Source organism: Brachybacterium sp. AOP3-A1-3, from assembly GCF_052378285.1.
In the GTDB taxonomy this organism is placed as follows: Bacteria; Actinomycetota; Actinomycetes; order Actinomycetales; family Dermabacteraceae; genus Brachybacterium.
The window spans coordinates 1-57,671 of the sequence record NZ_JBQSXM010000015.1 but is presented as its reverse complement, the minus strand read 5'-3'; the positions used below and the strand labels follow the sequence as shown (position 1 = coordinate 57,671).

The window sequence follows — 57,671 nt, the reverse complement described above, 5'->3', positions numbered from 1 at the left end:
CGCACATAGCGGCCCTCGCCGTCGAACCGGCTCTGCTGCCGATCGGGGTTGAACACCCGGAAGTACGGGGCGGCGTCATCGCCCGTGCCGGCCACCCACTGCCAGTTGAACGGGTTGGAGGCCTCGTCGGCATCGACCAGGGTGTCCCAGAACCACTCCTCCCCGCGACGCCAGTGCACGCGCAGGTTCTTGGTGAGGAACGACGCGACGACCAGGCGCACCCGGTTGTGCATCCACCCGGTCACCCAGAGCTCCCGCATCCCGGCATCGACCAGGTCGATGCCTGTGCTGCCCTGCTGCCAGGCGCGAAGGCCCTCCTCGTCGTCACGCCAGTCGAAGGCGTCGAACCGGGGTCGCACGTTGCGAGTCGCGAGATCGGGCAGGTGGTAGAGGCGGTGCCACGCGAACTCCCGCCACAGCAGCTCCGAGCGGAACGTCTCCGGGCCCGTCGCGCGGCCCGACGTCAGGCTGCGGTGCCAGACCTCGTGCGGGGACACCTCCCCGTAGCGCAGGTGCGGGGACAGTCCCGACGTCCCGTCGACGCCGGGACGATCCCGATCCTCCGCATACTGGTCGAGCACGTTCTCGAGGGCATCCAGGCGTGCCCGGGCACCCGTCTCCCCCGGGGTCCAGGCCTCCCGCAGCCCACCGGCCCAGTCCGGCGCCGTCGGGAGCCATCCGCGGCCATCCAGTCCCCGGGCGAACTCGACCTCGTCGAGCCAGTGGTTGCTGTTCCGAGGTCCGGTGAGTTCAGGTCCACGCAGCCGCGGCGGCGGCCCCTCGGGGAGGCGGGGCTCTGCGGTCTCGCGGCAGGCCCGTGCGAAGGGTGAATAGACCTTGTAGGGGTCTCCCGACTGCGTGGAGATCGTCCACGGCTCGTGGAGCAGATAGCCGTCGACGCTCTCGGCCCTCAGTCCGCTCTCGCGCAGGCTCGCCTTCAGGCGGGCATCCACCGCGCGACGGGGCTCGTGATAGCGACGGGTCCAGACCACGGCCTGGGCCGCAGTCTCCTCCACGAGCTGGGGGATGAGCTGCTCTGGGTCGCCGCTGAGCAGGACCAGCGGCACCCCGTGCTCGCGCAGCCGAGCTCCGAGCTCGGTCAGCGAATGGTGAAGCCACCACAGCGAGGCGGCGCCGGGTGGACGCACCCCGGCGAGCTGCTCGTCCACGTGCACGGCCACCACCTCGCCGTCGGCCGCCGCGGCCCGCAGGGCCGGGTTGTCGTGGATCCGCAGATCGTCCCGCACCCACCAGATCGACGTCGTCATGCTGGCCCTTCCCTCGCACGAGTGACTGATCTATATAGCTTAGCTACATATATTCGCACGAGGGCACCACGGTCCCCCGGAGAGCCCGTCCTCAGCGAAGCCCGTCCTCGGCCACCAGGCCGTGCTCTCGGACCAGGGCGTTCAGCGCGTCCGGCGCCGCAGCCAGGCGGGCGCACACCTCGGCGGCGTTCCCGATCAGCAGCTCGGCCCCGGTGAGCGCTACCAGCTCGTCGAACATCTCCTGCTGACGGTGGCGCAGCGGGATGGCCCGCTCGTGGGCGACGACTCCCCAGCTGGAGGCGTACACGTCGTAGCGGGCGGGGGTCTCGCCGGTGGCGAGGGTGAGCGGGAACCGCGAGGCGTCCAGACGCACCCGCTCGTAGTTCGGTTCGGTCTCGTCGACCACCGCGAGCTGGGCGTCGTCGAACCACGTGGCCACGAGCTCCATCCGCTCGCCGTCGGCCCGGTACGGGGCGGCGGGGATGTACCCGCGCGCGGACGTGTGGGCGCAGTGCCCGACGGCCAGACCGTGCACCGTGCAGCGCACGAACGGGGTGGCGATCTGCAGGTCACGGCCGGAGCGGGCGTACTTGCGAGCGATCGTCTCCGGAGTCTGGTTCGAGCCGACGGCCACCACCAGGGTGCGTTCGGCGAGCGGCGCGGCACCCTCGGCGGCGAGGGCCTGATCGATCGCGGCGACGTCCACGAGAGCACAGTCCCGGGCCCCGGTCGATGCCTCGGTCGGGGCGTAGTCGGCTCCTTCCGGGTCCAGATCCACGATCCCGCTGCCCAGCAGGAGCGCCGAGCGCACGGCGGGGCCGGTCCAGGGATAGTCCTCCGGGGCGTCGGGGAGCGTGGGGGCGGAGGTCGTCGAGGAGGACATCCTCCGACCCTAGCGAGATGACGCGCTCATCCCGAGGATCCCGTGGTCTGTTGCACGCTCGCCCCTCGCCCGAGTGCGACGCCCTCGCCCGAGTGCGACCAAGGCGTTGTGCTGACGGCCTGAGAACAGCGCCTGGGTCGCACTGGATGCGCGGGCGGTCTCTAGGGTGGGGGCATGAGCGAACAGCGAGCGGTCGATGCCCTGACGGCCTCCGGGCTGGAGTACGAGATCACCCGTCACGGGAGGGTCGGCTCCCTCGCGGAGGCGGCCGCCGCCCGGGGCGTCGAGCCGCGGGACATCATCAAGACCCTCGTGGTGCGACGCGCCGAGGGCCAGTACCTCTTCGTGCTGGTCCCGGGCGATCGGGAGATCTCCTGGCCCAAGCTGCGCTCCTTCCTCGGCGTGAACCGCCTGTCCATGCCGGACAAGGACGTCGCGCAGCAGGCCACCGGGTACGAGCGCGGCACCATCACCCCCTTCGGCTCCACCACCGCCTGGCCCGTCGTCGCCGACCTCGACCTCAGCGGTGACCCCGAGCGACGGATCTCCCTGGGCTCCGGTGCCCACGGCGTCGCCGCGACCGTCAACGCCGAAGCAGCCCTCTCCCGCCTGCACGCCCAGATCGCCGACGTCACCGACCTGCAGACCACCTGACCTCGACTCCTCGCCAGGAGGCCACCATCCGCCCCGGACCGGCCCGGCCCGGAGAGGAAAATACGCGCCCAGGACGCAGAACGGGCGGGCACCTGGTGAGGGTGCCCGCCCGGTGCCCGGCGAGGTGGTGCGCCTGGTCGGCGCACGGGATCACTCGTCGGTGAAGGTCAGCTTCAATCCGCCCAGCAGCGCCGCCACCAGGTTGTAGAGGAAGGCCAGCAGGGTGCCGAGCGCGGTGATGATCACGACGTTCACCACAGCGACGATCGTGCCGTAGCTGACCATCTTGGAGAACTGGAAGAACTCCATGAAGGGCAGCGGGCTGCCGCCGTTGAGGTCGCGTCCCAGCTGGTCGACCTTGTCCCACAGGCCGATCGCGTCGACGAGGTTCCAGGTCAGGATCACGGCCACGACGGTCGCGATACCGAGCGCGATCGCCACCAGGAAGGACAGCTTCATCACCGAGAACGGGTCCAGCCGCGCCAGCGTGAGGCGCACGCGGCGGGGGCCGCGCTTGTCGTTCTCCGGCGCGGCCGCCGAGGTCGTCGTCTTCTTCGGGCTGCGGCTGGCGCCCTTGGACGCGGTCCCCTTGCCGGAACCGATCGACTGCTCCGAGGTGGTCTTCGCGCCGCCCTCAGCGCCGTCCTGGAAGGCCGGGAGCTTGGTGGTCGCCTCCGGAGACGTCGTGGTGCCGCTCGCGGACCTCGAGTCACTCGTGCTCACGGATCACTCCTCGATCTGGTCGTCGTCGCCGGCCGGCGACTTCTCGGACTCGTCAGAGCCTAGATCATCGGACGGGGCCTGGTCCTGCTCCGACTCTCCATCGGACGAGATCTCCACAGCATCCCCATCCGCGGCATCCACGGCCTCACCCACGCCATCACCCTCGGCGTCGGCGAGAACGGGCGCCTCGGCGCCCTCGATCTCCTCCTCGTCGATCTCGGATTCGGGGCTGGTCGTGACCAGCAGGATCCGATCGCCCTTGTCGGGCTTGGCGAAGACGACGCCCATCGTGGTGCGACCCTTGGGCGGCACCTCGGCGACGCGCGAGCGGACCACACGGCCCTTCTCCATCACCACGAGCAGCTCGTCGGACTCGTCGACGGCGGCGGCGCCCACCAGGTGACCGCGGTCGTCAGGGAGCTTCGCGACCCGGATACCCAGGCCGCCACGACCCTGCACGCGGTACTCGTCCAGACTCGTGCGCTTGGCGTAGCCGCCATCGGTCACGGTCATCACGAACTGATCGGGGCGCAGCACATCCATCGCCAGCAGCTCGTCATCGTGACGGAACTTCATGCCCGTGACACCGCTGGTCGCACGGCCCGTCGGCCGCAGCACGTCGTCGGCCGCCGGGAACCGCACGGACTGGCCGTTGCGGGAGACCAGGATCAGGTGGTCGTCGGCGTTGACCGCACGGGCCGCGATCACGCGGTCCGGCTGCGTGCCGTCGATCCCGTCGATGTCGCGCAGGTTGATCGCGATGATGCCGCCGCTGCGGTTGGAGTCGAAGGCCGTCAGGGCCGTCTTCTTCACCAGGCCGGAGGCCGTCGCGAGCACCAGGTACTGGGTGTCCTCGTAGGTGTCGATCGCGAGCACGGAGGCGATGCTCTCCTCCGGCTGGAACGCCATCAGGTTCGCGACGTGCTGGCCCTTGGCGTCGCGCGCCGCCTCAGGCAGCTCGTAGCCTTTGGCGCGATAGACGCGGCCCTGGTTGGTGAAGAACAGCAGCCAGCGGTGCGTCGTGGTGGTGAAGAAGTGCTCGACGACGTCGTCCGCGCGCAGCGAGGCGCCGCGCACTCCCTTGCCGCCGCGCTTCTGGGCGCGGTACTGGTCCTCGCGGGTGCGCTTTACGTAGCCGCCGCGGGTGATGGTGACGACCACGTCCTCCTCGGGGATCAGGTCCTCCATGGACATGTCGCCGTCGAAGGGCAGGATCTCGGTGCGGCGGTCGTCGCCGTACTTGTCGACGATCTCCTGCAGCTCCTCGGAGACGATCTCGCGCTGGCGCTCCGGCGAGGCCAGGATCGCGGTGTACTCCTCGATGAGGGCCTGCAGGCGGTTGTGCTCATCGGTGATCTTCTGACGCTCCAGGGCGGCCAGACGGCGCAGCTGCATGGCGAGGATCGCATTGGCCTGGATCTCGTCGATCTCGAGCATGTTCATCAGCCCCACGCGCGCCTCATCGGCGTCCGGGGAACGACGGATCAGGGCGATGACCTCGTCGAGCGCGTCGAGCGCCTTGAGGTAGCCGCGGTAGATGTGGATCTGCTCCTCGGCCTTGCGCAGGCGGTACCGGGTACGACGCACGATGACGTCGATCTGGTGCTTGGTCCACTCGCGCACGAAGGAGTCGATCGACAGGGTGCGCGGCACCCCGTTCGCGAGCGCCAGCATGTTCGCGGAGAAGTTCTCCTGCAGCTGGGTGTGCTTGAAGAGGTTGTTCAGCACGACCTTCGCGACGGCGTCGCGCTTGAGCGTGATGACCAGGCGCTGGCCGGTGCGGCCGGAGGTCTCGTCGGTGATGTCGGCGATGCCCTGGATCTTCCCGAGCTTGACCATCTCGGCGATCTTGCGCGCGAGGTTGTCCGGGTTGACCTGGTACGGCAGCTCGGTGACCACGAGGGACATGCGCCCGTTGATCTCCTCGGTGGAGACCACGGCACGCTGGGAGATGGAGCCGCGACCGGTACGGTACGCCTCTTCGATGCCCTTGGTGCCGGCGATGGTCGCGCCGCTGGGGAAGTCGGGACCCTTGATGTAGCGCAGGCATGCGTCCAGCAGCTCGGGCTTCGTGGCCTCGTGGTTCTTCAGCAGCCACTGGACGGCGTCGGCGACCTCGCGCAGGTTGTGCGGCGGGATGTTCGTCGCCATGCCCACGGCGATGCCGGAGGAGCCGTTGACCAGCAGGTTCGGGAAACGGGCGGGCAGCACGACGGGCTCGTCGACGGTGTTGTCGTAGTTGCCCTGCATATCGACCGTCTCCTGGTCGATGTCGCGCACGAGCTCGAGGGCCAGGGGGGCCATCTTGCACTCGGTGTATCGCGGAGCGGCCGCGCCGTCGTCGCCCGGGGAGCCGAAGTTCCCCTGGCCCAGGATCAGCGGGTAGCGCATCGCCCAGGGCTGCACGAGGCGCACCATGGCGTCGTAGATCGCGCTGTCGCCGTGGGGGTGGTAGTTGCCCATGACCTCGCCGACGACCTTCGCGCACTTCGAGAAGGAGCGGTCGGGGCGGTAGCCGCCGTCGTACATCGCGTAGACGATCCGACGGTGCACGGGCTTGAGGCCGTCGCGCACGTCGGGCAGCGCGCGCGAGACGATCACGCTCATCGCGTAGTCGAGGTAGGAGCGCTGCATCTCCTGGTTGAGGTCGACCTGGGTGATGCGGTCGATCTCGTGCTCGTCGAGCGGGTCGACGAGGGTGACGGTGCGGTCGGTCGCCTCGGAGGTGGAGACCTCATGGGCGCCCTCGGGGGTGGCCTGACCGGCCATCCCCGCAGGCAGCTCGGGGTTCTCGTCGGGGTTCGTGGGGTCCTGCGGGGTGTCGCTCATGAGGCGGAAGGCCTTTCAGGTGGGGCCGATGGTCGTGGCGCTCCCAGGGGCGCGGGCTCTCGCCCCGCGCCGCTCCGGGTGCCGAGATCAGATGTCGAGGAAGCGGACGTCCTTGGCGTTCTCCTGGATGAACCGGCGCCGGGACTCGACGTCATCGCCCATCAGGACGGAGAAGATGGTGTCGGCGTCGGCGGCCTCATCGACCGTGACCTGCTTCAGCGTGCGCGTGTTGGTGTCCATCGTGGTGGCCTGGAGCTCCTTCCAGTCCATCTCGCCCAGACCCTTGTAGCGCTGGATCCCGTTGTCCCGCGGGATACGGCGACCGGCGGCGCGGCCGGCCTCGAGGCGCTCGTCGCGCTCCACATCGCTGAACACGTACTCGTGCGGGGCGTTGGTCCACTTCAGGCGGAACAGCGGCGGCATCGCGATGAACACGTGGCCGAGCTCGATGAGCGGACGCATGTAGCGGAACAGCAGCGTCAGCAGCAGGGTGCAGATGTGCTGGCCGTCGACGTCGGCATCGGCCATCAGCACGATCTTGTGATAGCGCAGCTTGGTCGCGTCGAAGTCGTCCCCGATGCCGGTGCCGAAGGCCGTGATCAGCGAGCGGACCTCCTGGTTGTCCAGGGCCCGGTCCAGGCGCGCCTTCTCCACGTTCAGGATCTTGCCGCGGATGGGCAGGATGGCCTGGGTGCGGGGATCGCGGCCCTGCACGGCGGACCCACCGGCGGAGTCGCCCTCGACGATGAAGATCTCGGACTCGGCAGGGTTGCGCGAGGAGCAGTCGCGCAGCTTGCCGGGCATGCCGCCGGTCTCCAGCGGGGACTTCCGACGCGTCGCGTCGCGGGCCTTGCGGGCCGCCTCGCGGGCCGCGGCCGCCGCCTGGCCCTTCATGACGATGGACTTGGCCTCCATCGGGTGGGAGACGAACCAGTCCTGCAGCTGATCGGTCATCACCTTGACCATGAAGGTGCGGGCGACGGTGTTGCCCAGCTTCGTCTTGGTCTGGCCCTCGAACTGCGGTTCGCCGAGCTTCACCGAGATGACCGCCGTGAGGCCCTCACGGATGTCCTCGCCGGTGAGGTTCGCGTCCTTCTCCTTGAGCAGGCCCTGAGCGCGTCCGTAACGGTTCACGATCGAGGTCAGCGAGGAACGGAAGCCCTCCTCGTGGGTGCCGCCCTCATGGGTGTTGATCGTGTTCGCGTAGGTGTGCACCGACTCCGAGTACGCCCCGGTCCATTGCATGGCGACCTCGACGGAGATCTGCACGTCGGTGTCCTCGGACTCGAAGGAGATGATGTCGGGGTGGATCACCTCGGCCCGCTTGGTCGTGTTGATGAACTCGACGAAGTCCTGCAGGCCGCGCTCGTACAGGTACGAGATGGTGCGGGGGCCCTTGTCCGTCGAGGTCCCCTCCGCCTCGAGCTCGACGTCGATCAGATCGTCGTCGTCCTCGCCCGTCGTCTCCGAGATGCGCTCGTCGGTCAGCGTGATGCGCAGGCCCTTGTTGAGGAACGCCATCTGCTGGAACCGCTTGCGCAGGGTCTCGAAGTCGTACTCGGTCTCGTCGAAGATCTCGTCGTCGGCCCAGAACGTGATGCTCGTACCGGTCTCGTCGGTCTCCTCGCCCTTCTCGAGCTCGACCTGCGGGACGCCGCGGCTGTACCACTGGCGCCACACGTGGCCGTCGCGGCGGATCTCGACCTCCATCCGGATGGACAGGGCGTTGACGACGGAGGAGCCCACGCCGTGCAGGCCGCCGGAGACGGCGTAGCCGCCACCGCCGAACTTGCCGCCGGCGTGGAGCACGGTGAGCACGAGCTCGACGGCGGGCTTGCCCTCGGTGGGGTGCATCGCGACCGGGATGCCACGGGCGTGGTCGACGACCTTCACCCCGCCGTCGGCCTGCAGCGTCACCTCGATGGTGTCGCCATGACCGGCCATCGCCTCGTCCACGCAGTTGTCGACGATCTCCTGGACCATGTGGTGCAGGCCGCGCTCACCGGTGGATCCGATGTACATGCCGGGGCGCTTGCGGACCGCTTCGAGGCCTTCGAGGACCGTGATGTCCGAGGCGTCGTAGTGCTCCGGGGCATGGGCTGCGCGCTCACCGGCGGATCCCACGACGGCGGCGTCCGTCGCCTCGACGGTCTCGGCCGCCTCGGTCGCGGCGGCGTTCTCGGCCGTGTCGGGCGACGGGTCCGGGGCGCCCTGGGGCGCGTCCGGGTCGGGCATGGGGCGGTCGCTGTCGCTCACCTGATGTGGCTCCTCGCAGTCCTGGGAACCCTCGGTCCAGGAAGAGCGCCGAGGGTGTGCAGCCGATCCCGAGGACGAGTCCCCGGCCCGGCACGCAGGCGGCCCACGGAGACGGCCTCGCGCGCGCACGCGCGGGGCACCTCTGTAGGCCACAGCGATCGGGCCGACGGGATCGAAGTCCACGAGGACGTCGGAGGACGTCGGCCGAACTCCTCATATTCTAGCGGAGATCGCGTGCTGAACCTATTAACCTCGCCGTTTCTGTGGACAACACGACCCAGATCCACCACCACACGGGCCGGGACGGCCTCTGGACGGCTCTCGCGGGCCTCGGGACGGGGTCCCATACGCCTCCCCGGGTGATATCGCGGCAAAGCGGCCCCTGCGCGGGTCCGGCTCCTGCTCGCGGATCACCCCCGGATCCCTCTCCCGCCGGTCCGGTGCGATGTGCCGGGCCACGGCCCGACGGGAGAGGGCTGCGCTGCGGATCAGTCGCCGATCAGTCGCCGATCAGTCGCCGGTCGGGAGCCCGGAGAGCACGCGCGAGGTCGCGATCGCCGCGGACGCCGCTTCGTGGCCCTTGTCCTCACGGGAGCCGTCGAGCCCGGCCCGATCGAGCGCCTGCTCATCATCATCGCAGGTCAGAAGCCCGAACCCGATCGGGGTGCCGTGGTCGAGAGTTACCCGGGACAGTCCGTCCGTGGCCGCCGCGCACACGTACTCGAAGTGGGGGGTGCCTCCGCGGATGACCACGCCGAGCGCCACCACGGCGTCGTGGGTCCGGGCGAGGCGGTCCGCGATCACCGGCAGTTCGAAGGATCCCGGGGCGCGCACCAGCAGGGGCTCGGCGATCCCGGCCTCCGCACAGGCCCGCAGGGCGCCGGCGATGAGACCGTCCATGACCTGCTCGTGCCAGGAGGAGGCCACGATGGCGATCCGCAGGGCGGGCCCGTCGGCGTGGGAGGAGAGGTCGATCGTGGGGCTTCCATGTCCGCTCATGCGGGATCTCCGTTCGGTGAGGTGTTCAGGGTGATGTTCAGGGAGCTGCTCGGGGAGGTCGCGGGCAGGCCGGCGAGGGAATGGCCCAGCCGGTCCCGCTTGGTGGTGAGGTAGGCGAGGTTCTCGGGGGTGACGTGCGTGCTCAGCGGCACGATCCCGGCGACCTCGATCCCGCCGGCGCGCAGGGCGTCGGCCTTGGTGGGGTTGTGGGTGAGCAGGGTGATCGCGCCGACGTCGAGGCGGTCCAGGATCGCCGGCACGATCGCGAAGGAGCGGTCGTCGACGGGCAGCCCCAGGTCGAGGTTGGCGTCGACGGTGTCCCGGCCCTGCTCCTGGAGGGCATAGGCGCGCAGCTTCGCCAGCAGGCCGATGCCGCGCCCCTCGTGGCCGCGCAGCAGGATCAGCAGCCCGCGGCCGGCGTCATCGATCCGTGCCAGGGACTCCTCGAGCTGCGGTCCGCAGTCGCAGCGCAGGGAGCCGAAGACGTCCCCGGTCACGCACTCCGAGTGGATCCGGGTGAGCACGGGATCGGCCGTGGTGAGGTCGCCGCGGGCGAGGACCAGGTGCTCGGCGGTTCCTTCCCGCACGCCGAACGCCCGGAAGGTGCCGTGCGGTGTGGGCAGGGTGATCTCTTCGGTGACCTCGAGGTCCGATGCCTCGGCCGCGCGGCGATGCTCGGCCAGGGCCTCGATGGAGACCATCACCAGCTCGTGCTCGTCGGCGAAGTCCCGCAGGGCGGGGCCGCGCATCATGGTGCCGTCGTCATGGATGAGCTCGACGATCATGCCCACCTCGGTCCTGCCGGCGAGCCGGGCGAGGTCGACGGCGGCTTCGGTGTGCCCGCGCCGTTCGAGCACGCCCCCGTCCCGGGCGCGCAGCGGCAGCACGTGCCCGGGACGGATGAGGTCGCCGGGGGTGGCACCCTCCGTGCCGAGCACCTGCAGGGTGCGTGCGCGATCCGCGGCGCTGATTCCGGTGGTCACGCCCTGGCTCGCATCGACGCTGATCGTGTACGCGGTGCGCAGGGGGTCGGTGCTGTGCTCCACCATGAGCGGCAGCTCGAGCGCATCGGCGCGGGCAGCGGTCATCGGGGCGCAGAGCAGCCCGCTGGAGTAGCGCACCGCGAAGGCGAGCAGCTCCGGGGTGGCGGCGGAGGCGGCGAGGATCAGATCGCCCTCGTTCTCGCGGTCCTCGTCGTCGACGACCACCACGGGTCGGCCGGCGGCGATCGCGGCGATCGCCTCCTCGATGGGGTCCAGTCGCAGCGTGGTCGTCGGCGCGGTCGTCGAGATGGTCATCAGCGGGCCTCCGTCGCAGGGGTCGCGGTCGGGACGGCGCGCGCGCCGAGCAGCTTCTCGACGTACTTGGCGAGCACGTCGACCTCGAGGTTCACCCGGTCACCGACTCCCTTCGTGCCCAGCGTCGTGCGCGCGAGCGTCTCCGGGATCAGTCCGATGGTCACCTCGTCCGCGTCGATCGCGGCCACGGTCAGGCTGATGCCGTCCACGGCCAGGGAGCCCTTCGCCACGACGTAGCGCGCGATGCCCTGCGGGTCGTCCGCATCGGCACCCGGCAGAGAGATGCGCAGCAGCGTCGTGCCCCCGTCCTGCTCGCGGCTCACGATCTCGCCGACGCCGTCGACGTGGCCCTGGACGATGTGTCCGTCCAGGCGGCCGTCGGCCCGCACGCAGCGTTCGAGGTTGATGCCGTCCCCGACCTGCAGGTCGCCGAGGTTCGTGGCGGCGAGCGTGGTGGAGATGACGTCGGCGCTCCACAGCTCGCCCTCGACGTCCGTGACGGTGAGGCAGCAGCCGTTGACGGCGATCGAGTCGCCCAGGGAGATGCCGTCCAGGACGTAGGGGGAGCGGAGTCGCAGACGGGCCGAGGAGTCGGTCCGTTCGATGGTCTCGACGGTGCCGAGCTCTTCGATGATGCCGGTGAACATGGTGGTCCTTCCGGGTCAGGCGGCGCGGGGCCGCAGGGTGAGGCGGAGGTCGGTACGGCCATCCGATGAGGTCAGAGGAGTGGAGTCGACGAGGTCGAGGTCGAGGCGGTCGGCGAGGGTGGAGATGCCGAGGTCACCGGTCGCGGAGCGGCCGGCACCGAGCAGGGTGGGTGCGAGATGGACGATCAGCTCGTCCACGAGTCCGTAGTGCAGGAACGCCGCGGCCAGCGAGGGGCCGCCCTCGAGCAGCACATGGCGCAGGCCGCGTGCGAAGAGGTCCTCCAGGGCGGCCGACGGGTCCCGGGTGCGCAGGGCGATCGCCTCGCCGGCGCCGTCCGGGGTGGGCAGCGGCGGGAAGACGCCGGTGCCCATGACCGCCCGGACCGGCTGGCGAGGGCGCAGAGAGCCATCGGAGCTGCGCGCGGTGAGGCTCGGCGAGTCGGCGCGAGCGGTGCCGGTCCCGATCAGGACGCTGTCGCAGGTGGTGCGCAGGTCATGGACCTCCTGGCGGGCGGCCTCCCCGGTGATCCACCGGCTGGTGCCGTCGGCCGTCGCGGCTCTCCCGTCGAGGGTGAGGGCGAGCTTCATGGTGACCAGGGGCCGTGCGTGGTGCAGTCCGTGCTCCCAGCCGCGGTTGAGCGCGCCGGCTGCTGCGGCGAGGTCTGCGGGGATGTCGAGATCGACCTCGAGACCGGCCTCGCGCAGCAGCTGGACCCCGCCGGCAGCCACCGGGTTGGGGTCGCGACGGGCGACCACCACGCGGCCCACGCCTGCGTCGATGAGTGCCTGGGCACAGGGGCCGGTGCGGCCGGTGTGCGTGCACGGTTCGAGGGTGACGACGGCGGTCGCTCCGTGGAGCCTGGGGGCAGTGCCGGCCAGGGCGCGGGTCCGGGCGTGGTTCAGGGCGTCGGCCTCGGCGTGGGGCGTGCCGGCGCCGCGGTGGTATCCCTCGGCGAGGACCGTGCCCTCGCGATCCAGCAGCACGCAGCCCACCCGTGGGTTCGGTCCGTAGGCGACGGCGGGGTGCGCCGCGATCTCCAGCGCGCGATGCAGCGCGCTGCGCTCGGCAGGGTTCAGCACGGTCTCTCCTCCGGTCCGCTGCTCGCGGTCCCGGTGGAGGGGAAGGGGTACGGGAACGCCGCCCCACGGGGTGCTCGGTCGCGGCGCACCAGGGGTGCGCGGCGAGAGACCGCTCGAGGACGTCGTTCGCGTGCGCTTCCCATCCGGACTCTGACCGTCGGTCCGGGAGTTCCACCTGGTCAACCGAGGGCCAGAGGCCATCGGGTCGCGGACTATCACCGCCGGCTCGGAATTTCACCGACCCCAGTGCACGCGAGCTCTTCAGCTCGTCGTCCTCCACGGTAGCAGGAGAGCGGTCAGGCGCCGAGGCTCGCGTCGGCGGATGAACTCGACCTCACCAGCCGAGGTCGTGGGGTTCAGCCGTAGGTGTCGCGCGGGCCGCGCCAGGTGACGGTGCGTCGCCCCTTCTTCCAGGTCCGTTCGGCAGCGGCCGGTCCGGTCACCCGCAGTTCGGCGACGACGTGAGAGCCGACATGCTCCTCGATGGTAGTGATCAGGCGGGGGGTGAGCATCCGCAGCTGCGAGGCCCAGGCGGAGGAGGACGCGCTGATCACGAGCACCCCGTCCTCAAGGGAGACGGGGCGGCAGTGCGCGCTGACCTTCTCCCCGACGATGTCGTCCCACTCCTCCAGCACCCGACCGGCGTTCATCCCGGCGTTCCACCCGAGGTTGCCGAGCACCTTGCGCAGCACGGACTCGATTCCCTGGGGATCCCGGGGGTCCGGCCGGGACCCCGAATAGCCTGGTGAGCTGCCCGAACGGTCCCTCACGTCACGAGCCTGGGTCTTCGCCGAGATCGGGAACAGGCCGCGATCCCGGGCGGCCGCTCGGGAGCGGTTCACGGTGCGCCGTGCCAGTTCGAAGGGGTCCGGAGGGGTCGGCAGCTCGGGCGGATCGTAGGCCTCGCCGGGGTCGTCCGCCTCCCCGCGGAGATCGGTCGAAGCCGGTCGACGGCCGGTCACCGTGGACGGCCGGGACGCAGCGCCGGCGTGACCCCTCCCGGAATCGGCGCCCCGGGGCAGCTCCTCACGCGCAGTCGGCTCCTGGCGAACCGTCGGCTCCTCGCGCGCAGCTCCGGTCCCGACCTGGGGATCGGGATCGTGCGGAGGCGTCCTCCAGGTCGAGAGGTCATAGGGGTTCGCCAGTCGCTGCCGCACGGGGCTCCCGCCGTCGGACCCGCTGGAGCCCTTCCCCGCCCGGGGCGGCGTCATCACAGACCGCCCTCGCGGGGCACGGCGGATCCCAGGCTCACGTCGACCACATGCATCTCCCCGTCGAGGGAGTCGGGGATGTCGGTGTCGTTGGCTGTCGTCACGAGCACCTGGGAGGCATCGGTGATGATCCGGCCGAGGCGTTCGCGGCGGTGCACGTCGAGCTCGCTGAACACGTCGTCGAGGATCAGGATCGGTTCGCCGTCGCCGAGATCGCCTTCCTCGAGGCGCAGCAGGTCGTAGGAGGCCAGGCGGAGGGCGAGGGCCAGGGACCAGGATTCGCCGTGGCTGGCGTAGCCCTTGGCCGGGAAGTCGTGCAGTCGGATCTCGAGGTCGTCACGGTGGGGGCCGGTGAGGCTGACGCCGCGGTCGATCTCCTCGTCGTGCCGGGTCGAGAGCATGGTGAGCATCGCGTCGTGGATCTCCCGGGTGCTCGGGAGCTCACCGGTGATCGTGCCGAGCTCGTCGAGAACGGTCGAACGATAGCTGACGTCAGCCGGCGAGGAGAGATTCCCGCGCTGGTCGGGAGGCAGATCCAGAGCCTGCTCGGCGCCCTCGTCGGAGGAGACCCGCAGGTAGGAGTAGCCCAGATGAGGCCGCAGACGGTTCACCAGGTGCAGGCGGGCGCGCAGGAGCTCGGCCCCGAATCGGGCCAGCTGCTGATCCCACACCTCGAGGGTCGAGCTCGCAGAATCCGCAGGGTCCAGCCCGCCGACGCTGCGTCCGCTGCCGCCGCGCCGCATGGACCGCATCTGCTTGAGCAGATTGCTGCGCTGCTTGAGGACGCGGTCGTAGTCGGCCTTGACCGAGGCGAAGCGGGGGGCGATCTCGAACAGGAGCTCGTCGAGGAAGCGTCGACGGCCTTCGGGATCCGCCTTGACCAGGCCCAGGTCCTCGGGAGCGAAGAGCACTGCCCTCACCTCGCCGAGCAGATCACGGAGCCGGGACACGTTCTGCCCCTGAAGCCGTGCCCGGTTGGCCTTGCCCGGGGTGACCTCGAGGTCGACCTGCACAGGGCGGCCGGCCCGCAGGAAGCTCGCCCGGATGATCGCGGTCGATTCGCCGCGACGCACGAGTGCGGCGTCGTGGGGAACACGATGGCTGGACAGGGTGGCGAGATACCAGACGGCCTCGACGATGTTGGTCTTGCCCTGCCCGTTCTGGCCCACGAGCACGGTGATCCCCGGTCGTACGGGCAGGCTGAGCTGCTCGTACGAGCGGAAGTCGGTGAGGTCGAGAGCGGTCAGCTGCATGGAGGGACCACTCCCTCGCTCAGATCCGCATCGGCATGATCAGGTACTTGTACGACGTGTCCGGGGTCCCTTCGAGGGAGTCCTGGCCACTCATCACGGACGGCTTGATCGAGTCGGTGAAGGTCAGCCGTGCGAACTCGGCACCCAGAGCGCCGAGCCCGTCGAGCAGGAAACCCGAGTTGAATCCGACCACGAGGTCCTCGCCCTCGAGATGGGCTTCGAGCACCTCGCTGGCCTGGGCGTCGTCTCCGGCGCCGGCCTCGAGCGCGACCTGGCCCTCGGTGAAGGACAGGCGCACGGGGGTGTTGCGCTCGGCCACGAGGGAGACGCGCTTGACGGCGTCGATGAGGGCTCCGGTGGAGACCACGGCGGTGATCGCGGTGGTCTCGGGGAACAGCCGACGCACGGGCGGGTACTCCCCGTCGACCAGGGTCGATGTGGTGCGGCGGCCACCGGCCTCGAAACCGATGAGGTTCGCGGAGGAGTCCTCGGCCAGGGCGATCTCGACGCTGCCTCCGGTGGACAGGGACCGGGCGACCTCGTGCAGGGTGCGACCTCGCACCAGAGCAGTCTGCTCGGTGCCGGGCGTCGCCGGGTTCCAGGTGAGCTCGCGCAGTGCCAGACGGTAGCGATCCGTCGCCATGAGCGTCATGGTCTCGCCGGAGATCTCGACCTTCACGCCGGTCAGCAGCGGAAGCGTGTCGTCCTTGGAGGCGGCAACGGTGACCTGGCTGATCGCCTCGGCGAAGACGTCGGCCGCGACGGAACCGGCGACCGGGGGCATGCTCGGCAGCTGGGGGTACTCCTCGACCGGGAGCGTCGCCAGGGCGAAGCGGGCCGATCCGCAGCGGACCTGCAGCTTCGTCCCTTCGAGGGCGATGGAGACGTCCTTGTTGGGCAGAGCCCGGACGATGTCGGAGAGCATGCGCCCCTGGACGAGAACCTCACCGGGCTGCTCGATCTCCGCGTCGAGCCGGATCTGCGCGCTGACCTCGTAGTCGAAGGTCGACAGCTGCAGTTCACCTCCGGCTTCAGCAACGATCCGCACGCCTTGCAGGATCGGCATCGCCGGTCGCACGGGGAGGGTTCGGGTGGCCCAGGAGACGGCGTCGCCGAGGACGCCGCGATCGAGGTGGAACTTCACCGTTGCCACTCCTTCGCAGTGGTCGAAAGCCAGAACAGGCACGGACGGAGCACAGCGTATCGGTTCTGGCGGCCTCTCGCCGACACACCGGGGTTGATCCTTGACTTCCCGTCCTCGCGCACCAGCTCCTTCGCGCGGGTCCGACGCCGATCCGGGATCCCCACCATCCTCGTCCCCAGCTCCCGAACGCTCCCCAGCACCCAGGAATCACACGATCTCGCCGCCCTCGTCGACGTCCCGCCCCTCCACATCCCCGTCGAGCACAGAACTACAGTCCTCTTCTTCACGGCTGTTAATACAGTGGATAACTGCGATCGGCGCAGGTCACCACGTACGAGGCTCACGTGGATGGATCGTTGATCGACGTGTGGTCCTCGTGGGTGGAGTGTGCACGTGCCCCCGGTGTCGAGCAGTTCTTGTCATTCCTCGATGCACATCGGCTCGTGCGTGGATGCTTGTCATTCCACATTGTCCACAGAGTTATCCACATTTGGGGAGAACTACGCTCTGACCTGCCGTGTTCTTCTCAGGGTGACGACAGCCCGTTCCCGAGCCGTCACGGCCGCACCGGATCCCGCTCTCCGGACCCACCACGACCCTCCGTGCCGGACGCGGCGGCCGCGAACCGCTACTTCCGGGGAGCGGAGTTGTTGCTCTTGATCCGGGCTGTGAGCTCCGTGACCTGGTTGAAGATCGCTCGTCGTTCCTTCATGAGCTCGCTGATCTTCTTGTTCGCGTGCATCACGGTGGTGTGGTCGCGACCACCGAACTCCTCGCCGATGCGGATCAGAGGCATGTCGGTGAGCTCTCGGCACAGGTACATGCCGATCTGTCGCGCTGAGACGAGCCGGCGCGAACGCCCGGTGCCCACGATCTCCTCGACGGACAGGCCGAAGTAGGTGGCGGTCTGCACGATGATCGTCGAGGCGGTGATCTGGGTGCCGTCGTCGTGCGAGAGCAGATCCTTCAGAACGCTCTCGGCGAGGGTCACGTCCATGGGCTGGCGCGAGAGGGAGTGCAGCGCCTGCACGCGGATCAGAGCCCCCTCGAGCTCACGGATGTTGGTGGCGATGTGCGAGGCGATGTACTCGAGCACGTCATGGGGCACCTCGCCGGTGTCCTCCTGGGCGACCTTCTTGCGCAGGATGGCGATCCGGGTCTCGAGGTCCGGCGGCTGCACGTCCGTCATCAGGCCCATCTCGAAGCGTGACCGCATGCGGTTCTCGAAGCCGCCCAGCTCCTTCGGGGGCAGGTCGGAGGTGATGACGATCTGCTTGTCGGTGTTGTACAGCGTGTTGAACGTGTGGAAGAAGGCTTCCATCGTCTCCGGCGCACGCTGCAGGAACTGGATGTCGTCGATGAGCAGGATGTCGATGTCGCGGTACCGGCGCTGGAACTCCTGCGCCTTGCCGAACTGACCGGACTGCACGGAGTTGATGAAGTCGTTGGTGAACTCCTCGGAGTTCACGTAGCGCACCACGACATCGGGGTAGAGGCTCTGGGCGTAGTGACCGACCGCGTGCAGGAGGTGGGTCTTGCCCAGGCCCGAGCCGCCGTAGATGAACAGCGGGTTGTAGGCCTTGGCCGGGGTTTCCGCCACGGCCGACGCCGCTGCCTGCGCGAAGCGGTTCGAGGAGCCGATCACGAAGGTGTCGAAGGTGTACTTGGCGTTGAGCCGGGAGTCCTCGCCGAGGGTGGACTGCCCGGTGCGGGCCGGTCGGCGCGGGGCCAGTGCCGGCGAGGGGGCCGACGAGCCGGACAGCGCCGAGAATCCCGCGTAGGCGCTGGGATCGTCCGCCGCGGTGCCGGTGTAGGCACCGCCGAGGGAGAAGCGGTCCTCGGTCGCGAAGTGCGCCGCGCTGGCGGTGGAGCCGCTGAGGGGCATCGCGGCCTGCCCTGGCTGGTCGCTCGAGGGCAGCACCGACCCCTCGTCACGGCGGAAGGGCGCGTTGTGGATCTCCTGGGTGGGAGTGTCCACATCTCTGTCCACAAGATGTGTACTGCTGGCGTCGGACGCCGAGGTCACGGCGCTGCTGGGGGTCGGATCCTCATCGCCGTCGTCGAACAGCGTCTCGTCGACCGTCACGGCGAAGCGCATCTCGCGCCCGGTGGCCTCGCTCAGCGCCGCGGACAGGGCGCCGGCGATGCGGTGCTCGAAGAGCTCCTTCGCCGAGGTGGAAGGGGCTGCGACCAGGGCAGTGTCTGCGACGACGGCCATCAGGCGGGACAGCGTCAGCAGGGCGATCACGCGCTGGGACACGGTGTCGTCACGGCGCAGGGTCTGCAGGGTGCGCTCCCAGATCGCGGCGACATTCGCGTCAGACATCAGGTTTCTCCGTAGGGGGACGAGAGGCGGTCCGGATAGTTTTCCACAATAGCGGCTGTATTGTGGATCAACGCTGTGGACAACTCTCTGTGAGGCGTCCGTCTCCCTCGTCCTTCGCCTCCCCACCCTTCGCGTCCCCCGCCCTTCCGGCCGGGCCTCGTCGTGGACATGCCTCCCGGTCTCCGCCCAGCGGCGGTCGGACGGCGGCTCGAGCACCGGTCCGGGCACGAATCGCCGGGGATAAGTGAGAATCCGGCCACAACGCGCCCTCTACGGGCTCCTGCCGTTGACCCGTCGCGGACTCGCTCCTAAGATCGACCAGTCAGCGCTGCGCGACGTCCCGATGCGGTTCCCGGGTCCACTGCGGACCCCTTTCCGGTGTCGGATCGGTGTCACGGCAGCCGCCCCGCGAGAGCGGGTGCGCCCGGACGGCCCGTTCGTGCAGCAGACCTACAGACCACCGCGAAGGGCACGTCCGTGCCCATGATCGAGGAGAACCGATGAGCAAGCGCACGTTCCAGCCGAACAACCGTCGTCGCGCGAAGAAGCACGGCTTCCGCGCCCGCATGCGTACCCGCGCCGGCCGCGCCATCCTGAACGCACGTCGCACCAAGGGTCGCGCCGAGCTCTCCGCCTGAGACGGATCTGCCGACGTGACCAGGGATTTCAGGCAACGGTCCTGTGAACTGGTCTAGTCACCGGCTGCATACCGGCGAACAGTTCCGCGCCATCACTCGTGGTGGAGTGCGCAGCGCCCGATCCCACGTGGTCGTGCACCTCTCCCTGCTTCCGCAGGACGGAGATGCACCCCGCGTGGGATTCGTCGTGTCCAAGCGGATCGGCAATGCCGTGGTGCGCAATCGGGTGACCCGTCGCCTGCGCGAGATCGTGCGCCCGCAGTTCGCAGGCCTGCCTCCGGGGTCGGCCATCGTGCTGCGCGCACTGCCCGGCATCGACGAGCAGCCCTTCGACGAGCTCGAGGCCGACGTGGTCTCCGGGCTCGGCTCGGCGGTGCGCAAGCTCGAGCGTCGTCGCGGCGGTGTCCGGTGACGGGCGACGGGACTGGTGAGGTCGCCGGGCGTTCCGCCGACGTCGGTGGCACCGGTGCTCCCCGTCCAGCCGGCCGTCCAGCCGGTGACCCAGGGGGCCGTCGTGCTCCTGCGCAGGTGGTGCTCCAGCTCCCGCGCCGGCTGCTCGCCCTCCTGGTGCGCGCCTATCAGGTCGGCATCTCGCCCTACACCCCGCCGGCCTGCCGGTACGACCCGGTGTGCTCGCAGTACGGCATGGATGCCCTGCGGGTGCACGGCGCCGTGAAGGGAACGATCCTGACCTCGGGACGGATTCTTCGCTGCAATCCCCTCAGTCACGGGGGCCCCGACCCGGTCCCCGCCCCGGGCATGTGGAGGAATCCACCCCGACTGCGGCACTCAGCCCACTAGGGCCTACTCTTGTCCAAGATTCCCGACCACAGCCGACACCTCGTATGAACGTCATGCGCATCCGTGCGGCAGGAAGACCAGGCCGATGAACCCCCTGTATCCGATCGAATGGGCCGTCGCATGGCTCATGGTGAAGTTCCATGCCGTGCTGTCGGTGTTCATGGAGCCGAATTCCGGGCTGACCTGGGTGCTCTCGATCGTGGGCCTCACCGTCGTGGTGCGAACCCTGATCATCCCGCTGTTCGTGCGTCAGATCCGCGCTTCGCGCGCGATGCAGATGGTCTCCCCGGAGCTGCAGGCCGTCCAGAAGAAGTACAAGGGCAAGACGGACCAGGCCTCCAAGCAGAAGATGGCCGAAGAGACCATGGCGATCTACAAGGAGGCGGGCGCCAGCCCGTTCTCCTCGTGCCTGCCGGTGCTGCTGCAGATGCCGATCTTCTTCGGTCTGTTCCGCGTGCTGTTCAACAAGCTGCCCGACGCGGCAGCGGGAACCGCCTTCGGTCCGCTGACCCCTGAGCTTGCCAAGAGTGCGAGCCATTCCACGTTCTTCGGCGACATCACCATCGCCTACAGCTTCCTGAGCCCCGGTGACGGCGGCGTCACCACCCGCATCGTCGCGGGCATCATCATCGCCTGCATGTGCGCGGTCACCTTCTTCACCCAGAAGTCGCTGACCATGAAGAACATGCCCAAGGCGGCCCTCGAAGGCCCTATGGCCAGCACCCAGAAGATGATGCTGTACATGCTCCCGTTCATCTACGTGATCACGGGCCCGGGCATGCCGATCGGTGTGCTCATCTACTGGCTGACCACCAACGTGTGGACCTTCTGCCAGCAGTACATCGTCATCCAGGCGGCCCCCACGCCGGGATCGGACGCCGCGAAGGCGCGGCACGAGCGCATCAACGCCAAGCGGGAGAAGAAGGGCCTCGAGCCCCTCGACTTCACCCCGCCGAAGAAGGTCTCGGCCGAGCCGGAGCCCGAGCAGCCGCTGCGCGTGCAGCCGGCGTCCAAGAACAAGGGCGGCAAGAAGCTCTCGGACCAGGAGAAGCTCGAGCGTGCACGGGCCGCCCGGGAGAAGGCGGCCGAGGAGCGTCGTGCGGCGCAGGAGGCAGCGGGTGAGACCCCGACCCCGCCGTCGTCGGGCTCGTCCGCGCTGAACAAGGGCGCGAAGAAGAAGCGTAAGAAGTGACCTCGCACCCCGGGAGCACCGATGCTCCCGGGGCGCACCTCTTTCATCCCGAGCATGTCCCCGGAGGATCCTCATGAACGACAGCACGCCTGATGTCCCCACGGCCGACGAGGCCGCCGAGAACCTGAGCGCTGCTCCCGAGCAGGACGTGACCGCACAGCCCGCCGCGCACGCTCCCGCCGGTCCCGAGGAGAACGACGTCCCGGACGACGAAGCACCTCTCGCGCGCTCCGCCGGCGAGGCCGATGGCGCAGCTGACAGCGGTGCAGCCGGCAACGGTGCTACCGACGACGGTGCTGCCGAGACGTCCGTTCCTGCCCCCACCACGGATGACGCCGCGGACGAGACCGCTGAGGCCACTCCGGCCGAGACCTCGGAGGAGCGGATGCGCCGGCTCGAGGAGGAGGGCGACATCGCCGCCGACTACCTCGAGGAGCTGCTGGATATCGCGGACCTCGACGGGGACATCGACATCGACGTGGACGGCGACCGCGCCTCCGTGGAGGTCGCGGGTGCTGATCGCCTCGCGGCGCTGAACCGACCCAAGGGCGAGCTGTTGGACGCGCTGCAGGAGCTCACGCGCCTGGCGGTGCAGTCCCGGACCGGCAATCGCTCCCGTCTGATGCTGGACATCGGCGGATTCCGTGCCGAGCACAAGGGCAGCCTCGAGGAGCTCGCCGAGAAGGCTGTCTCGGAGGCCAAGGAGGGGGGCGCCGCGATCCCGCTGCGCCCGATGAACCCCTTCGAGCGCAAGGTCGTCCACGACGTCGCCAAGCGCGAGGGTCTGCGGTCCGAGTCCGACGGTGACGGCAAGAACCGCCACGTCGTGATCTACCCGGCCTCCTGAGGCGTCCGGTGCTGCCCCTTCCCGATCCCCTGCGCCCGTCGGCGGAGCGTCTGTTCGCAGACCGTCTCGACCTGGCGGAGCGCTTCGCGAGCATGCTCGCCGAGCAGGGACCCGAACGCGGTCTCATCGGGCCCCGCGAGGTCGACCGGCTCTGGGGACGACACATCCTCAACTGCGCCCTCATGGCCGACGCCATCGATCCGTCGGCACGCACTCTCGCCGACATCGGCTCCGGCGCCGGCCTTCCCGGTGTGGTCCTCGCGATCGCCCGCCCCGACCTGACGGTGACGCTCGTGGAGACCATGCAGCGACGAGCCACCTGGCTCGAGGAGGTCGACGCCGAGCTCGGCCTCGGCCTCGAGGTCGTGCGCTCCCGCGCCGAGGACCTCCATGGCGAGCGGACGTTCGACGTCGTGACCGCTCGGGCGGTGGCGGCGCTGGACAAGCTCTCCCGCTGGACCCTTCCGCTGGTGGCCGAGGGCGGGGAGCTGCTGGCGATGAAGGGCGGGTCTGCGGCCGAAGAGGTCGACAGGGCCACCAAGGCCCTGACGAAGCTGGGCGGCATCGATCCGCGCATTGCGCAGTACGGGATCGGTGAGGTCGAGGTTCCCACTACAGTGGTCCACGTGCGTCGCCGTGCACAGGCGACCAGGAAGGGAGAGGCCCGTGGCTGAACAGCACGAAGACTCCTCCCCAGGACGAGGTGCAATGGAAGACACTCCGCTGATGCGCGAGCTCGCCAGAGATCACGCACGCCGCAAGAAGCTCGATGGCGTCCAGTTCGGCGCCCCGGAGTCGACCCGGATCATCACGATCGCCAACCAGAAGGGCGGCGTCGGCAAGACCTCGACGACCGTGAACATGGCAGCGGCCCTGTCCATGGGCGGACTGCACGTGCTGGTCATCGACGCGGATCCGCAGGGGAACACCTCCACCGCGCTGGACATCGAGCACCACGCCGACGTCCAGAGCATGTACGAGGTGCTCGTGGAGTCCGCTCCGCTGGCGGACGTGGTCCAGGACGTCCCGGACATGCCGCGGCTGCAGTGCGCGCCGGCCACGATCAACCTCTCCGGCGCGGAGATCGAGCTGGTCTCCCTGGTGGCCCGTGAGAACCGACTGCGCAACGCGATCCGTGACTACCTCGATCACCGCGACTCCGAAGGGATGCCCCGCCTGGACTACGTGCTGATCGACTGCCCGCCGTCGTTGGGCCTGCTGACCGTGAACGCACTGGTCGCGGCCCGCGAGGTGCTGATCCCGATCCAGGCCGAGTACTACGCGCTCGAGGGCCTGAGCCTGCTCCTGAACAACATCGATCTGATCCGCCAGCATCTCAACCCCGAGCTGGTGGTCTCCTCGATCATGCTGACCATGTACGACGCCCGAACCCGGCTCGCCGCACAGGTCGCACAGGACGTCCGGGAGCACTTCCCGGAGCAGACCCTGGAGACGACGATCCCCCGCTCCGTGCGTATCTCGGAAGCCCCGAGCTATGGGCAGACGGTGCTCACGTACGATCCGAGTTCGAGCGGCGCCCTGGCCTACCGGGCCGCCGCCCACGAGCTCACCATCCGACCCGCCCCATGACAGCACCCTCGAGGCACAGTCGCGACGACGCCCCGCGTGCCTCAGGACCATCCCCTGCTGAACAACACTTTCCGGAAGGACAACGGCCATGACGCAGAAGCGAGGACTCGGTCGAGGACTCGGCGCCCTGATCCCGGGCGCTGGTTCGAGCCCCGCTCCGGAGCAGGAGCTGCGCACCCGCGCGCAGCGAGCGTCCGCCACTGATCAGGCACCGTCGAGCACTCGTCCGGTGGACATGTTCTTCTCCGGGGAGAAAGCTTCCGAGGGCCAGGACTACCCACAGCGGGACCGGGGCGCTCGCACGGATCTGGCGGGCGAGATGGCACGGGCGGCCGCCCAGCGCCGCGGCCGTGGCGCATCGACCCGGGCGACGACCTCCCGTGGCTCCGCGTCGTCCACGGAGGGATCGACCGAGGCCCCTGAGAGCCCGGAACCCGCCAAGCCCGCCCGCGCGCGCACCACGAGCAAGGCCGGTTCGTCCTCGAAGACGTCCTCGTCGAAGTCGTCCTCGTCGAAGGCGTCGACCACGAAGGCGTCATCCACGAAGGCGCCATCCACGAAGTCCCGGACGACGAAACCGTCGTCCACGAAGTCCTCGTCCACGAAGTCCTCGTCCACGAAGTCCACGTCCACGAAGTCCACGGCAGCGAACGCGGTCCCTGCAGAGTCCGAGGCGCCGAAGATCGCGTCAACGACACCGACTCCTGCGCAGAGCGCGGCCTCCGAGAAGCCCGCTGCTGCGAAGCCTGCTGACGCGAAGGCGACAGACGCGACGGCCACTGACGCGAAGGCCGCTCCTGCAGACCCGGAGCCGAGTTCGGACACCCCGTCGGCAGCAGCAGCCACGAGCTCAGCATCACAGAGCGCCTCGGAAAGTGAGTCACCGTCGGCCGTCGCGGTGGAGCGGACATCTGATCCGGCTGTCGACCTCGAGGCCGTGCAGCCGGCTCCGGCTGCTGCTGAAGTGGCACAGCCTGAAGAGGTCGACGCGACACCGCCCGCCTCTGAAGAGACCCCCTCGGACGCGGGAACCGCTGCCGACGGGATCGGCCGCCAGGAGCTGGTGAGCGTCCCCGGCGCCGAGTTCGCCGAGATCCCGATCCATGAGATCCGGGAGAACCCGCGGAACCCGCGCACGATGTTCGATGACGACGAGCTCGACGAGCTCGCCTTCTCGCTGCGTGAGGTCGGCGTTCTGCAGCCCGTCGTCGTGCGGCCGATCCCCGTCACCGACGAAGGTGAATCCTTCGAGCTGGTCATGGGTGAACGGCGCTGGCGGGCGGCCCGTCGCGCCGAGCTGACCGCGATCCCTGCGATCATCCGCGAGACCAGCGACGATGACCTGCTCCGTGACGCCCTGCTCGAGAACCTGCACCGTGCGCAGCTGAACCCGCTGGAAGAGGCGAACGCCTACCAGCAGCTGCTGGAGGACTTCGGCTGCACCCAGGACGAGCTGGGTGAACGGATCGGTCGCTCGCGTCCGCAGATCACCAATACGCTGCGCCTTCTGCGCCTGCCCGCACTCGTGCAGCGTCGACTGGCGAGCGGTGCCCTGAGCGCCGGTCATGCCCGAGCCCTTCTCTCCCTGGACGATCCTGCCCTGATGGAGGAGCTCGCTCAGCGGATCGTCAGCGAAGGCCTGTCGGTGCGTGCGGTCGAGCGGTTGGTGGCTCGCGGCGGGCAGCAGGCCCCTGCCCGCACGATTCGACGCACGACCTACGATCCCCATGTGGTTGACCTGACCAGCCGGCTGTCGAACCGGCTGGAGACGCCTGTTCGCATCGACGTGGGCAAGCGCAAGGGCAAGATCACGCTGGAGTTCACGAATCTCGAGGATCTGGATCGTTTGATCGATTCGATGGGTCTGGCTGTTCCGGTCACGAGCTCCGATGAGGACTCCGAGGACTGATCAGCGCGGAGTTGGACTGACAGCGACGAGGGGCCGGCGGAATCGCCGGCCCCTCGTCTGTGTCCTGGAGGGTGGTGCTCTGTAGGGGCCTTGCTCGGGGCGTGATTCTTCGGGCCAGCACCCCGCGGACCGCGGGGTGCTGGCCCTGATACACGCCGGGAGGTATGCGGGCAGCGCGAGTGCTCCGTGCTTCTGCCGGGTGGGAGTGGTCCCCGACGGCACGGAGAGGCAAAGGGTATGGCGAGCGTCACATGTGGCTTCAACCAGCTGTATGTGACGTTGATTCCCGACCTGTCACAACCGTGCTGGCCCGTCTCGGAGAACCGTTAGCCACGGTCGCCCAGTGAACGTGACGCCTCGGCCGGGAGTCAGATTGTGGATAGCCTGTTGAGATCCCGCCGCAGGTGGGAGTGGGATTCTTCGAGTTATCCACCGATGTGTACACAACTGTGGATTGAGCCCCAGCGGCCGTCACTAGGTGCTTCAGCTTCCGTGTCTTCTGGTTGATCCGGTCCCAGCCGGGGCGTCACCTCGCATCTGCTAGGTGAGAGTTTCGCGTGGAACTCTCTAGTTGCCGGGCGACGCGGTGCTCCTCGGGCACGGCCGTTTGACGTGAAACGCCTATCTGCTCCAACGCTGCTGATGGTGAGGTTCGCCTTCGGGCGCAGGTGCGGAGGCATCGCTCCAGGGCTGTTGAACCAGACGCCGAGCGGAGAGCTTTGAGCCCAACAGAACTCAACGGTTTCCCGTGGAACCTAGGGCACGGCGAAGACTCTCGGCGCCGATGACGACTCCTGGTGTTTCACGTTGAACTTCGATTGGGCTCCGTAGCGAGCATGATGATCCCAGTCGATGGTCGTTATCGATGGGTAGGTTCCAACTCTTCTTCGTATGTGTGCGACTGTCGACCCTGCTCAACGGAGCACCAGGGCGGCCATGTGCCACGTGAAACCATGCAGTTCGTCCTAGAGGCGCTGTGACGCCGAGCTCCAGCGGCAGTTTCCCGTGAAACGTATTCCTAGTACGTCGACCAGTCCCATCTGGGTCAAGAGCCGCGAGAACCTCAAGTCGGCACACCTTGCGATGTCGTTCGGCTGATGCTCGTTGCGTCCCGAAGATCTGCTGATTCGGAATTGGACCAGCGTGTGGGATGACAGTTCCACGTGAAACGGAGCATCCTTGCGTCTTGCCCCGAGTACGGAGAGAACGGTTGATCTGCCGACGACGTTTCCCGTGAAGCTGGACGATGAGCAGTGCATGCCGGTAGAGGGCATGCACGTATTCCCTTGTAGCCAAGGGGTGGGCGCACCGACGCCGTTGGGCCACAGAAGAACTACCCCGCGAACTGAGGATACTGACAGCGCCTGATTCGAGTTGCACGTGAAACTCGAAGCATGTGTCGATAGTGCCGCGGGGCGGTTTGCTGGAACCCCTGCCCCGCCCGGTCGTCAAAAGGTGTGGCCTCACCAGACCATTTGCGCCGCCAGTTGTTTCACGTGAATCTCGTGTGCAGCGCTCGTACAACTGCATGGGCAGTGGTGACGAGCCTTCGCATGAGTGACCGGATGTCTTCCCTCGCAGACTGTGTACGCAGGACGGGGTAGAACACGGGGAGAGTAGTCCTCCCCGTGTTTCACGTGTAACGCTGCAACGTCTCCAAAGTCCCCGATCCATGTTCCTATGCAGAGAACCCGTAGATCGGGCAGCGAGCCCCCGTCTGTGTCAAGGTGTCATGCGCCGTGGCGTCATGACGACCTGTGGCCTTCGTAAGACCTGAGATTCCCGTGAAACGCTGCTGGGGCTCGGTCGGCGCCATCGCTGCGAGAAATGTGGTGTTCGGTGCTCGAGGGTTCTCTCAGGACTCTCGTATTGATCGTCGAATACAGAGTGCATGGGAGGGGGTCGGTTCAGCGTGGAGTACGACATGGACTCGCTCTGGACGTGGCTCTGAACCGGGACTTGGGTCAGCAGTCGGAACTGGGCCTGAGATCCAGGCCGTAAGCGCCGCTGTACTTGGAGTGAGGGACAAGGCTGCGGCTCCTCACCCGGTTCACGTGAAACGTGCTCGATGCGTTCACCGTGAACCCATCGGCGCCAGCTGGTGCTTCGTGCGTCACCGAATGCCCACTATCGGGACCACATCCCTCTCACGAACGGGAGCTACCGCGGTGGCAAGACGGCTCGGTTCCACATGAAACACGCTGCGGGCGTGCTGTGTCGGCAGCTGCGAGAGGCGGCCTACGGTGTGGCTGGGCTTTCCAGCGGAGATTGTGAGGTGAACAATTTGTCGCGGTCCAAGGCTGATTCGCTTCGTGTTCCCGCATGAAGATGCTGGGAACGGGGCGGGCAGGTTTCACGCGAAACGCGCCGCGCTGGCACAGCGGGCTGTGGACGCGGTGACACCGGATTCGGAGGATTAACAGAATCTGGCCATTCGATGGCTGAGGAGCTTCGGCCCTCCATGCTCCGGGCCCACGTGAACCTCGTCCGTTCGATACGGGAAGTAATGACTGCCCCCGAGACCATTTCGACGGGTGAACCGACCCCGCACGTGAAGCTCCTCAATCGACTGCCGAGTCTCCGTCCTCGACGGAAGTTCACTGGAGCCTCACGGCCGCAGTCTGCGCGCGCCTCGCGTTATGCACACTGTGCGCAACCTTGTGGAAAACCGAAATCCGACATGTGACTGGCATCACAGTTAGTGCCACATCGACAACAAGTCGATTCGCGCCGAATGTGGCCGAAGATCAGCGTTCGCCCTGGTCATCTATATATTCAGTGACGTTGTCGCGATCTTCTCGCCGTCTCGTTGTCCACAGTGTGCTGTGGACAACTATGTGTATGGAGCCGCGTCGTGGTGTGGATATCAATGTGGACAACTATGTGCACAAAGCTGTCTCTGCACGTCAAGCGCTGCAGGCGTCGTCAGTTTGACAGAGCGCTCGACGTCGACATTCCGGGCTTCAGTCAGATGGTGCAAAGGGATCCGGCCGTCATGGTGCGGCGGTCATGCGTCCGTGTCTGCGACATCCGGGCCGAAGTCGCGAGCGACCTCATGTTTCGGAAGAGCTCCCCTGCGTCGTGTCGTGATCCTCCACGTTCCGGCAAGGACTGTCCGTTCGCCCGTGCTGGACGTGAGAGTGAGGTTGCGGACCAGCAGATGCTCCTCGGAGCCGGCAGGACCGTCCGTAGTCGTAGTCGTTGTCGTCGCCGTGGCGACGCCCACCGGGACATCGGTCCACGCCGCAGCTGAGCCCGGTGCTGAGTGAGTTGTTGAGCCACCTGCTCGGCCAGGTTCTGCGCCAGCGGCTGCGCCCTCTGCCGAGTCCTCAGCGTCACGGGCGGAGAGACCGGACTCCGCGGTGGCGGAGCCGCTACGGGTTGCAGGCCTCGGGTTGTCGTCACTCGCGTTCGAGGGAGCATCGATGACGTGGACGTCGAGTCGAATGAGCCTCAGCCATGTGGGAACGACGTCGACAGCCAGGAGGTCGAGCAACGCGTCCTGGGATGCGTCGATGATGCCTGTTCGTACCTGGTCGCCCCAACGTCGGGAGAGTTCCCGCAGCACGGTCGCAGCCGGCCGGGCCGGCCCCGCCCAGTCGGCCGTCACCAGAACGACGGCGACGCTGGGCTCGGGCTGCGACGTCGAGGGGATGAGCGGGGACGGTGCGGAACCGGGCGGGGACGGTGCGGAACTGGGCGAGGACGGGGCGGGCCCGGTCGAGGATCGCGAGGAGGTGGACGGGGACGAGGATGCGTCGACGTCGATCTCCTCCATGGCTTGGACCTCCGGCCGGGAAGGCGCTCCCGGCATCCTCAGCGGTCGATCAGCGCCCGACGGGCGCCGCGTCGACGGCCACCGTCTCGGACGCTGCGGACTTCGCCAGCTCGTCGGCCAGGGCGGCCTGATCGGTCAGCCAGCGCTCCGCGTCCAGAGCAGCCTGGCAGCCGGAGCCTGCTGCGGTGATCGCCTGCCGGTAGGTGTGGTCGACGACGTCGCCGGCGGCGAACACCCCGGGCACCGAGGTGTAGGTGGAGCGTCCCTCGCAGAGGATGTACCCCTCATCGTCGAGGTCGACCTTGCCGCGCAGCAGGTCGGTGCGCGGCAGGTGGCCGATGGCCTCGAAGACGGCGGAGGTCGGCATGACGCGCTCCTCCCCGGTGACGGTGTCGCGCAGTGTCACGGAGTCGACCTTCTCCGCGCCGTTGATGCTCACGACCTCGCTGTTCCACGCGAAGGTCAGCTTCTGATCCGCCTCGGCCCGGCGGGCCATGATCTTCGAGGCGCGCAGTTCGTCGCGGCGATGCACCAGGGTCACGGACTTGCCGAAGCGGGTCAGGAAGGTGGCTTCCTCCACGGCGCTGTCGCCGCCGCCGATGACGACGATGTCCTGATCCTTGAAGAAGAAGCCGTCACAGGTGGCGCACCAGCTGACGCCCTTGCCCGAGAGCTCCTTCTCGCCGTCGACGCCGAGCTCGCGGTACGCGGAACCGGTGGACAGGATGATCGACTTGGCTCGGTACACGGTGCCGTCGTCCAGCGTGACCGTCTTGATCTCGCCCTCGAGCTGAAGATCCACGGCATCGTCGTAGATGACCTCTGCACCGAACCGCTCGGCCTGCTCCTGCATGGTGGCCATGAGCTCCGGGCCCTGGATGCCGTTGGCGAAGCCCGGGAAGTTCTCGACGTCGGTGGTGGTCATGAGCGCGCCACCGGCATCCAGCGCACCCGCGATGACGATCGGCTTCATCTCGGCGCGGGCCGTGTAGATCGCGGCGGTGTAGCCGGCGGGGCCGGAGCCGACGATGACGACCTCGTGGATGGTCTCGTCACCGGAGATCTCGGGAGCGGTGGCCGGGGCAGCGGCCGGAGCGGACGCCGCAGGGGCGCCGAGGATGTTCAGGGCCTGGATGGGCTGAGACATGTCAGGGATGTCCTTCCGTGGGGGTCGTCGTGGGTCGTCGGCAGTCAGCGGGAGGACCGCGATCAAGTATGGGCTATGGGGAGGGACGGGGCCGGGGACGGAACCAGGCTCACAGGGAGCCGATCATCACCTCTCCGGACCACAGCCTCAGCTCGGCCGGATCGGTGGCGTCGGACGCTTGGCTCCCGCACTCGGGTGTCACGACGGTGGCGGAGACCGTGCCGCCGTTGGCCTGCAACGTCTCGCGGTCCATCGGACCGTGCACGAGCAGCCAGGCCGGCGTCTCGTCGGCGTTCCATGCCACCTCCTCCATGATGAGGATCGATTCCGGGATCCCCTGCTGTCTCAGGCAGGCCGAGGGATCGAAGCTCGTCGGCGGCTGGATCATGCCGGCGTCGACGAGCCTCTGCACCTCGGTTCCGATGCTGCCTTCATTGATAACGGGAACACCGGACGAATTCTTCCCGGCCCCTGCCGCGGAGTCGACCGAGGAGGAGACGGTGCGCGCACGATTGGCGGTCGACTGCTCGAGAGCGACCGTGAGCTGCACGCCGAGGAGAGCCGAGATGACGAGGGCGATCAGCACCACGTGAATGGGGACGCCGAGCATCGTGGCAAAACGTGAGCGTCGCCTCGCTCTCTGACGGCCGGCGGACGACGGGACCGAATCCCGTCGTCGCGGTCGTGAGCTGCGGGGCACCTTCGGCGTCATTCCGCGGTGATCTCGGCGATCCGGGCGCGGAAGCGGCCCGCCTCGTTGCTGTCCGGAGGCAGCTCGGGGATGTACAGGGCGACCTTCTCCGCATCGACCGGCTTGTCGGGCTCCAGGCGCACCTCCCCGTCGCCGGCGAACTCACCCGTGGCGAGGACGTCGCCGAGGGAGCCGTCATCCTTCACGGCGCGCAGCTCGAGGGTGCCGCCGGTGTTGCGGGCGGTGGTCACGGTGAGGGCGGTGAGTTTCGACTTCTCGGCGAACGACAGCTCGAGGACGACCCCGTCCTTGATGCCGCCGTAATCCGGGCTGGCGTAGTGCTGCGTCGACCAGAACGTGGCCGGATCTCCGTCGGTGAGACGGTCCTGCTGGTCGGTGTGATCGGGCTCCCCGCCTTCGGCGGACAGCTCGACCCCGGAGATCTCCGGGACGGGGAGCTCGGGCTTCTTCGAGGGCTCCTTCGTGGGCTCCACGGGTGCCTCGCCGGACTCCGTCGCCTCGGGCGTGGTCGGCGCGGCCTTGGTCTCCAGCGGATCCGAGATCCTGTCCCGCAGGCCCGAGGTCGCAGTGGTCACGGCGAACACGGCGGCGATGATCGTCAGCAGCACCGCACCGGCGATGATCCACTGGGACTGCCGGGAGCGCTCCTCCGGGGCACGGGGACCGAGGGCATAGGTGCTCGGATCATCGGAGTCCACGGCAACGCTGACCACGTCACGCAGGAGCGAGCTGCGCATGGAGGGGGTGGTGGTCTCCTCCGGCTCCTGATCGTCCCCAGTCCGATCCCGCCCGCGCACCACGATCGGGCCCGTGCGGGCCGGTGCGACGGGCTCGGTGCGGCCGACGACAGGCACTGCGGCCGACGGAGCGGCCGCCATGTCGGACTCGTCGTCCTCCGGAGCCTGCTGGGGGGTCTGCGCGGCGGCGCGCTGCGTCGGGTCACCCCGATGCCGCGACGGATGCTGAGCGGTTGCGCCGGCGGTTCCGTCAGCGCCGCCTGTTCCACCTGCAGGGGCGAGCGGCTGGTGAGATCCGCCAGCTGACGAGGTGGACGGGGCAGACGAGGTGGACGAGACGGACGCTGCATCGGCAGGGTGCGAGGCCGACGAGGCGAGAGCCACTGCCCCCGCGGCGGCAGCCGCACCGGCACCGAGAGCGGGAAGAGCTGCGGTCTCTTCCTGCACCGACGATGCCGACTGGTCCGCGGACTCGGATCCTCGCGCTGACCTGCTCGGGTCCTCGGTGCTCCTGTCCGGGATGCCCTCGCCCAGGGTGTCCTGGGACGCCGGCTCGACGGGTGCTGCGACCTCCAGATGTCCGGGGAACGGGCTGGTTCCGCGCTTCTGATCGAGGCGGAGCTCCTGGACGATCGCCTTGGCGTCGGCCGACTGGCGCGCGGACTCCTCGGCGGCCTGTCGAGCACTCTCCTGGGCAGCAGCCGAGGCGCGGGCCTCTTCTGCGGCCTGGTCCGCGGCAGATTCGTCAGCAGCAGCCTGATCAGCGGCAGCGTGGTCACCAAGGGGCTGGTCTGCCCCCGCGGGGTCGGCAACCGCCTGGTCGTTCATGGCCTGGGCGTCCGCAGCCTCCGCGGAGGTGCCCCCGGTCGACGTGCCCCCGGCACGGGAGGCGACGGCACCAGCGGCGCCCACCGCCCCGGCCGCTCCGACGAGACCGGCGGTCGGCCGGACGACAGTGTCCTCGGTGTCGGTGTCGGTGTCGGTGTCGGCGTCGGTGTCGTCCTCGGCGAGCTCGGCATCCGCAGTCTTCCCGGGCGCCGCTGGCGCCCCGGTGCTGACGGCGGCGCCGGACGCCGACCGCACGACGGTGTCGTCGGTATCGCTGGTGTCGGTGGCGTTCTCGAGGTCCCTGGCGTCGGCGGTGTTGTCGGCGCGCGCGGTGCTGCCGGCGTCGGCGGTGCCTCCGGTCGCGGTGGGCCGTGCCGCTGCCGCCTGGGGGTAGGCCTCGAGGGTGACCGGGATCGACTGCCAGGGCTCGAGCGCCGAGATCAGCTCGCGCGTGGTCTCGGGGACGTCGTCGGCCGATTCGTTGAGCACCAGGTCGCACAGCAGATCGAGGTCCGCAGGGATCGGCGAGTCGACGAGGGTCGAGGGCAGCGGCACCAGCCCGGACGGGCCGTGCTTCGGGGTCTTCCCCGTCAGGGCGCGGTAGAGCAGGGCGACCAGTGCCGCGGTGTCCTGGAAGGAGGCGACTTCACGGGAGCGGTCCAGGCCGGGGTGCGAGGCGGCCTCCACCCCCATCCCGAGCACGACGACCTCTCCGGAGCGGGTGTTGACGAAGAGTCGGTTCGAGTCGAGGAACTGATGGCGCACCCCGCGACGGCGAGCTGCTTCGAGGCCGGATGCGGCCTCGCCGATGATCGACCGGGCGGTCTCCGGATGCAGGCTCGTCGAGCCCAGCAGCGCGGCGAGCGGTGGCGCTGTCGGCACCGGGTACTCCACGACCGTCGTCGGCCCGTTCCCGGCAGGAGCACCGGTCCCGTCGTCCGCGGGTCCGTCGTCAGAGGTTCCGTCGTCCCCGGTCTTGTCCGCCCTGGTCCTGTCGTCCCGGGGGTCGTCGAGCACGACGATCTCGCGGACGGGCAGCAGGTGGGGGTCATCGACCAGATAGGCGCGGCGCACGGCGTCGGCCGCTTCGAGGGCGGTCTCGCCCTGCACGATGAAGAGCACGACGCTCTCCCCGGTGGCCACGGTGCGGGCGCGATGCCACATAGCGCCGTCGGCGACGCCGGCCAGGGGGATCTTCCCCTCGAGCGTCCACCGAGAGCGCAGGGTGTCCTCTAGCGAGATCGTGTTCACGAACCGTCCTTATCCTCGTCGTGCGGGCGTGCGACCGTCACGAGCGTCTTCCATGCTACGAGGTCACGGGCCGGCCGCGACGCGCCAACCGGGTCACGACACGCTGTACCTGCCCGACCAGCATGTGCACCTCGCTCATCTTCAGCAACCATCCGACGGCGGTGAACACCCCCGCCATCACCATTCCGATGACCGCTCCGATCAGCACCGCCACCAGGCGATGCGACCAGATCACGTCGTCGAGGAGCGCGACCAGGCCCGCGCCGACCGCCCAGCTGAGCACGGTGGCGGCCAGGAGCTTGCCCGCCGCGATCGCTCCGATGCGGATGCTCGGCGGTGTGGTGCCGAGCCGGCTCGCGTGCCGTCGCAGCTGCCACATCCCGAGCAGCCAGGCCACGAGGTTCCCGAGGCTGGTGCAGGCTGCCGCGGTCATCGTCGCCCACATCGGGTCGACCGTGAGCAGGATGACCGGGATCGCCGCGAGGCTGATCACGGTGATCGGGATCTGCGAGAGGAAGGGCGTGCGCGCGTCCTCGTAGGCGTAGAACACCCGCTTGATCAGGTACAGCGAGGCGAAGGGAACCAGGCCCAGCATGTAGGCGACCAGCACGTTGCCGTTGGCGCGGGCACCGATCTCGCCGGTGCCGCCGCCGATCACCCACATGATCGGTCCCGCCAGAGCGATGAACACGGCCACGCACAGCATCATCGGGATCGCGAGCAGACGGTTGGTCTCCGCGTACCGGGCGAGGGCGCCGGCGTGGTCTCCGTCGACCGCGCGCCGGGAGATCGTCGGGAAGACGGCCGTGACCACGGCGACCGCGATGATCCCCTGCGGGATCATGAAGGCCATGTAGGCCCAGTCCAGGCTGAGCAGCCCGGGATAGCGGGCCGCCTGCTCGGGGTGGTCGCGGAGCTTCTCGGTCATGAAACCGGCGCGGGCGGTGGACCAGCGCGTGGCCCACACGCCGAGCTGGCCGAGGCCCAGCATCGCGAGGGTCCACAGACCGATCTTGGAGAGCTTGCCCAGCCCGAGACCGCGGAATCCCCAGCGCGGCCGCAGCCGCAGATCGAGCTTCTTGACGTACCAGAACAGGAACACGACCTGCGCGGCCGAGCCGCCGACATTGATCGCCGCCATCGCGATGATCATCGGCAGGGTCCACTCCGCGGGAGCGCCGACCTTGCCCCACATGCCCAGGAACAGGGCGGCTCCGACGATGCCCACCAGGTTGTTGAGCACCGGGGCCCACTGGTACGGACCGAAGGAGTCCTGGGCGTTGAGCAGCTGCCCGCACATCACGTACAGCGCCGAGAAGAAGACCTGCGGCATCATCCAGTAGCCGAGCTGCACGGCCAGGGCGTAGGTCTCCGGAGGCAGCACACCGCTGGTCAGGGGCAGCAGGAGCGGGACCCCGAGCATGCAGATCACGGTGATGGCCAGGGAGACCGTCGCGACGAGGGTCATGAGGCGGGAGATGTAGTCGCTGCCCCGGTCCGGGCGCTTGACGGCCCGCACGATCGCGGGGACCAGGATGGCGTTCAGGGTGCCGCCGCCCACGAGCAGCCAGACGGTGTTCGGGAGAGTGTTCGCGGCGCTGAACGAGCTGGCGGCGGCGGACGTGGACCCGGCGAGGATCACGCCGAACATGAAGTTGCGGACGAAGCCCAGCAGGCGGGAGACCGTGGACCCGGCGGCCATCAGCACGCTGGCCTGCATGAGCTTCGAACGGCTGGAGGGCACGCCGTGACGGCGATGGCGCGGGACGTGCTGCACACGGAGGGCGGAGCTCATGGGCGGTCCTCCTCACGGGGGTCGGTGTCGGGGTCAGAGACGGTGTCGGTGTCGGTGTCGGTGTCGGGCGGGCTGGGTGGTTCCTTGGCGCGTTCGGACCAGATCGCCGCGACCGTGCCGGTGTCGGCCGTGGACAGGCCGGTTCGGGACAGCTCGACCGGGTCCTCCGGACCATGAGCCGCCGGGGCACGGGTCGAGGCGCCGGTGTGCCGGGCACGGGCGACGCCCACGATCACCAGCACGCCCATCGCGATGACCACCACGAGCGTGGTCCAGTTCTCCCAGGCCGGGTTGACCGTCAGGGGCACGGTGACCGGCTCGGTGAGGACCTGGCCGTCCTCCGAGGTGAGCACCGTGGTCAGGGTGACCGTCCCGTTGGCGACCGCCTCGACCGGGACGGTCGCATCGACCTGGCTGCGCGCGGGGACCTCGACGGCCTCGATGTCACCGATCTGCACCAGCGGACGGTCCGACGTCACCCGGGTGCTCACCGTGATCGGGGTGTCGAGGCCGTTGGAGATCGTGACCGGCACGCCCACGGAGTCCGAGATCAGGTTGTACCCGGACGCGGGGACCACCTTGATCTTGCCCTGCATCTCGGTGGTCGCGGTCTTCGCGCTCTGCTCGAGCTCCGCGGAGCGCTCCGGGTTCCCCCGCCAGAGCCGTGACGTGCTGGCGAGCAGCTCGAGCCGCGGCACTTCCAACGAGGAGTCGTCGTCCATCACGGAGGCGAGCGTGTCCAGGTGCGACCACGTGTCCCCGGCGCCGGTGAGCACGGAGGGCTCGAGGAGCTCCGGGTCGGTGACCGCGTCCAGGTGCTCCCAGCGACCGTCGGCCCCCGGGCCGGAGGGCAGCAGGTCGTCGCCGCTGACACGGCCCAGGGCGAACGGGTCGCCGGAGTCGTCCTGGGCGTGGGTGGTCCACGCCCGCTTCGTGGCGGCGGTGAGCAGCGAGTCCGTCGACCCGGTCGTGATCCAGGGGGCCTCGGCGAACGCATCGAGAGCGGCTCCGGCCGCCGTGGCATCGAGCTCTGCGGCGGCGTCCGGGCTGATGAGCAGATGGCGAGGAGCCGTCGTGTACTCCGAGGCGATCGTGGCGGTCTCCGCGAGCAGTCGCTGCTGGGTCTGCTCGGTATCGGAATCGGCGGTGAGCTGGGAGAACTCGTCCGAGAGCACGGGGTCCGGTGCGAGCAGCGGCAGCTCGGAGCCGCTGCCGTCCTCGGATTCGTAGACGCCGAACGAGCTCGGGGTCACGGTCGAGGCGACATCCTGCTCCAGGGAGGTCGCGGGGACGATGGCCGCGTCCGCGCCGGCAGCGACCAGCTGCTGGAGGGACTCGGCGCCGACCGTCGACCCGTCGAGCGCCATCGCCGTCCCGCGGGGATCGATGCCGGTCGCTTCCCAGGTGGCCTGCGCACGCTCGGTGGCGGCGCTGCTCATCGTGGTCGACCCGGCCTCCTCGAGGCTCACGAGGTCCGCCTGGGCGTAGGGCATCGCGAGCACGGTGCGCTCCCCGACGCCTTCGGTGAGGGCCGTGGCGAGCTCGGCCGAGAGCTTGCCCTCGGCATAGGTCGGGACGGGATGGTCCGCGTCCTCCTCGGCCGTGTCGGCGTCCGGCGTCGGATCGACCGGGAGCTGCGGCGGGTCCAGCAGCGCAGGATCCAGCCACCAGTCGACGTCGTCGCGCAGGGCGAGGGCGCGGGTCGTGGCGAGGTGGCCCGACTCCAGGGACTGCTCGTTCGCCTCGGGGTCGGTGATCGCCGCCGCGGGGTCGCGGGAGGCCACGGGCAGCAGGACGGACTGGGTGATCGTGGCGTCGACGTCGGCCGGACGCCACACCACGAAGGAGCGGATGGCCCCCTGCGGGTCCTCGCCGGCGACGGCGGTCAGGGAGATCCGGCGCGTTCCCCAGTAGTACGGAGCCTCGGAATAGCCGAGCTCCTCGGCGGTGGCCTCCACGGTGAGCGTCCGGGACGCGCCGGGAGCGAGGGCGGAGGGATTCTCGGAGGACGCGAGGGGTGCACCGGAGGTGTCCGCGCTCGTGTCGGCCTGCCACTCGGCGAGCACCGTCCGATCCGTGACCCGGGACGTGCGGGTGCGCAGCTCGAGCGCGACGTCCGGCAGCGGCTTCGAGGAGTTGTTCGTCACCTCGACCTCGGCTCTGAGCGTGCCGTCGGGACCCAGGGAGGTGGGGGTGAGGGAGACGAGATCCATGCTCACCGGGGCATCTGCGGCGGGCTGCGGCGGTGCTGACGGGGCAGCGGGCTCTGCGGGGACGCCGGCTGCGGGGGCAGCGGAAGCAGGGGTCGCCAAGCCGCCCACCAGCACCGATGAGGCAAGGAGCAGTGCCGTCAGCAGTGCCGCGAGCACCGGGCGCACGGGTAGCGGGGACGACGGCATGGTGACACTGTAAGCGGCCGCTACCGTAGAGGGGTTGCGGGCGCACGACACCCTCACATCGCGTCGACGCCGTGCCGCCCCTCTCTCCGACCCACGACAGGACCTCCTGTGATCGATCCCGCCGTCCCCGCCGACCCCCCCGGCCCCGCCGACCCCATCGGCCCTGCCGATCCCGCTGACGGGCCCGGCGCCGCCGCTGATCGTCTCGCCACCGCCCGGACCCGGTCCGAGCGCATGTTCCGGGCGCTCCCGGAGGAGATCCACGAGCTGGGCCGACGCTTCGAGGCCGCCGGCTTCGAGCTCGCCCTGGTGGGCGGCCCGGTCCGCGATGCGGTGCTCGGCCGGTCGAGCTCCGACCTCGACTTCACCACCGATGCCCGCCCCGACGACACCGACGCCATCCTGCGCTCGTGGACCCGTGACGGCGCGATCTGGGACATGGGCCGCGATTTCGGCACCCTGGGCGGCGTGCGCAACGGCGTGAAGGTCGAGATCACCACCTATCGCACCGAGTCCTACGACCCCACCAGCCGCAAGCCGCAGGTCGCGTACGGCGACACCCTGGAGGGCGACCTCTCCCGCCGCGACTTCACCGTCAACGCGATGGCGGTGCGGCTCCCCTCCCTCGAGCTCGTGGACCCCTTCGACGGGCTCGCCGACCTCTCCCGGACCGTGCTGCGCACCCCCGTCGGCCCGGAGCAGTCCTTCACCGACGACCCGCTGCGCATGATGCGCGCGGTGCGCTTCGTCTCCCAGCTCGGGTTCCGCATCGAGGACTCCACGGCCGACGCGATCGAGTCCCTCGCGGAGCGGATCACCATCGTCTCCGCCGAGCGCGTGCGCGAGGAGCTCGTGAAGCTCATGCTCGGCGCCCACCCCCGCGGTGGTCTCGAGCTGCTCGTGGAGCTGGGTCTGGCCGCCCATGTGCTGCCCGAGCTGCCGGCCCTGAGCCTGGAGATCGACGAGCACCACCACCACAAGGACGTCTACGAGCACACCCTCACCGTGCTGGACCAGGCCATCGACCTCGAGAGCCCCGCCGGCTCGGGAGGCCCGTGCGAGGCTCCTGACCTGGTGCTGCGGCTGGCCGCGCTGTTCCACGACATCGGCAAGCCGGCGACGCGGCGCTACGAGCCCGGCGGTGTGGTCACCTTCCGCTTCCACGAGACCGTGGGCGCGAAGATGACTGCGAAGCGGATGAAGGCGATGACCTTCGACAAGGACACCACCAAGAAGGTGGCGCGCCTGGTCGAGCTGCACCTGCGCTTCCACGGCTACGCCGAGGCGCCGTGGAGCGATTCGGCCGTGCGCCGCTATGTCACGGACGCTGGAGATCTCCTGCCGCATCTGCACCGGCTCACCCGCGCGGACGTCACCACCCGCAACCGTCGCAAGGCACGAGGGCTGGCGCGCGCCTATGACGAGCTCGAGGCACGCATCGACCATCTGGCCGAGCAGGAGGAGATCGGGCGGATCCGTCCCGACCTCGACGGGAACCGCATCATGGAGATCCTCGCGATCGGGCCAGGCCGTGAGGTCGGCGACGCCTACAAGCACCTGCTCGAGCTGCGCATGGAGCATGGCCCGCTCGGCGAGGACCGTGCCGTCGACGAGCTGAAGGCCTGGTGGGAGGCCCGCGACCAGGGCTGAGATCCGACAGCCGGGTCGTTACGCCCAGGTCGTGGATGTGAGTGAGGCCGCATGAGTCGTGCACACCCTGTGTGTTTCCCCGCTGAGACGTTCCGTCGGGCCGGGGGGCGTGCTCATACTGGGAAGCCGTGCGCCGTCCGGCGCGTGGACCCGTTCGTCCCCTCGAAGGACCAGGAGCAGTCATGAGCGATTCTCGACGCTCGTCCCGCGGCTCGTCGGACCGATCGAACCGATCGAAGAAGCCGACGGGCGGTGGTGCGCGCCGCGCAGCAGGTGTGCGCCGCGCGCCCTCGTCCTCCCCGAAGCCGGCTGAGCCCAAGGGCACCAGCCGTACCGGTCGCCGCGCTGGGGACTCCGCCGAGAGCTCGTCGGCCGCGAAGCGCACGACGGCTGCTGCCGGCGCGGCCTCGACGGCCGGGAAGTCCACCGGCCCGAAATCCGCCGCGTCCAAGAACGGCGGCGGGGCCTCCTCGGGAGGAGCGAGCCGCACCTCGGTCAACGCCCGCCACGCGGGCACGGCGGCGACGACCGGTGCTGCCGCGGCCGGAGCCGGCAAGGGGCGGAAGAAGAAGGTCGCCGCGACGAACTTCCTGAACTATCCGCGGGCGGGCCGGAAGAACCCGTGGCGCTGGTTCCCCTCGCTGCGCCTGATCGTCGGCGCGATGGCGCTCATGGTCCTCGCCGGGCTCGGCTTCGCCGTCTGGCTCTACAACGACACCACCGTCCCCGAGCCCTCCGACTTCGCCCTCGCCCAGACCAGCCGGGTCTACTACGCCGACGGCAAGACCGAGATGGGGACGTTCAGCGAGATCAACCGCACCGAGCTCGACGCCGACGAGATCCCGCAGAACGTCAAGGATGCGGTCGTCGCGAGCGAGGACTCCACCTTCTACGAGAACCGCGGCGTCTCGCCGCGCGGCGTCGTGCGCGCCCTGGTCAACAACCTCCAGGGCGGCGCCCGCCAGGGCGGCTCCACGATCACCATGCAGTACGTGGAGCGGTACTACACGGGCAGCGAGACGTCCTACGTGGGCAAGGCCAAGGAAGCGGTCATGGCCCTGAAGATCGACCAGGAGCTGGACAAGGACGAGATCCTGTCGCGCTACCTGAACACCATCTACTTCGGCCGCGGCGCCTACGGCGTGCAGGAGGCCTCGCAGGCCTACTTCGGCAAGGACGCCGCGGACATGACGGACGCGGAGGCCGCGCTGCTCGTGGCCGTGATCCCCGGCCCCTCCTCCTACGACCCTGCCGTGAACGAGAAGAAGGCCGTCGAGCTGTGGGACCGCGTGATCACCCGTGAGGTCAACGTCGGGGAGATGTCCTCGGAGGACGCCGAGGCGCTCGAGTTCCCCGACACCATCAAGCCCAAGAGCGAGAACTCCCTGGCCGGGGACAAGGGCTACCTGCTGGACCAGGTGCGCACCGAGCTCGTCGCCGAGGGATTCACCGAGGACGAGATCAACACCGGCGGTTTCACGATCGTCTCCACGATCGATCCCGGGATCCAGAACAACACCACCGAGGCGGTCAAGAACCTCCCCGAGGACCGGCCGGAGCAGAACCGCGTCGGCACGGTCACGATCGATCCCTCCACAGGGGCGATCCGGGGCATGTACGGCGGCGAGGACTTCGTGACGCAGCCGCGCAACGACGCCACCCAGTCGCGCATGCAGGCCGGCTCGATCTTCAAGACCTTCACCCTGATCGCGGCGCTCGAGGACGGCTACCCGCTGGACTCCCAGTGGGACGGCAACTCGCCGAAGTCCTTCCCGGGCTGGACGGTCAACAACTTCGGCGACACCGACTACGGCCGGGTGAGCCTGAGGAAGGCCACCGCCAGCTCGATCAACACGGCGTACGCCGAGGCGAACCTCGAGGTCGGTCCCCAGCGCACGATGGACACCGCGATCGCCCTGGGGCTGCCGGAGAAGACCCCCGGGCTCTCGGCCGATGCCTCGAACGTGCTCGGCTCGGCCTCCCCGACGGTCACCGAGATGGGCGAGGTCTACGCGACCATCGCCGCGGGCGGCATGCACCGGGACTCCTACATCGTGCAGGACGTGACCCGGCCCGACGGCTCCTCGCGCTATGAGCACCAGGTCGACGAGAAGCGGGTGATCGACGAGGACGTCGCCATCAATGCGACGGTCGCGCTCCAGGGTCCCCCCACCACCGGTTCCGCTCGGGACCTGCAGGGCGTCATGGACGGCCGCCAGGTGGCCGGCAAGACGGGCACCTCGGAGAGCTTCCGCTCGGCCTGGTTCGTGGGGTTCACCCCGCAGCTGGTCACGGCCGTGGGCATGTTCCAGCCGTCCGAGGACGGCACCACGGAGGAACGGCTGACGCCCTTCGGCGGCGAGCAGAACATGACCGGAGGCACCTTCCCCACCGCGATCTGGGGCGACATCATGTCGCACTCGCTCGAGGGTCAGGAGATGCTCGAATTCCCCGGCGAGGTCACACTCGACAACGAGACCCGCGAGCGCAACGCTCCGCCGCCGACGCAGGCCCCGCCGGCCACACAGGCTCCGGAGCCCACGCAGGAGGAGCCGAGCGAGGAGCCGACGGAAGAGGAGCCCACAGAGGAGCCGACGACCGAGGAGCCCTCCGAGGAGCCGTCGGAAGAGCCCTCCGAGAAGCCGTCCGACGAGGAGAAGGACAAGTCCAAGGACGAGGAGAAGGACAAGTCCAAGGAGGACTCCGAGACGTCGAAGGACGAGTCGCCCAAGAAGCCGGACGGCTCGACGGACAAGCCGTCCAAGGAGCCGGACGATCCCAAGGAGTCGGACAAGCCCGAGAAGTCGGAGAAGCCATCCGCCAAGCCGGAGAAGGACGAGGCGGCGGAGGGCGACGCGACCTGAGCCGACGGGGCCTCCCGAACTGCCTGTATGGATGCGAGGCCCTGATGGTGGGAAGGGCCCGAGGCGGGATGTCCTGACGGCCTGCAGGACGCGTGAGCCGGATCACCGATCCGAGCCCCGCGACCCCTGTGCTGATGAATTACGTGAGGCTAGGCTTACCTAAGTAGGCCGCGGAGATCCTCGGCCGGTCTCGACGTCATCGCAGGAGTGCCATGAGCCCCGTTCTCAGCCGCCCGACCCGACGCACCTGGATCGTGGGAGCCCTCGCGGCGCCGATGGTCCTCGCCGCCTGCAGCGCCGAGGAGGACGGGCCCGGATCGGACGGCGCCGGATCGGACAGCGCCGACATCGGATCCGCGGGCGACTTCTCCCCGGTGACCCTCGACCACGCGCTGGGCACGGCGGAGATCACCGAGAAGCCGCAGCGCGTCGTGACCCTCGGACAGGGCTCCGCGGAGACCGCGATCGCCCTCGGGCTCATCCCCGTCGGCATCGAGGAGTACCCCTGGGGAGCCGACCCCGAGACCGGCTACCTGCCGTGGATCCACGACGCCGTCTCGGAGGCGGGCGGCGAGCTGCCCGAGCAGTTCACGGGCGGCACCGAGCTGGATGTCGAGGCGGTCCTCGCTCTCGAGCCCGACGTGATCCTGGCCCCCTGGTCCGGTCTCACCCAGGAACAGTTCGACGTGCTCACGGACATCGCTCCCACGGTCGCCTACGCGGAGCAGCCCTGGGTGATCACCTGGGAAGAGCAGATCACCACGATCGGCCGGGCCCTGGGCGAGGACGAGGCGGCCGCCGGTCTGATCGAGGAGATCCGGACGACCTTCGACGAGGCCACCCAGCCCGACTACGCCGACGTCAGCTTCTCCTTCATCTACAACTCGGGGCCCGGCACGCTCGGCGTCTTCTACCAGGACGAGCAGCGCGTGGCGATGGTCCGTGCCCTGGGGTTGAGCGTGGACCCCGTCAACCAGGAGCTCGGCGAGTGGGACGTCCCCGGCACGGACTCCGCCATGATCGGGTTGGAGAACGCGGACAAGCTGAAGGACTCCGATCTGATCTTCACGTTCTACTCCGACGAGGCGAACCGGGCCGAGATCGAGGGGCAGGATCTCTATGCCTCCATCCCGGCCATCTCGCACGGCGCGATCGTGGCCCCCACGGACCAGGCGTTCGTGACGGGGTCCTCGATCATCACCCCGCTCACCGTCCCGTGGGCGCTGGAGCGGTACCTCCCGATGATCGACGAGGCCATCGCGCAGGTCCCCGCCTCCTGAGATGACCGGGACCGCCACGATCCGCCACGACCCGGCCGACCCTGCGTCGGCCGGGCCCGGCCGGGCGTCCGGAGGTGCTGCCGGCGGTGCACCCGGTCGGGCCGACGGGCGCCGGCTCCCGCGCTGGGCCGCGCTGGTGCTGACCGCCGGGCTCCTCGTCGTGGCCTGCCTGGCGAGCCTCTTCCTGGGGTCGCGGGAGACGGATCTGGGAGGCGTGTGGTCGGTGCTGCGCGGCGCTGGGGAGGAGCACCTGCGGCAGGTGGTCGCAGCTCGCGGGGCGCGCACCGTGCTCGGCGCCGCGGTCGGGGCGGCGCTCGCCGCGTCGGGACTGCTCATCCAGGGCGTCACCCGCAACCCCCTCGGGGAGCCCGGCCTGCTGGGAGTGACCTCCGGAGCCTCGGCCGCGGTGGTCACCGCCACCGCCTTCCTCGGCTTCTCCAGCGGAGCAGGGACCGTGTGGGTCGCGCTGCCCGGTGCGCTCCTCGCGGTCGTGGTCGTCTACCTGCTGGGGCGCCCCGCCGGCACCCATTCGGTGGTGCCGCTGATCCTCGCCGGCGCGGTGATCTCCGCGGTGCTCCACGCCTACATCCAGGCCATGATCCTCACCCGCCCGGACGTCTTCGAGTCGTACCGGCACTGGGTGGTCGGATCCCTGGCCGGAGCCTCCTACGGCACCCTCGCGGCGGTGGCTCCCGCCCTGCTGCTCGGGCTTCTCCTCGCCGCCCTGGTCGCGCCGGGCCTGAACACCCTGGCCCTCGGGGACGACGTCGCCACCGCGCTCGGCACCCGGGTGGGCCTGCTGCGCGCCGCCTCGATCCTCGCGGCGACCCTGCTCGCGGCCGCCGCGACCGCCGCCGTCGGCCCGATCGCCTTCATCGGGCTCGCGGTGCCGCACCTCGTGCGCGCCCTCGTGGGCACGGACCACCGCTGGCAGCTGCCCGCCTCGCTCCTGCTCGGCGCCGCCCTGCTGCTGGGATCCGACGTGATCGCTCGCGTGATCGTGCGTCCCCAGGAGCTCATGGTCGGCGTGATCACCGCCTTCCTCGGTGCCCCGTTCCTGCTGTGGGCCGTGCGCCGCGGCATGGTGACCACCTGATGAGCCGCTCCTGGACCCTCGGTCTGCTCCTGCTGGCGGCGATCCTCGGCGGAGGCCTCGCGACCCTCGCCTGGGGCGATCTCGGCGTGGGGCCGCGCGATCTCGTCACCGCCGCCCAGGGCGGGGCCGGCACGAAGGTCACGTTCGTCCTCGAGCGCCTGCGCGGGCCCCGCCTGCTCGTCGGGATCGGCGCCGGGCTCGCGTTCGGGCTGGCCGGCGCCCTGTTCCAGACCGTCACGCGGAATCCTCTCGGGAGCCCCGACGTGATCGGGCTCGGCAACGGGGCAGGCGCGGGCGTGGCCCTGGTGACGCTGCTCGCGCCCGGCGTCGTGCCCGCCCCCGTCGGCGCCGTGCTCGGGGCGGCGGTCGCCATCGGCCTCGTCCACGTCTCCACCGGGCTCGGCTTCGCCTCCCCGGCGCGGGTGATCATCACCGGGATCGGCGTCGCGGCGATGGCCCTGGCGCTCACGCAGTACGTGGTCGCGGTGTCCCTGCGCGACGCCTCCAGCCAGCTCGCCGGCTATCTCGTGGGCACCCTGAACTCCCGCAGCCTCGGACAGGCCGCACTGATCGCCGTCGCCCTCGCCGTGCTGATCCCCCTGATCGCCCTCCTCTCCCACGACCTGCGGATGATGGACCTGGGCGATCAGCTGGCGGACGCCCTCGGGGGCAACGCGGCGCGCACCCGGACCGCGGCGATCCTGCTGTCCGTGCTGCTGGCCGCCGCCGCCGTCTCCGTGGCCGGCCCGATCGCCTTCGTGGCCCTGGCCGCTCCGCACATCGCCCGCCGGATGAGCGGGACACCGGGCCCGCACCTTCCCCTGTCCGCGCTGGTGGGGGCCTTGATCATGGTCCTCGCCGACTTCACCGTCCAGCACGTCGCCCCGTTCGAGGACCTCCCGGTCGGCGTCATCACCGCCGGCGTGGGCGGCCTGTACCTGGGGTACCTGCTCGTCACCGAATGGAAGAGGGCCGACGCATGAGCGCACCACCCACCGAGACCACCGAGCCCACTGACGCCACGGGTCCCACCGACCCCACCGGGCACTCATCCCTGCGCCTCGCCGGGGCGACCGTCGCCTATGCGGAGCGGCCCGTGCTCGAGGGCTTCGACCTCGAGGTGCGCCGAGGGGCGTTCACGGCCGTGATCGGGCCCAACGGCTGCGGCAAGTCGACGATGCTGAAGGCGCTGGCCCGCACCCTGCGGCCCCGTGCCGGCGCCGCACTGCTCGACGGCCGGCCCCTGACGCAGTGGCGGTCCAAGGCCATCGCGCGACGGATCGCCCTGCTGCCGCAGGACCCCGTCGTGCCGGAGGGGATCACCGTGGCGGCGCTGGTCGCCCGCGGACGCCATCCGTACCATTCGCCGTGGCGCCAGTGGCTGCCCGGGGACGACGAGGTCGTCGCGGAAGCGCTCCGCGCGACGGCCGTCGAGCAGATCGCCGACCGCTCCGTGGCCAGCCTCTCGGGAGGACAGCGCCAACGGGTCTGGATCGCGATGGTCCTCGCCCAGGACACCGAGTACGCGCTGCTGGACGAGCCCACGTCGTTCCTCGACATCGCCCATCAGATCGAGGTGCTGCACCTGTGTCAGGACATGCGCGATCACGGTCGCACCGTCGTCGCCGTGCTCCACGACCTCAATCAGGCGGCGCGTTATGCGGACCATCTGGTGGTCATGGACGAGGGTCGGATCGTGGCGGAGGGAGCGCCCTCGGAGGTGCTGCACGCGGAGCTGGTGGCCGCGGTGTTCGACCTGCAGGCCGAGATCGCCGTGGACCCGCAGAGCGGGACGCCGATGGTGATCCCGGTCCGACGGGCCGCTGACCAGGTGATCCATACGTGACATCGATGTGAGGACGCGATGATCTGACATTGATGTCAGGTACCGCGGTCGTGGTGCCTGGTGGACAGGGGTGAGGCCGGACGTGCCATCATCCGGTATGCCTACTCGATGCGAACAGTGCGGCGGCAAGATCCGCGGCAAGGTCTACACCTCGGTCACCGGCAGGTACCTGTGCGGCCGGTGCGGAGCCCGGCTGCAGGGGCGTACCGCGGGTGTCGTCGCCGGCGGCGGGGTCGCCGGCGGCCGCAGCACCGGCGGCTGGTACGCGCGGGTCAGGAAGGCGATGGGCCGCTCGTCGTAGGGTCGCCGCCTCGGGGGCCCTCCTCCGTCGCGGAACTGAACTCGGCGGAGCCGAACACGCGCTCCCACCACTCCAGCACCGCGTCGAACCGCTCCACCCGGTGCCGGGGCCGGCCCGATCGGGTCAGCTCGTGGTCCTCGCCCGGGAAGATCAGCATCTCGGCCTCCACTCCGGCGCGCCGGAGGGCCGTGTAGTACCGCGTGCCCTGCTCGAGCGGGCAGCGGTGATCCTCCTCGGAGTGGATCACCAGGGTGGGGGTTCGCACCGAGCCGGCGTGCCCGAAGGCGCTCTGCCGGGCGATGGCCTCGGGGTCCGTGCCGAGGTACTCGTCGCCGAAGTAGCTGCCGATGTCGCTGGTGCCCTGGAAGCTCAGCGGATCCAGGAAGCCGCGCTCCACGATCGCGCCGCGGAACCGATGGTCGTGGGCGATGATCCAGGCGGTGAGGTACCCGCCGTAGGAGCCGCCCAGGATGCCCAGCCGCTGCGCATCGAGGCGCTCGTCGGCCGCGAGGGCCCCCTCGAGCAGGTCGATCACGTCCTCGGCGTCCACGGTCCCGAAGCTGCCGCGCACGGCGCGTCCATGGGCGCGACCGTAGCCCGCCGAGCCCCGCGGATTGCCGTAGACCACGGCATATCCCGCAGCGACCAGGGTCTGGACCTCGTCGAAGACCCCCACGCCGTAGAACGCGTGCGGCCCGCCGTGGATCAGGAGCAGGGTCGGGAACGGCCCCGGGCCCTCGGGGACCGCGGACCAGCCGTGGACCGGATATCCGGAGCGTCCCTCGAGCTCCAGCTCCCGGGGACGGACGAGGCCGGCGTCGCGCAGGTCCGCGCCGGTGTCCACGAGGGTGTCCGGTGCCCCGTGCCCGGTCCGCGCGAGCAGCACACCCGCGGAATCCGCCGTGGTGGCCGCAGCGAGGACGAGATCGCCGGCGGCATCCCAGCCGTGCACCTCGAGATCGCCGTCCAGCACCCGGCTCACGGCGCCCGCGCGGTCGATGCGCAGCAGGTGTACCCGGCCGCGATGCGGCGAGGCGACCAGCACCGACTCGCCATGGGTCACGATCGGTCCTGTGAGCTCGAGGGACTCCGGATCGGTGAGCCGACGGGGCCCGTCGGCCCCCAGCAGCCAGAGCGCCACGTCGGGCGCGACGGAGTCCCGCCCGGCGCCGGGCTGCGAGGCGAGCATCGCGATCGTGCCGTCGGCCAGGACGGTCAGGTCCTGGATCCGCAGGCCATCCTCCGGAGAGAGCAGCACGGACTCCTCGCCGCTGTCAGTGGGCAGACCGCCGACGGGCAGGTCGCCGACGGGCAGGCGGACCAGCGCGGTGCGAAGATCGCGACGCGCCGCTCCCGGCCCCTCGTAGGCCTCTCGCACGGCGAGCACCGCCGTGCCGTCGGCCGTCGGAGCGATCGCCGTGTGCTCAGCGAACGCGCTGGTCAGCTGCGTGACCTGGGCCGGGATCGAAGGGGTGGTCACGAGCGGGCCACCAGGATGCGGCGCCGCGGCGTACAAGGGCTGGTCGCCCACCGAGGACGCCTCCACCACGAACACCTGGGTGAGTCGATCCGTCGAGAAGCCGACGCCGTTGGCATGCCAGCGCAACCCCGTGATGCGACGCGGCGATTCCGCGCCCGGCTCCAGCCCGTCGACCGTTCCATATCGCCCGGGCTCGGCGACACGCGCCGTGAACACCAGGCGGGAGCCGTCCGGGGTCCAGGCCGCCGGACCGGTGCCGAGCAGCTGATCGGTGACCTGGAGCGGCTCCCCGCCCCGGGCGTCGACCAGATGCACCTGGGGGCGGCCGCGGGAGTCCGGGCGGAGGAATGCGATCGTCGTCCCGTCGGGCGACAGCTGCGGGGCGGTGTCGTCGATCCCGCGGGTGAGCCGGCGTGCCACCGGTTCGGCCGTCGCTGGACCAGCCGCCGTCGCTCCGGCCGCCGCCAGGTCGGGGGCGAGATCGATCCTCCACAGCTGGCCGACGGTCCGGTTCGCCCGGCAGTCGGGCCGGGACGCGGCATAGATGGCGAAGGAGCCGTCGGAGGCGAGCGACGGACGGGAGAGCGAGGTCATCAGCTCGATGTCGTAGGGCTGCACCTCGCCGAACCTACCAGCGCCGATGCCTCCGGGCGGGGTTCCGTCAGGGCCTCCCGAGGAGGGGCCGACGGGCCGCTCGCTGTGATGCCTGGCGCACGTCCACAGACTCCCTGGCCCTCACCGGGACCGGCAGGTAGTCTTGGCCGGTCCGTGACGTGCATCGCCGATGCTCGGACCGGGCGGCATGAACCCTCCTGCCACGGAGAGACCGTGGCCGTAGAGACCACAGGAGGTGGGTACCAGAACATGCGTAAGTACGAAATGGTCGTGATCCTCGACCCGTCCGTCGATGAGCGGACTGTCAGCGCAAACTTCGAGAAGCTCGTCCAGGTCATCCCGACCGAAGGCGGCACCATCGACAACGTCGACCTCTGGGGCAAGCGCAAGTTCGCCTACGAGATCGACAAGAAGACCGAGGGCATCTACATCGTCATGCAGTTCACGGCGAAGTCCTCGACGTCCCAGGAGCTGGATCGTCAGCTCGGGCTCAACGAGTCCGTCATGCGCACCAAGGTCATGCGTCTCGACGCCAAGTGACCTGCGCTCACTGACCCCCACACCACACCACAGCACCCCGGAGCAGAGGAGCACCCATGGCGAATGACACCGTCATCACGGTGATCGGCAACCTCACCGCGGATCCCGAGCTGCGTTTCACGCAGTCCGGCATCGCGGTCGCGTCGTTCACCATCGCGTCCACCCCCCGCACCTTCGACCGTCAGGCGAATGAGTGGAAGGACGGCGAGGCTCTGTTCCTGCGCTGCTCCATCTGGCGCGACGCCGCGGAGAACGTGGCCGAGTCGCTGGAGAAGGGATCCCGCGTCGTCGCGCAGGGTCGCCTCAAGCAGCGTTCCTTCACCGACCGTGAGGGCAACAACCGCACGAGCATCGAGCTCGACGTCGACGAGATCGGCCCGTCCCTCAAGTACGCCACCGCGAAGGCCAACAAGGTCCAGCGCGGGGGCGGCGGCGCGGGCCGTGGCGGTTTCGGCGGCGCTCCGCAGGGCGGTGCCCCGCAGGGTGGTGGCCAGGGCGGCTTCGGCGGCCAGGGCAACCCGGGTGGTCAGGGCGGTTACAGCAATGCGCCGCAGGGCGCCCCCAACGCCGACCCGTGGGCCGGCGGAGGGAACCAGGGCGGATACGACGACCCGCCCTTCTGATCGTGACCGGGGGTGCCTCATCCCGATGAGGCCCCTCGCACCGATCACTGCAGTTCACTGAATGAATCCATCCCGGGTGCATGCCCGGGCTCCCCTCAGAAAGAAGGAGCACCACGATGGCCAAGCCCTCACTTCGTCCCCCGAAGAAGAAGCAGAACCCGTTGAAGGCCGCGGGAGTCGAGACCGTCGACTACAAGGACGCTGCGCTGCTGCGCAAGTTCGTCTCGGACCGAGGAAAGATCCGCGCACGTCGGGTCACCGGAGTCACCGTCCAGGAGCAGCGCAAGATCGCGAAGGCCGTGAAGAACGCCCGCGAGATCGCCCTCCTGCCGTACTCGACCTCCGGTCGCTGAGCGAGGAAGGGAAAACATGACCACCAAGCTCATCCTCACCCATGAGGTCTCCGGCCTCGGAACCGCCGGTGACGTCGTCGACGTCAAGGACGGCTACGCCCGGAACTTCCTGATGCCGCGCGGTCTCGCGACCCCGTGGACCAAGGGCGGCCAGCGCCAGCTCGACCAGATCCGCTCTGCCCGTGGCAAGCGCGCGATCGCCAACGTCGAGGACGCGAAGGCGCTCAAGGCGGCTCTCGAGTCGAAGCCCGTCGTCATCGCCGAGCGCGCCGGCCAGAACGGCCGTCTCTTCGGTGCCGTCTCCTCCAAGGAGATCGCCGAGGGCGTCAAGGCAGTGTTCGACAAGGACATCGATCGTCGCACCGTCGAGTTCCCCACGCCGATCAAGGCGCTGGGCGAGCACAAGGCGACCGTGCGTCTGCACGAGGAGATCTTCGCGAACCTCTTCGTCCAGGTCGTCGCCGCCAAGGGCGCCGTCAAGGCCTGATGCCGCAGAGCCTGATCGGGTACGCCTGATCGGACATGCTCGACGAGACCGACCCCCGTCACCCCTCCCCTCACGGGAGGCGTGAAGGGGGTCGTCCTCGTTCTGCGCCCCCGCCGTGCGCCCCCGGATCCTCCTCGGGCGATCCTCGGCGATGAACAGCTCGTATAGCATCGGCCCATGGCCGGGAGAACGCAGAGGCAGATCGTTGCCCTTCCGGCGCGCGGGCGCGGACGACGGACGGGTGATGCCCTGAGGAGTCGACGGATCCGTGCTGTGGGGAACGTGCCCCTGGTTGCCGCTGTGCTGGCCTCCGCCCTCGGCGGATGCACCACATCGCCGGATGACGCAGCGGGAACACCGGCGGTGCACGACGTGGCCGGTTCCCGAGCGTTCCCACCGCTCGCCCTGGCACCGGTGGACGAACCGGACGACCTCCCGGACCTCCCCGAGAGGCTGGCGGCCGGAGCCGAGATGACGAGCATCGACACCATCACGTGCGAGGCCGACCTCACCCTGACCGCCCCCGTGACCACCTGCACGGGCAGCGATACGGACTCCGTCCTGTTCGCCTACCTCGTCCGCAGCGGCGAGGACGGCACCGACCTCGCCGTCCTCCTCGCCGCTGCCCAGCTGTCGGACGAGCTCACGACCGAGGTGACAGACCCCGACGTCAGCGTCCACTACGCCGCGGAGGATCGACTGTTCACCGCCGACCCTGCACGTCTCGACCCGGAGACCCTCCGCCTCCGCGCCGAGATGGCCGTTGCGGACATGGGCCTCACGCAGAGCGTCCAGGGGTGCCGGACCGAGGACGGGGCCGCCGTCACCTGCACCGTCGCAGGCGAAGGGGGCGAGGACTCCTCTGCGCAGATCACGCTGTATCCGGCGGTGTCCACGAGTGAGGACCAGATCACGGTGGGCCTGCTGCGCCACGCCTGACCAGCGGCCCGGGCCCGACCGTCGGTCCGACCGTCGGGCCGGCCGAAGGCCCATGCTCTCGCGGTGCCGGTCTTCCACTAGGGTCGAGCCATGTTCGGACGCACCGCTCAGCATCAGAAGCAGATCGAGAACCTCCAGGCCCACGTGCGCAGGCTGGAGAGCCTTGTGGACGCCCTCGCCACCCGCGCGGGCGTGGGCGAGGAGGAGCTCCAGGAACTGCGTGGCCAGGCCGGTGCGCAGATCCCCGAGCGCTGCCGCGCCCTGGCCGACGAGGGCCGGCACATCGAGGCCATCAAGGTGTACCGCGAACTCACCGGTGCCGGGCTGAAGGGCGCCAAGGACGCCGTCGACCGCTACCGGGAACGCGGAGTCTGACGGGGAACCGGACGCGGAGTCTGACCCGGAGGGCCCGTCGGGCTACCCTCGTGCGGTGACCACTCCTTCTACGAACCCTGCACCCGCCGTCGAGCGCGGGTCCGACGGGCATCTGGCCCGTTCCCTCGGCCACGGGCAGATGGCGATGATCGCCATGGGCTCGGCGCTGGGCACCGGACTGTTCCTCGGCTCGGGCGAGGCGATCGGCATCGCCGGCCCCGCCGTGATCATCTCCTTCGCGCTCGGCTCACTGATCGCCGCGAGCGTGGCGCTGGCGATGGGCGAGATGGCGTCGCGGCACCCCGTGCGCGGTGGCTTCGGCACCCTCGCCGCCCGCTACCTGTCCCCGTTCTGGGGGTACCTCACGCGCTGGCTGTACTGGATCGTCACCGTGTGCGTGACCGGCGCCGAGCTGGTGGCCTGCGCCGCCTATCTCGCGTACTGGGTGCCGGCGATCCCGATCTGGGCAGGGATCCTGCTGTTCGCCGCCGTCATCATCGCGATCAACATGACCTCGGTGGGCTCCTTCGGCGTGGTCGAGTTCTTCCTGTCCTCGATCAAGGTGATCGCCGTGGTCGTGTTCATCCTGATCGGCGCGATCCTGGTGCTCTTCGGGATGCCGGGACAGCCTGCCGCCGGATTCGTCGAGCTCACCGCCGAGGGCGGCTTCGCCCCCATGGGCTGGAGCTCCGTGTGGGTGGCCCTGTCGGTGGTCATGTTCTCCTTCGGCGGCATCGAGCTGCTGTCCATCACCGCCGCCGAGGCGAAGGATCCCGCGAGGTCCATCCGCACCGCCGCCCGCACCACGGTGGTGCGCCTGGCGTTCTTCTACGTGCTGTGCATCGGCATCGTGGTGTGCCTGGTGCCCTGGAAGCAGGCTGCCGGCACCGGCGAGGACGTCGCCACCTCCCCGTTCGTCATGGTCTTCGACCGGATCGGCATCCCCGGCGCCGCCCACGTCACCAACCTGCTGGTGCTCATCGCGGCGCTGTCGGCCGCGAATGCGAACCTCTACGCGGGCAGCCGCATGCTGCACTCCCTGGCGTCCGACGGCCTCGCCCCGCGGATCGCCGCGATCACCACCCGGCGCAAGGTGCCGATCGTGGGCATCGCCTGCAGCTCGCTGGGCATCCTCGGGGCCGGCGTGCTCGCCTTCAGCGAGGTGGGCGGCGTGTTCGGCTACATGATGAGCCTCGTGGTGTTCGCCGTGATCCTGGTGTGGGCGCTCATCCTCGTCACCTACCTCCGCTTCCGCAGCCTCAAGGTCGAGGGAGCCACCTTCCGCATGCCGGGAGGGATGCTCTCGGCCGTGCTGGGACTGATCGGCCTGGTCGCCGTGCTCGCCACCGTGACCGTTCGCCCCAGCATGCAGATCGCGGCGATGGTGGGCGTGCCCGCCGTGCTGGTCGCGATCATCCTCTACGTCGCGGTGGCCCGCCGTCGCATCGATCCCGCGGACATCGAGGACGCCTTCGAGGAAGCCGAGAGCATGCGCTGATCCGTCGGGGAAGTGGCGTTCGTTACTGTGCCGGCCCTCAGCTTCTGCTGACAGTGATGCAGGGGTAACCTAGGGGAATCTTCGGTCTCGGCGCCTTGAGACCCGGTGCCGGAGAAACGCGCAAGTGGCGGAATTGGTAGACGCGCACGGTTCAGGTCCGTGTGCCGGAAACGGCGTGGGGGTTCAAGTCCCCCCTTGCGCACCGCGGGAATTCCCCGGTTCACTCAGGTGAACCGGGGTTTTTCATCTCCTGATGGACCCTCGCGCGCTCGGTTCCCCCTGAACCCCCAGCCCGCAGCCCCCAGCCGGCTCAGTCGGCGTGCTCGGCGGCGTAGTCGTCCATCGAGTCCTCCGCGAGGGCGGTGCGCAGCGAGTCCATCCCGTCCTCGTCGGACGCCACCACGCTCGCGCCGCCGGAGGTGGTGTACGGGTCTCCGTGCGGTGCGGCCAGGAACTGCAGATCGGAGCTGCGCAGGTTCCGGTTGTCCAGGCCCAGCCGGACGATCTCCGTCGAGTCCAGGCCCTCGTCCGTCGTGAGGTACGGGGAGAGCGCCGCGATCGTGTCGCGCATCTTTCCGGGGCTGGACAGGGTGTTCCCGCTGATCAGCTCGGACGTGATGGCTTTGAGCAGCTGCTGCTGGTTCTCGTTGCGCGCGAAGTCGCCTCCGTCGAGGTGCTTGCGTTCACGGGCGAAGGTGAGCGCCTCCTGGCCGTCGAGATGCTGCGAGCCCTCGGTGAACTGCATCCCGTCGCGCTCGAAGGATTCGGGCACCTGCACGTCCACGCCGCCGAGGGTGTCGACGAGGCCCTGGATGCCCTCGAAGTCGATGAGGGCGACATGGTCGATCGGGGCCTGCGTGTAGTCCTCGACCGTGCTCACGGCGAGGGGCACGCCGCCATAGGCGAGGGCGGCGTTGAGGCGGTCCTCGCCGTGCCCGGGGATGTCCACCTGGAGGTCGCGCGGGAAGGAGACGATGTAGGCGGCAGAGCCGTCCTGGGGGACGTGCACGAGCATCATCGTGTCGGAGCGCTGGCCTGTCACCCCCTGGTCGGCGGCGTCCTGGGGTGCACGCTGATCCGATCCCAGCAGCAGGATGTTCTGCCCGCCGTCGTCCTCGCCCTGCGGGCGCTCGCCGTCGGAGGCCCCGCGGTCGAGGCTGACCACGCTGCGCTTCTCATAGGCCTCCTCGAGCGACCCCAGATACCGCCCGGTGAGGACGCCGCCGACGGCGACGAGGCAGGCGATCACGAGCAGGGCGAGCAGCGCCGTCCGGCGGCGGGGCCGACGGGGCCGACGAGGCTGGCCGGGGTGGTCGTGCGGGGCGGGGCGCGGTCCAGTGGTGTCGTTCATGTGCCTCTCGGGGTCGAGGTCAGGCAGTCCCGACCCTACGGGACGGTCGGAACGGAACAGTGTGCCCGTGCGACCCCGACGGCATCACGTCTCTATGAGCACCCTCACCCGATCCTCCGCCTCTCCCGTCTCGCTGGTACCGAGCATCGCGGGATGACGGGGCATCATGGCCCCATGAGTTCTGACGCCCGCCCCACCTCCACCGAGTTCTCCCTCGCCGGCCACGGCGGCACCCTCGCCGGGCGCGCGTGGACCCGTCCCGATGCGCGGTGGATCGCCGTGCTCTCCCACGGCTACGGCGAGCACGTGGGCCGCTACGAGTGGGTCGCCGCCCGGTTGAACGACGCCGGCGCCGCGGTCTACGCCGCGGATCATCTCGGCCACGGCCGCAGCGACGGCCAGCGCGTGCTGATCAGCGACTTCGAGCCGGTCGTCGAGGATCTCCACCTCGTGGTCCAGCACGCCGCCTCCCAGCACGAGGGGTTGCCGATCGTGCTGATCGGGCACTCCATGGGCGGGCTGATCGCCGCCCGCTACACCCAGGTCCACGCGGACGCCCTGGCGGCGACCGTGCTCTCGGGTCCGGTGCTGGGCTCCTGGGCCACCGTGGACGAGCTGCTCGCGCTCGACGAGATCCCGTCGACCCCGATCGACCCCGGCACCCTCTCCCGCGATCCTGGCGTCGGCGAGGCCTACGCCGCGGACCCGTTGGTGTGGCACGGCGACTTCGCCCGCCCCACGCTCGAGGGCCTCCAGCAGGCGATGCGCACGATCGAGGAGGCCGGCGACGTGGGCGAGCATCCGATGCTCTACCTGCACGGCGAGGCGGACCGTCTGGTGCCGCTCCCCGCCAGCTGGGAGGGGCTGCAGTCGCTGCGCGGCCCACGGACCTTCGTGAAGACCTACCCGGGAGCCGAGCACGAGATCTTCAACGAGACCAATCGCGACGAGGTGATCGCGGACGTGATCGGCTTCGCGGAGGGCGTGTTCGGCGTGTGAGCCGAGCAGCAGGGAAGGAGACACATCGATGAGCATGCGACGACACAGCCTGTCCGGGAACCGGCGCTCTGAACGCGCCCGGGGGCAGGCGCACGGAGCCACCCGATCCGGCGCCGGTGCAGCGCCGATGGTCCGGTACGTCACGGACGGTGCCCCCGCGCGCCAACCCGACGGCCACTCGATGGACGACGCGCTGGAGTTCTCCCGTGCGGCCCCGGACCGGATGGTGATGTTCTTCTACCTGCGGCCCGACCGCGAGCAGATCCTGGAACTCGGCGAGGCCTGGGACCTGCACCCACTGCTGCTCGAGGACCTGCTCAACGCCCACCAGCGCCCGAAGCTCGAGCGGTACGGCGACGTGCTGTTCCTCGTGGTGCGCTCGGCCCGCTACGTCGACGAGCAGGAGGAGGTCGTCTTCGCGGAGTTCCACCTGCTGCTGCGACCCGGCGCGGTGGCCGTGCTCTGCCAGGACGGGAGCTGGATCGACGGCACCCCCGGCCCGCAGCTCGACGAGGAGCACCCGCTGACCTCGACCCGCCGGGAGCGCTCGGTGCTCGAGGACGTCAACCTCCTCGAGCTCGGACCCGAGGCCGTGCTCTACCGCGTGCTCGACACGATCGTCGACGGCTACGACCCCGTGCTGAAGGGACTCCGAATCGACCAGGAGCAGATCGAACGGCAGGTGTTCAGCGGGGATGCCGCGGTCGCCGAGCGGATCTACCGGCTCAGCCAGGAGGTCATCGACATGCAGCAGGTGATCACCTCGCTGCGCGACGTGGTCGAGGACCTGCAGGCCGGCTTCGGGAAGTACGAGATCCCCGGCGAGCTGCAGGCCTACCTCGACGACGTCGACGACCACCTGGCCCGGGCGGCCTCGCGCGTACGGGATCTGCGCGAGGCCCTCTCCCAGATCCTCGACGTCAACGGGACCCTGGTCGCGCAGCGCCAGAACGAGGACATGAAGAAGATCTCCGGCTGGGCGGCCATCCTCTTCGCCCCCACGCTCATCGGCGCCATCTACGGCATGAACTTCGACGACATGCCCGAGCTGCACTGGGCGCTCGGCTACCCCATGGCCATCGGGATGATGGTCGCCCTCGGGGTGCTGCTCTACGTGATCTTCAAGCGCAGCAAGTGGATGTGAGTCGGGGGGGGGGGGTGGGGGCCCCCCCCCCGGGC

General features: G+C 69.5%; 45 protein-coding genes, 1 tRNA gene and 1 riboswitch (1 of these 47 running past the window's edge). Of the genes, 25 read left to right on the top strand and 21 right to left on the bottom strand.

The annotated features are described in order from the left end of the window. Both ACT3T5_RS15715 and ACT3T5_RS15710 read right to left on the bottom strand, forming a co-directional pair. Positions 1 to 1,268 carry the 5' portion of a cryptochrome/photolyase family protein gene (locus tag ACT3T5_RS15715; RefSeq protein ID WP_444594849.1) on the bottom strand. 109 nt of this gene lie to the left of the window's left edge, so only the first 1,268 of its 1,377 coding nucleotides appear in the window; the start codon lies at positions 1,266 to 1,268; its stop codon lies off the left edge, out of view. A 91-nt stretch (positions 1,269 to 1,359) separates the two neighbouring features. Continuing rightward, entirely contained in the window at positions 1,360 to 2,151 is a 792-nt protein-coding gene (locus ACT3T5_RS15710; protein WP_444594848.1) for a hypothetical protein, read from the bottom strand. A 174-nt stretch (positions 2,152 to 2,325) separates the two neighbouring features. On the opposite strand from ACT3T5_RS15710, the gene ACT3T5_RS15705 reads away from it, so the two are divergent. Beyond that, positions 2,326 to 2,805 (top strand): aminoacyl-tRNA deacylase, encoded by a 480-nt coding sequence (locus ACT3T5_RS15705; RefSeq protein WP_444594847.1) that lies wholly within the window; start codon positions 2,326 to 2,328, stop codon positions 2,803 to 2,805. Between the two features lie 150 nt (positions 2,806 to 2,955). Here the strand turns inward: ACT3T5_RS15705 and ACT3T5_RS15700 are convergent, their stop codons facing one another. From ACT3T5_RS15700 to dnaA, 11 genes are all read right to left on the bottom strand, one after another. Next, on the bottom strand, positions 2,956 to 3,528 hold the full coding sequence (locus ACT3T5_RS15700) for a DUF3566 domain-containing protein (protein ID WP_444594846.1): 573 nt from the start codon (positions 3,526 to 3,528) through the stop codon (positions 2,956 to 2,958). A gap of 3 nt (positions 3,529 to 3,531) precedes the next feature. Continuing rightward, a complete protein-coding gene (gene gyrA, locus ACT3T5_RS15695; RefSeq protein ID WP_444594845.1) occupies positions 3,532 to 6,357 on the bottom strand; it encodes a DNA gyrase subunit A in 2,826 nt (941 codons plus the stop codon). A gap of 87 nt (positions 6,358 to 6,444) precedes the next feature. After that, positions 6,445 to 8,592, bottom strand: coding sequence for a DNA topoisomerase (ATP-hydrolyzing) subunit B (gene gyrB / locus ACT3T5_RS15690; protein ID WP_444594855.1), 2,148 nt, complete (start codon positions 8,590 to 8,592; stop codon positions 6,445 to 6,447). Between the two features lie 531 nt (positions 8,593 to 9,123). Next, positions 9,124 to 9,612 (bottom strand): 6,7-dimethyl-8-ribityllumazine synthase, encoded by a 489-nt coding sequence (ribH, locus tag ACT3T5_RS15685; RefSeq protein ID WP_444594844.1) that lies wholly within the window; start codon positions 9,610 to 9,612, stop codon positions 9,124 to 9,126. Next, positions 9,609 to 10,910, bottom strand: coding sequence for a 3,4-dihydroxy-2-butanone-4-phosphate synthase (gene ribB, locus ACT3T5_RS15680; RefSeq protein WP_444594843.1), 1,302 nt, complete (start codon positions 10,908 to 10,910; stop codon positions 9,609 to 9,611). Before ribB ends, ribH begins: the two co-directional genes overlap by 4 nt. Next, a complete protein-coding gene (locus ACT3T5_RS15675; protein WP_444579430.1) occupies positions 10,910 to 11,557 on the bottom strand; it encodes a riboflavin synthase in 648 nt (215 codons plus the stop codon). Before ACT3T5_RS15675 ends, ribB begins: the two co-directional genes overlap by 1 nt. A gap of 15 nt (positions 11,558 to 11,572) precedes the next feature. After that, on the bottom strand, positions 11,573 to 12,637 hold the full coding sequence (ribD, locus tag ACT3T5_RS15670) for a bifunctional diaminohydroxyphosphoribosylaminopyrimidine deaminase/5-amino-6-(5-phosphoribosylamino)uracil reductase RibD (protein WP_444594842.1): 1,065 nt from the start codon (positions 12,635 to 12,637) through the stop codon (positions 11,573 to 11,575). 126 nt (positions 12,638 to 12,763) lie between these two features. Further along, positions 12,764 to 12,893, bottom strand: a riboswitch (FMN riboswitch). A 100-nt stretch (positions 12,894 to 12,993) separates the two neighbouring features. After that, positions 12,994 to 13,848 carry a DUF721 domain-containing protein gene (locus tag ACT3T5_RS15665; protein ID WP_444594841.1) on the bottom strand — a complete coding sequence of 285 codons (855 nt, stop codon included), beginning with the start codon at positions 13,846 to 13,848 and terminating at the stop codon, positions 12,994 to 12,996. Beyond that, a complete protein-coding gene (gene recF, locus ACT3T5_RS15660) occupies positions 13,848 to 15,101 on the bottom strand; it encodes a DNA replication/repair protein RecF (RefSeq protein WP_444579427.1) in 1,254 nt (417 codons plus the stop codon). The genes ACT3T5_RS15665 and recF overlap by 1 nt, the downstream gene beginning before the upstream one ends. 19 nt (positions 15,102 to 15,120) lie before the next feature. Continuing rightward, positions 15,121 to 16,245 (bottom strand): DNA polymerase III subunit beta, encoded by a 1,125-nt coding sequence (dnaN, locus tag ACT3T5_RS15655; RefSeq protein ID WP_444579426.1) that lies wholly within the window; start codon positions 16,243 to 16,245, stop codon positions 15,121 to 15,123. A 628-nt stretch (positions 16,246 to 16,873) separates the two neighbouring features. After that, the gene (gene dnaA, locus ACT3T5_RS15650) at positions 16,874 to 18,571 is read right to left on the bottom strand and encodes a chromosomal replication initiator protein DnaA (protein ID WP_444579425.1); all 1,698 of its coding nucleotides are present in this window, start codon (positions 18,569 to 18,571) and stop codon (positions 16,874 to 16,876) included. A 500-nt stretch (positions 18,572 to 19,071) separates the two neighbouring features. Between dnaA and rpmH the strand changes: the two genes are divergently transcribed. The 7 genes from rpmH to ACT3T5_RS15615 all read left to right on the top strand — a co-directional run bounded on the left by rpmH (position 19,072) and on the right by ACT3T5_RS15615 (position 23,639). Next, positions 19,072 to 19,209 carry a 50S ribosomal protein L34 gene (gene rpmH / locus ACT3T5_RS15645; protein WP_193117699.1) on the top strand — a complete coding sequence of 46 codons (138 nt, stop codon included), beginning with the start codon at positions 19,072 to 19,074 and terminating at the stop codon, positions 19,207 to 19,209. Positions 19,210 to 19,252: 43 nt separating this feature from the next. Beyond that, entirely contained in the window at positions 19,253 to 19,621 is a 369-nt protein-coding gene (gene rnpA, locus ACT3T5_RS15640) for a ribonuclease P protein component (RefSeq protein WP_444579424.1), read from the top strand. 116 nt (positions 19,622 to 19,737) lie between these two features. Then, a complete protein-coding gene (gene yidD, locus ACT3T5_RS15635; protein ID WP_444594840.1) occupies positions 19,738 to 20,010 on the top strand; it encodes a membrane protein insertion efficiency factor YidD in 273 nt (90 codons plus the stop codon). Between the two features lie 85 nt (positions 20,011 to 20,095). Then, a complete protein-coding gene (gene yidC / locus ACT3T5_RS15630) occupies positions 20,096 to 21,202 on the top strand; it encodes a membrane protein insertase YidC (RefSeq protein ID WP_444579422.1) in 1,107 nt (368 codons plus the stop codon). Between the two features lie 73 nt (positions 21,203 to 21,275). Further along, complete coding sequence (locus tag ACT3T5_RS15625; protein ID WP_444579421.1) at positions 21,276 to 22,049, top strand: Jag family protein; 774 nt, start codon at positions 21,276 to 21,278, stop codon at positions 22,047 to 22,049. A gap of 8 nt (positions 22,050 to 22,057) precedes the next feature. Beyond that, positions 22,058 to 22,723 (top strand): 16S rRNA (guanine(527)-N(7))-methyltransferase RsmG, encoded by a 666-nt coding sequence (gene rsmG / locus ACT3T5_RS15620; protein ID WP_444579420.1) that lies wholly within the window; start codon positions 22,058 to 22,060, stop codon positions 22,721 to 22,723. Between the two features lie 34 nt (positions 22,724 to 22,757). Beyond that, entirely contained in the window at positions 22,758 to 23,639 is an 882-nt protein-coding gene (locus ACT3T5_RS15615; protein ID WP_444579419.1) for a ParA family protein, read from the top strand. A gap of 273 nt (positions 23,640 to 23,912) precedes the next feature. On the opposite strand, the gene ACT3T5_RS15610 is transcribed toward ACT3T5_RS15615, so the two are convergent. After that, the gene (locus ACT3T5_RS15610; protein WP_444594839.1) at positions 23,913 to 24,485 is read right to left on the bottom strand and encodes a hypothetical protein; all 573 of its coding nucleotides are present in this window, start codon (positions 24,483 to 24,485) and stop codon (positions 23,913 to 23,915) included. Positions 24,486 to 24,603: 118 nt separating this feature from the next. Between ACT3T5_RS15610 and ACT3T5_RS15605 the strand changes: the two genes are divergently transcribed. Beyond that, positions 24,604 to 25,548, top strand: coding sequence for a ParB/RepB/Spo0J family partition protein (locus ACT3T5_RS15605; RefSeq protein ID WP_444579417.1), 945 nt, complete (start codon positions 24,604 to 24,606; stop codon positions 25,546 to 25,548). 3,827 nt (positions 25,549 to 29,375) lie between these two features. Here the strand turns inward: ACT3T5_RS15605 and trxB are convergent. From trxB to ACT3T5_RS15580, 5 genes are all read right to left on the bottom strand, one after another. Beyond that, positions 29,376 to 30,473, bottom strand: coding sequence for a thioredoxin-disulfide reductase (gene trxB, locus ACT3T5_RS15600; protein WP_444579416.1), 1,098 nt, complete (start codon positions 30,471 to 30,473; stop codon positions 29,376 to 29,378). A 109-nt stretch (positions 30,474 to 30,582) separates the two neighbouring features. Further along, positions 30,583 to 31,083, bottom strand: a complete 501-nt coding sequence (locus tag ACT3T5_RS15595; RefSeq protein WP_444579415.1) for a hypothetical protein — start codon at positions 31,081 to 31,083, stop codon at positions 30,583 to 30,585. 98 nt (positions 31,084 to 31,181) lie between these two features. Continuing rightward, positions 31,182 to 34,001: a hypothetical protein gene (locus ACT3T5_RS15590; protein WP_444594838.1), complete on the bottom strand. Its 2,820-nt coding sequence runs from the start codon at positions 33,999 to 34,001 to the stop codon at positions 31,182 to 31,184. Between the two features lie 55 nt (positions 34,002 to 34,056). After that, entirely contained in the window at positions 34,057 to 35,796 is a 1,740-nt protein-coding gene (gene murJ, locus ACT3T5_RS15585) for a murein biosynthesis integral membrane protein MurJ (protein WP_444594837.1), read from the bottom strand. Then, positions 35,793 to 38,195, bottom strand: a complete 2,403-nt coding sequence (locus ACT3T5_RS15580) for a DUF6049 family protein (RefSeq protein ID WP_444594836.1) — start codon at positions 38,193 to 38,195, stop codon at positions 35,793 to 35,795. The genes murJ and ACT3T5_RS15580 overlap by 4 nt, the downstream gene beginning before the upstream one ends. Positions 38,196 to 38,429: 234 nt before the next feature. Here ACT3T5_RS15580 and ACT3T5_RS15575 point away from each other — a divergent pair, with 234 nt between their 5' ends. The 6 genes from ACT3T5_RS15575 (at position 38,430) to ACT3T5_RS15550 (ending at position 46,931) form a co-directional block, all read left to right on the top strand. Further along, positions 38,430 to 39,845, top strand: a complete 1,416-nt coding sequence (locus ACT3T5_RS15575) for a CCA tRNA nucleotidyltransferase (protein WP_444579454.1) — start codon at positions 38,430 to 38,432, stop codon at positions 39,843 to 39,845. 182 nt (positions 39,846 to 40,027) lie between these two features. After that, a complete protein-coding gene (locus ACT3T5_RS15570) occupies positions 40,028 to 42,709 on the top strand; it encodes a transglycosylase domain-containing protein (RefSeq protein ID WP_444594835.1) in 2,682 nt (893 codons plus the stop codon). Positions 42,710 to 42,921: 212 nt separating this feature from the next. Then, positions 42,922 to 43,989 (top strand): iron-siderophore ABC transporter substrate-binding protein, encoded by a 1,068-nt coding sequence (locus tag ACT3T5_RS15565; RefSeq protein ID WP_444594834.1) that lies wholly within the window; start codon positions 42,922 to 42,924, stop codon positions 43,987 to 43,989. A gap of 1 nt (position 43,990) precedes the next feature. Then, positions 43,991 to 45,085: a FecCD family ABC transporter permease gene (locus ACT3T5_RS15560; protein WP_444594833.1), complete on the top strand. Its 1,095-nt coding sequence runs from the start codon at positions 43,991 to 43,993 to the stop codon at positions 45,083 to 45,085. Continuing rightward, complete coding sequence (locus ACT3T5_RS15555) at positions 45,085 to 46,068, top strand: FecCD family ABC transporter permease (protein ID WP_444579407.1); 984 nt, start codon at positions 45,085 to 45,087, stop codon at positions 46,066 to 46,068. The genes ACT3T5_RS15560 and ACT3T5_RS15555 overlap by 1 nt, the downstream gene beginning before the upstream one ends. Next, entirely contained in the window at positions 46,065 to 46,931 is an 867-nt protein-coding gene (locus ACT3T5_RS15550; protein ID WP_444594832.1) for an ABC transporter ATP-binding protein, read from the top strand. The genes ACT3T5_RS15555 and ACT3T5_RS15550 overlap by 4 nt, the downstream gene beginning before the upstream one ends. A 272-nt stretch (positions 46,932 to 47,203) precedes the next feature. Here ACT3T5_RS15550 and ACT3T5_RS15545 read toward each other — a convergent pair whose 3' ends face one another. Beyond that, entirely contained in the window at positions 47,204 to 49,330 is a 2,127-nt protein-coding gene (locus ACT3T5_RS15545; protein WP_444594831.1) for a S9 family peptidase, read from the bottom strand. 246 nt (positions 49,331 to 49,576) lie between these two features. On the opposite strand from ACT3T5_RS15545, the gene rpsF reads away from it, so the two are divergent. The 8 genes from rpsF (at position 49,577) to ACT3T5_RS15505 (ending at position 54,344) form a co-directional block, all read left to right on the top strand. Beyond that, positions 49,577 to 49,867 carry a 30S ribosomal protein S6 gene (rpsF, locus tag ACT3T5_RS15540; protein ID WP_193117714.1) on the top strand — a complete coding sequence of 97 codons (291 nt, stop codon included), beginning with the start codon at positions 49,577 to 49,579 and terminating at the stop codon, positions 49,865 to 49,867. A 56-nt stretch (positions 49,868 to 49,923) separates the two neighbouring features. Beyond that, positions 49,924 to 50,490 carry a single-stranded DNA-binding protein gene (locus ACT3T5_RS15535; protein ID WP_444594830.1) on the top strand — a complete coding sequence of 189 codons (567 nt, stop codon included), beginning with the start codon at positions 49,924 to 49,926 and terminating at the stop codon, positions 50,488 to 50,490. A gap of 116 nt (positions 50,491 to 50,606) precedes the next feature. Next, positions 50,607 to 50,843: a 30S ribosomal protein S18 gene (gene rpsR, locus ACT3T5_RS15530; protein ID WP_193117716.1), complete on the top strand. Its 237-nt coding sequence runs from the start codon at positions 50,607 to 50,609 to the stop codon at positions 50,841 to 50,843. A 16-nt stretch (positions 50,844 to 50,859) separates the two neighbouring features. After that, the gene (rplI, locus tag ACT3T5_RS15525) at positions 50,860 to 51,330 is read left to right on the top strand and encodes a 50S ribosomal protein L9 (protein ID WP_444579399.1); all 471 of its coding nucleotides are present in this window, start codon (positions 50,860 to 50,862) and stop codon (positions 51,328 to 51,330) included. A gap of 372 nt (positions 51,331 to 51,702) precedes the next feature. Further along, the gene (locus tag ACT3T5_RS15520; protein WP_444594829.1) at positions 51,703 to 52,269 is read left to right on the top strand and encodes a hypothetical protein; all 567 of its coding nucleotides are present in this window, start codon (positions 51,703 to 51,705) and stop codon (positions 52,267 to 52,269) included. A 90-nt stretch (positions 52,270 to 52,359) separates the two neighbouring features. Further along, the gene (locus ACT3T5_RS15515; protein ID WP_444594828.1) at positions 52,360 to 52,644 is read left to right on the top strand and encodes a hypothetical protein; all 285 of its coding nucleotides are present in this window, start codon (positions 52,360 to 52,362) and stop codon (positions 52,642 to 52,644) included. 139 nt (positions 52,645 to 52,783) lie between these two features. Continuing rightward, entirely contained in the window at positions 52,784 to 54,142 is a 1,359-nt protein-coding gene (locus tag ACT3T5_RS15510) for an amino acid permease (protein WP_444579453.1), read from the top strand. Between the two features lie 118 nt (positions 54,143 to 54,260). After that, a tRNA-Leu gene (locus tag ACT3T5_RS15505) sits at positions 54,261 to 54,344 on the top strand. A gap of 108 nt (positions 54,345 to 54,452) precedes the next feature. Here the strand turns inward: ACT3T5_RS15505 and ACT3T5_RS15500 are convergent. After that, the gene (locus tag ACT3T5_RS15500; RefSeq protein ID WP_444594827.1) at positions 54,453 to 55,493 is read right to left on the bottom strand and encodes an LCP family protein; all 1,041 of its coding nucleotides are present in this window, start codon (positions 55,491 to 55,493) and stop codon (positions 54,453 to 54,455) included. Between the two features lie 174 nt (positions 55,494 to 55,667). On the opposite strand from ACT3T5_RS15500, the gene ACT3T5_RS15495 reads away from it, so the two are divergent. Both ACT3T5_RS15495 and ACT3T5_RS15490 read left to right on the top strand, forming a co-directional pair. Then, the gene (locus ACT3T5_RS15495; RefSeq protein WP_444579392.1) at positions 55,668 to 56,492 is read left to right on the top strand and encodes a lysophospholipase; all 825 of its coding nucleotides are present in this window, start codon (positions 55,668 to 55,670) and stop codon (positions 56,490 to 56,492) included. A 28-nt stretch (positions 56,493 to 56,520) separates the two neighbouring features. Beyond that, the gene (locus ACT3T5_RS15490) at positions 56,521 to 57,636 is read left to right on the top strand and encodes a magnesium and cobalt transport protein CorA (RefSeq protein WP_444579390.1); all 1,116 of its coding nucleotides are present in this window, start codon (positions 56,521 to 56,523) and stop codon (positions 57,634 to 57,636) included. Positions 57,637 to 57,671 lie beyond the last annotated feature (35 nt).

Coding starts and splice junctions, on each gene's coding strand:
- ACT3T5_RS15625 (WP_444579421.1), top strand. CDS start 21,276: ATGAACGACAGCACGCCTGATGTCCCCACGGCCGACGAGGCCGCCGAG.
- rpsF (WP_193117714.1), top strand. CDS start 49,577: ATGCGTAAGTACGAAATGGTCGTGATCCTCGACCCGTCCGTCGATGAG.
- gyrB (WP_444594855.1), bottom strand. CDS start 8,592: ATGCCCGACCCGGACGCGCCCCAGGGCGCCCCGGACCCGTCGCCCGAC.
- ribH (WP_444594844.1), bottom strand. CDS start 9,612: ATGAGCGGACATGGAAGCCCCACGATCGACCTCTCCTCCCACGCCGAC.
- murJ (WP_444594837.1), bottom strand. CDS start 35,796: ATGAGCTCCGCCCTCCGTGTGCAGCACGTCCCGCGCCATCGCCGTCAC.
- ACT3T5_RS15490 (WP_444579390.1), top strand. CDS start 56,521: ATGAGCATGCGACGACACAGCCTGTCCGGGAACCGGCGCTCTGAACGC.
- ACT3T5_RS15550 (WP_444594832.1), top strand. CDS start 46,065: ATGAGCGCACCACCCACCGAGACCACCGAGCCCACTGACGCCACGGGT.
- ACT3T5_RS15705 (WP_444594847.1), top strand. CDS start 2,326: ATGAGCGAACAGCGAGCGGTCGATGCCCTGACGGCCTCCGGGCTGGAG.
- rpsR (WP_193117716.1), top strand. CDS start 50,607: ATGGCCAAGCCCTCACTTCGTCCCCCGAAGAAGAAGCAGAACCCGTTG.
- ACT3T5_RS15580 (WP_444594836.1), bottom strand. CDS start 38,195: ATGCCGTCGTCCCCGCTACCCGTGCGCCCGGTGCTCGCGGCACTGCTG.
- ACT3T5_RS15665 (WP_444594841.1), bottom strand. CDS start 13,848: ATGACGCCGCCCCGGGCGGGGAAGGGCTCCAGCGGGTCCGACGGCGGG.
- ACT3T5_RS15535 (WP_444594830.1), top strand. CDS start 49,924: ATGGCGAATGACACCGTCATCACGGTGATCGGCAACCTCACCGCGGAT.
- ribB (WP_444594843.1), bottom strand. CDS start 10,910: ATGACCATCTCGACGACCGCGCCGACGACCACGCTGCGACTGGACCCC.
- ACT3T5_RS15515 (WP_444594828.1), top strand. CDS start 52,360: ATGTTCGGACGCACCGCTCAGCATCAGAAGCAGATCGAGAACCTCCAG.
- ACT3T5_RS15495 (WP_444579392.1), top strand. CDS start 55,668: ATGAGTTCTGACGCCCGCCCCACCTCCACCGAGTTCTCCCTCGCCGGC.
- dnaA (WP_444579425.1), bottom strand. CDS start 18,571: ATGTCTGACGCGAATGTCGCCGCGATCTGGGAGCGCACCCTGCAGACC.
- ACT3T5_RS15595 (WP_444579415.1), bottom strand. CDS start 31,083: ATGCTCGGCGTCCCCATTCACGTGGTGCTGATCGCCCTCGTCATCTCG.
- ACT3T5_RS15575 (WP_444579454.1), top strand. CDS start 38,430: ATGTTCCGGGCGCTCCCGGAGGAGATCCACGAGCTGGGCCGACGCTTC.
- ACT3T5_RS15570 (WP_444594835.1), top strand. CDS start 40,028: ATGAGCGATTCTCGACGCTCGTCCCGCGGCTCGTCGGACCGATCGAAC.
- recF (WP_444579427.1), bottom strand. CDS start 15,101: ATGCAGCTGACCGCTCTCGACCTCACCGACTTCCGCTCGTACGAGCAG.
- rpmH (WP_193117699.1), top strand. CDS start 19,072: ATGAGCAAGCGCACGTTCCAGCCGAACAACCGTCGTCGCGCGAAGAAG.
- rplI (WP_444579399.1), top strand. CDS start 50,860: ATGACCACCAAGCTCATCCTCACCCATGAGGTCTCCGGCCTCGGAACC.
- ACT3T5_RS15710 (WP_444594848.1), bottom strand. CDS start 2,151: ATGTCCTCCTCGACGACCTCCGCCCCCACGCTCCCCGACGCCCCGGAG.
- ACT3T5_RS15555 (WP_444579407.1), top strand. CDS start 45,085: ATGAGCCGCTCCTGGACCCTCGGTCTGCTCCTGCTGGCGGCGATCCTC.
- yidC (WP_444579422.1), top strand. CDS start 20,096: ATGAACCCCCTGTATCCGATCGAATGGGCCGTCGCATGGCTCATGGTG.
- ACT3T5_RS15615 (WP_444579419.1), top strand. CDS start 22,758: ATGGAAGACACTCCGCTGATGCGCGAGCTCGCCAGAGATCACGCACGC.
- ACT3T5_RS15500 (WP_444594827.1), bottom strand. CDS start 55,493: ATGAACGACACCACTGGACCGCGCCCCGCCCCGCACGACCACCCCGGC.
- ACT3T5_RS15560 (WP_444594833.1), top strand. CDS start 43,991: ATGACCGGGACCGCCACGATCCGCCACGACCCGGCCGACCCTGCGTCG.
- ACT3T5_RS15510 (WP_444579453.1), top strand. CDS start 52,784: ATGGCGATGATCGCCATGGGCTCGGCGCTGGGCACCGGACTGTTCCTC.
- ACT3T5_RS15675 (WP_444579430.1), bottom strand. CDS start 11,557: ATGTTCACCGGCATCATCGAAGAGCTCGGCACCGTCGAGACCATCGAA.
- gyrA (WP_444594845.1), bottom strand. CDS start 6,357: ATGAGCGACACCCCGCAGGACCCCACGAACCCCGACGAGAACCCCGAG.
- trxB (WP_444579416.1), bottom strand. CDS start 30,473: ATGTCTCAGCCCATCCAGGCCCTGAACATCCTCGGCGCCCCTGCGGCG.
- ACT3T5_RS15565 (WP_444594834.1), top strand. CDS start 42,922: ATGAGCCCCGTTCTCAGCCGCCCGACCCGACGCACCTGGATCGTGGGA.